This window comes from Stenotrophomonas sp. STEN023 (assembly GCF_056760135.1).
On the sequence record NZ_JBRREF010000024.1, the window covers coordinates 1 to 57,671 of the forward strand.

Here is a 57,671-nt window from a genome sequence, read left to right on the forward strand (position 1 = left end):
CGTGATATCTACCGTTCCTGCCGCGCCGGCAGGCGATGTCGCGCTGATCGATGTCGCGCTGTTGACGGTATACGAAGCGTTGGTGGCGCCGAATCTGACCGCAGTCGCGCCTGTGAAGTTGGCACCGGTAATCGCCACGCTGGTCCCGCCGCCCACGACACCCGAGGTTGGTGAAACCGAAGATACGGTTGGCGCAGGGACAAAATAAGTGAACCGGTCTGCGCTGCTGACGGCACTGGTGCCACTTGGAGTCGTCACCGTGATGTCAACCACCCCGGCTGAACCACCTGGCGAAGTTGCGGTGATCGATGTCGCGCTGTTGACGGTATACGAAGCGTTGGTGGCGCCGAATCTGACCGCAGTCGCGCCGGTGAAATCGGCACCAGTGATCGTCACACTGGTACCGCCAGCAGTTGAACCGGAGGTCGGAGAAATGGCTGTGACTGCCGGGGGAGCGCCAGTGACGTTGATGGTCACCGTGATCGGCTGATTGTTCACGTCATACCAAATCACGTTGTTCGTGCCGGTATACCCCGGGCTTGGAGGCCTGTAGTAAATGGTGTCGGTTAAGGTCTGCCAGTCGATACCCTTGATACCGCCACCTTCTGCGGGCTGGTCTCCAATTTCTTGAAACGGGGCGGTGTAGGGACTGTCGCCTGAAAGACACGCAACGCGCTCACCAGCGGTGAACAAGTGTGCGTAGCTACCTGTTCGACCGTCATTGGTGATGTTCCATACAAAGGAGCAAGGCGCCGCATTGGCCACCTGTGCCATCAGGGCCAGAAGCAAAAATGCTGCGGTTCGAGTGGCCGTGGTGCGCTCTTTCAAGCCGCAAAGCCAACGAACCAGCCAGCCTTTGCCAGCACCTTCCATACCTGTTGCCATCTCCATCCCCTGTGTTTGTTTCACTTTAGGCGCGCGCCCGACGGCCAGCACTGCCGTTGCTGGAAGCTACCGGCGCAACCCGCCCGGCGTGGACGAGCCTTCACGCCCAGGCAAAGCCACCGACAGCACCTCAAAACCAAAGCATCCAAGAAAGGAACTTCTGTCGCGGCGATCCCCCTTCAACGGCAAATCACCCGCTGAGTCGCGAGCAACGCAGATGTCCTGCGGATCTTCACGCCAAGCTCTCCAACGGCGCTCGCGATGACCGCGCCTTACCGCAGCCGCGCGATTTCAACATGCAAACGTAAGAGCCCTCCCTCCCCCGACTCACAGCCGTGCTGGCGCCGAAAGGCAGGCACCTTGCGGTAGAGCTGGGGTACGGAAAACGCCTCCGTTCCCCCGATATTGGTATCGGCAATGACCATGTTCGCTTGAGTGGTACAAGTCGACACAGGCGCGCATGCCGCGGGACCTTCCCAGCCGGGAGGCAGCCAGCGGCGCCGCCAAAGCGGCTATTCGCGCAGATCCACCCGCACTACTGCCCCAAGCGACCGGGCCAGCACCATCGTCGACTGATGAGAGCCGTGCTGCGCCTGTGGACGCGGGAACATCGAAATGCACTGTGTAGCCGGACGATGCAACAAAACCGGCTACAACACGCTTCGCACGTTGGACAACGCTACGGCAATCTCAAATTCCACGTACCAGGCGGAAACCGATGCGTGCCGAGGTGACGTCCGAGTCCTGTGACTGCCGCCAGGCCGCGCGGGTCTGCTCCGGCGCGTTGGCCCAGTTGCCGCCACGGATCACCCGCTGCCGGCAGCCGGGGTTGTACCAGGCTGCGCCATCGGCCGGCGCGCGCCGGTAGCTGGCATGCCAGCAATCGGCCACCCACTCGCTGACGTTGCCGCTGATGTCGTGCAGGCCCCAGGCATTGGCGCGGAACATGGCCACCGGCGCGGTGCCCCAGAAGCCATCGCCATAGCCGACGAAGGCATTGTTCCAGTGCCGACCACTGGGCGATATATCCAGGCTGCCGGTGAAATTGCCGCTGTTCTCCGGTGGCGTCATCGAACGCCCCCACGGGAAGCGCCCCTGGCTGCCTGCACGCAATGCATATTCGAACTCTGATTCACTGGGCAACCGGTAATAGCGCCCGGTCTGATCGGACAGCCAGGCCGCATACGCCTCGGCATCGCGCACGCTGACGTGCATCACCGGGCTGTTGGGAGCAGCCTTGACGCCGTTGTAGTCGGATTGCCAATCCACCCCGCTGCGGCGAATGAAATTGCCGCTGCGCTCGTCATAGACGATGGAATGACCGCGCCGGGTCGCACGCGGGCGTGCTTTGGCCGCCTCCACGAAGCGACGGAAATCGGCCACGGTGACCTCGGTGATCGACATCGCAAAGCCACGCTCGAAGTTCACCAGATGCTGCGGACGCTCGGCATCGCTGCTGCCGATCTCGCCCTCGCCCGCCCCCATCTGGAAGCTGCCATACGGCACCACCACCATCTGCGGGCCACGACTGCCATCGGCCAAGGCATCACTGAACACTTGGCCTGGACGGAAACTGCCGTAGTGGGTGACCAGTTCGATACGTTCGCGCAGCAGGGCCACGGTGCGGTCACCGGGCAGCGCGATGCGCTCGGCCTGGGCCAGCTTCAGCCGCGCATCCTTCAAGCCCTTGGACGAGACCAGATCACGCAGCCCGCCTTCGCGCAGCGCATCGAGCTGGGCGGTGCGGATGCCCTCGATGCGCGCGCGGGCGTCCTTCAAGGTCACCGCTTCGCCGCGGATGGTGGTGGCCTTGTCCAGCCAGCGCGCGGCTGCCTCGAAATCCGTATCGATTGCCGCAGCGTGTTCCGCGCGGCGGATCAGCCCGCTTTCCACCGCAGCCAAACCCTGCCTTGCACGGCTATTGAGCGGATCAGTGGCCAGCACTTCGCGGAACGCCGCCTGCGCGCCGCCGCCATCCTCACCGAACTGATGCTGGCGCAGGGCCTGCTCACCGGCACGGTTCAGCGCCAACAGCCGCCGCGCCACTGCGATGCGTTGCTGCAGGGCCTGCTCGGCCTTGCCTTCCGGTGCCAGCGCCACCGCCACACCGGCGATCTCGGCAGCCTGCGCCAGCGCCAGCCGCTGGTTCTCAGGTTGCGCCATCAGCGCCGTGGCCTGCGCACGCAGGCGTTGCCGGGCCTTGTCCAGGCCCCGCTGCGCGGCGCGGTCCCCGGGCTGCCGGGCCAGGATTGCCAGATACAGCGGAATGGCGTCCTCGGCATCGCGGTAGAGCCGGTCTTCGGCCAGCGCCTTGTCGGCCGCCTTGCGCGCATCGGCCAGCTGCTCGGGCTGCAGGCTGACTTCCGGCGCGTTCCAGACCGGCAAAGCAGTGCTCTCCACCTCCACCGTAGGGTCCGGCGTTGCCGCCTCGGCCTTGGCAGCCGCAGCCGCCTCGGCTTCGGCGCGTGCCTCAGCCCTCGTCTCCAGCCGCTCGGCCAGGCTTGGCTTCTTCGCTGGCTCGGCATTTGGCGCAGCCAACGGCGGCTGCGGCGCGCTGCCGCTACACCCCGCCAACGCCAGCAACAGCGCCGTCAGACCCAACAATTGGCCGGTTTTACCCAAAAACGCCTCCATTACCTTGCACACTTTCCCGGGAGCGGCCCGACGTTAGGCTATTCTCGCCTGCCTGAGCAAACCCTGCAGTTGACGGAACCCCACGTGGCTTACTGGATCAAACACCCGGCGGAGTTGGAAGAACGCTACCGCCAGCGCCCGAGCCGGATCGGGCTGGACACCGAATTCATCCGCGAACGCACCTACTGGCCGCAGCTGGCCCTGGTACAGATGGCCGTTGGCGATGAAATCCTGCTGATCGACCCGCTGATACCCGGCATGTGCGAGGCACTGAAACCCTGGCTGACCGACACCTCGATCACCAAGGTCATGCACAGCGCCAGCGAAGACCTGGTCGCCTTCAAGTGTGCCTGCGACGCGCTGCCACGCCCACTGTTCGATACCCAGATCGGTGCCGCACTGGCCGGCATCGGCGGCGGCATGGGCTACCAGAAGCTGGTCGCCGAGGTAACCGGCGTCACCCTGCCCAAGGGCGAGACCCGCTCGGACTGGCTCAAGCGCCCGCTCAGCGACGCGCAGCTGGAATACGCCGCCGACGACGTCGAGTATCTGTTCGCCCTGCACGACACCATCAGCGCCAAGCTGCAGGCCGCAGGCCGCATGCAATGGCTGCAGGACGATGGCGAGCGCCTGCTGGCCAGCGTCGAGGGCGACGAAGGCGAGCATTGGCCGCACCTGTCGATGCGCTCCTCGCAGGTGCTGGAACGCGACGCCCAGCTGCGCCTGCTGCGGCTGCTGCGCTGGCGTGACCAGCAGGCACGCAGCAGTGACAAGCCGCGCAGCTGGATCCTGGACAATGAACTTGCCAACGTGCTCGCACGCACGCCGCCCGCCGACTACGACAGCATGCTAAAGCTGTTCGGCCGCTTCCCCAAGGCTCCGCGCAAACTGGCACAGCAGGTATGGGAAGCACTGAACACCCCGCTTGCCGACGAAGCCGAAGCTCCGATGGCCCTGCCAGCTACCGACAGCAACAAGAGCGCGCTCAAGCGCCTGCAGGACGCCGTCAGCAAGCGCACAGCGGAACTGGAACTGCCCGAAGGCCTGCTGGCCTCACGCAAGCACCTGGAAGCTTTGCTGGAAAGCGGAAACTGGCCAACCGCCCTTGCCGGCTGGCGCCGCGAACAGCTGGAACCCGTACTGCGCCCGTTGCTGCCAAGCAACTGAGCACCGAAGCCCCGACCAGGTCGGGGCCGCATCAGCTGTAGTGCCGAGCCATGCTCGGCAAAAACCACCAAAGAACCAGCAGAACCGCTCTTGTAGGAGCGGCGTAAGCCGCGAAGCAAACGATCCATCAGATCGCAAGCTCGCACTGCAAACTCGGCAACCCCAGCTTCGCGGCTCACGCCGCTCCCACAAACCGCAAACCCAAAGCACCAACACAACCGCAATCGGTGCAAATCCGGTGCAAAACAAACAACAAAAAAGGGCTCGCATTTCTGCGAACCCTTGAAATTTTGGTGGCCGAGGACGGAATCGAACCGCCGACACGGGGATTTTCAATCCCCTGCTCTACCAACTGAGCTACTCGGCCACTTTGTCTTGTTTTCGTCGGCGTTGCTGCCGTCGAGGAGGCGTATATTACGGAGCTATTTCGGTTTCGGCAAGCCAATTTCACAAAAATTTTCACATCCACCGAAAATTCCTCGAAATGCCTTGTGTAGCGAGACTTCCGCCGCTGCAGCCATCTCGCCACATGGCGAAAATTTCGCCAGAACGCCCACTTCCAGCGCAAAAACGCAAAGAAGCCGCATCATCCGATGCGGCTTCTTTGCTTGAAGATTTGGTGGAGCGGAGGAGGATCGAACTCCCGACCTTCGCATTGCGAACGCGACGCTCTCCCAGCTGAGCTACCGCCCCACACGGTGAACCGAGCATAGCGCTGTTGTCTGCGCTGCGCAAAACGTCCCTTGCAGGACTCGCAGCCGTTCGCCTACGCGAGGAGAGTAGTCCCCCGAGCGAAGAGCAGGATCAGTCCACCTACGGAGCCGGAGGAGCAAAGCAAAGACACCGTTTGCTAATCGACGGGTCCGCACGCTTGGACAACCGAAAGCACCGGCAGCCGATCACCCCGCAGCATCGCCACCCCAGGTCACCAAACGCGGATGATCCGTATCCGGCCTCGGCCTACACCGGCGTCCTATCTTGGCGGTAAGCCAACTTACGGAAGCCGGTTAAATGCGGGTCCAGCTGACCAAACGCCAGGTCGAGACCTATCAACCCCAAGAGCGTCCCAATGAAGTCCGCGATGCCCAAGTGCAAGGACTGATCTTGCGGGTGCAGCCGTCGGGCCATAAAGCTTGGATCGTGTCGTGGGCGCACGGGAAGCGACGCACCATCGGGCCTACGACTGCGATCCCATTGGATCTTGCCCGCACCCAAGTCACACACGCCATCGCTAAGTATCTGCAATCGGGCTTGCCCCGGATCGAACACAGCAACTCCCACGTCCCCGCACAGCCGCGTGAGCTGGCGTATCATCCGCGTATGGCACAGCGCTTCTTCCATCGCGGGATCGCTCTGCGTGTACCACTGCAGCAACAAGTGGATGCGCAGCATGGTCTCAAGTCGATACGGCTCCCGACCCGGGCCACTCGACTTCGGGTAGTACGACTCGATCAACGCCAACAGCGGTTTCCAGGGCACAACCTGCCCCATCTCTGACAGGAGGATCTCGCGCCGTCTGCGCTTGCGTCCGCCTTGTTGTTCCGCGTTACCAAAGGTCAGTTGCATGTGCGGATCGGGCTCTTAAACCGGTGGCCGCAGTTTCACAGCCTGCGACGGAGTTGTTCAGGCCCTCCCCAGGGACTCAGCCCTGCAGCTACAACGGATAGCGTAGGACTTATCTGACGCATCAAAGCGCCTTGCACCGATTGTTCCGCCCCAGCTCTGGTCGCAGTATGCGCAGATCAGTAAAAGCCGGGCTATCAGCAATCCAACCGGTCGGCTCACGTGCGTGGGGCGGACTGGCTCCAAGTAAGTAACTTGGTGTGCTGTACCTCACTCGGTGTGCAGTGCATGGCGGGCAAGCGGGAGGGGAAAATGAAACACACCAATGTGTTGCGAACGACTTTATTGCTTTTAGCTCTTGCCTTGGGTTGCTTTCAGGTTGCTTATTCCCAGAATACCTCCTCGGCCGATGTTCCTGGCGAGGCGCTCTGGTGCGTTAATAATGGCGGGTGCTTCAATACACTCATTGAAGCTGAAAGCTCAATGCGAGCATCAGTTCCTGATGTAGGAAAGTTCTTGAAGGTTAAATATCAAGACTTGGATTGGATTTATTACTCCGTTCCAGATCAACCACCCGTGTCATATGGACAACCTTGGTATGGCGGGATGGATTATTCGTGGAATCACAGCAAATGCCCAGCTTCCGAGCTTCCAAAGCCATATTACAATGAATATGGCGAGGAGCTATGCTATTCGGAAGAAGAGCTTATATCTAACATAATCGCCAGTATAAACAGCCTTTCGTGTGACGGAGGACGGTGCAAGTACCAGAATTTCCAGGTGACTGGTGAATATCAAGGTCCATATCTTCTTCTCTATGGAAGTCGCTTCTCCCTCACAAAAGACAAGAAAATTACCTATGAAGGGATTTACCCATCAGGGCAAGTCAGCCGTTGGTCATTTCCACTCTTTAAAGAGCAGCCATTCTCTTGTGCAACAGGCCTGAGCCCTATTGACAGGACCTATGATGTTGCGCCCTATCCAAACGTTTGCCGCAGCGGCGTAGTTCGGGCGATCTACAAAAAGAAGCATCAGCTAGTCCAATCTTGCCCGGCAAATCGAAATCCATGTCACCCCGCAACTGGCGATAAATCCCGGGCGGAAACTGATTTTACTTTCGCAGGCCGCCCGTTTGTCCGTTACTACCACTCACTTCGAGAATCCGCCAATCGAGAGTCGATGCTGGGATTGGGCTGGACGCATAGCTTTACACAACGGGCGCTACCGTATTCCGGCGCCTTCTTTTCGGAGCAAGGGTTCTATTATCCCTCGAAGTTCATTGGCGGTAGTAAGTTCGTTGTTCCTGCCCTAGGTAGCGTGGGCGAGGAGCTAAATACTTCAGATGGTCGTCAGATGCGCGTGGTTGATTCAAATGGTGAGATTCGGATTTTTAGTTTAAGCGGGCAATTGCTTTCGATAGTGGATCCGAGCAATCCGCATCGTGATGTGCGATTCGTTTTCAGCAAGCCCCCTGGTTCGAACCCGAATCTTGTTCAGGCTATTGATCGAGAAGGCAGGATTCTTCAGTTTCGGTACAATTCAGAAAATCAGGTTTCGAGCATTATATTGCCAGATGGCCGGGTGATAGCCTACGGTTACGAGCACGACAATCTTGTTTCGGTTGATTATGGACATGGTCAAGTCAAGCGCTATCTTTATTCAGAGCCTGGACTGGCTCCGAATGGAGATAAAGGGCTGATGACGGGAATCGTTTCCGAAGATGGAGCGCGCCATGCGAGCTTCGGTTACGACATGTACGGGCGCGTTAAATCTAGCGTCTTACATGGCTCCTTTGGCGCGGTGGATGCAACGTATATTCGCTACACTGCGATGGATCGTGCGGAAGTTGATACTGCGAATGGTCAAACTCGAAAGTATGTCTACCAGAACGACTCTTATCGCAAGCCGCTCTCTATCACCGATTCTTCCGGGGCGACGGTCAGCACATATGACAGTTATCGACGCTTATTGACAACTGTAGATCCTGTCGGCGTTCAGACGTTGTATGCGTATAATACGAATTGGCAATTATCGCAACGAACCGAGGCTGCCAGCGACGCAACCGGAAAGAAGCGCACCACGCAGACTGATTGGCATGCCGCATATAATGTGCCAATCGAACGCCGAGTCCTCGATGCAAATAATATTGTAGTTGCCAGGGAGACCTTGGCCTACAACGCTCGCGGCCAAGTGCTGGCACATTCGGTGATCGACCCTGCGACTAATGCAGTACGCAGGATGACGGCCGCTTACTGTGAAGCTGCTGATGTGTGCGGCGGTGTTGGCCTAACAACCTCCATCGATGGTCCGCGTACCGATGTCAATGACGCATCGAGCTATGACTACCATTTGAGCGATGATCCGGCCTGCGCTTCAGCGCCGACCAGCTGCACCTATCGTAAGGGCGACTTGTGGGCGACCACCAACGCCCTCGGTCAGATCACCGAGATACTGGACTATGATGCCGCGGGCCGCGCACTGTCGGTTAAGGATCCAAACGGTGTTATCACCGACTACGCTTACACGCCGCGTGGATGGCTGGCTAGTAATACGGTGCGTGGTGCTGATGGTAGTGCCGCCCGGGTGATGCAATTTGAATATTGGCCTACCGGCTTGATCTCCAGCATGACTTTACCGGATGGGGGCTATACAGGATTTGTCTATGATGCCGCGCATCGCCTAACCGATGTCTTGGATGGCGATGGCAATCGCATCCACTACACTATGGATGGGGCAGGGAATCGGATCAAGGAAGAAATTTTCGGAGCAGGTGATGCTCTTAAGCGTAGCTTGTCGCGTGTTTATGATGCATTGGGACGCATGACCACAGAAAAGGGGGCAGACGGCAATGGCTCCATCTATGCTTACGATTCGAATGGAAACGCGACTAGTGTTGTTGATGCTGCACAAGTCACTAGTGGAGCCTCGTTTGATGCCTTCAACCGTCTGACGCAGTCCCTGCAAGACGTTAGTGGTATTGCAGCCAGCACGCAGTTCAATTACGACGCGCTGGACAACCTGACGGAAGTCACCGACCCCAAGGGACTCAAGACCAGCTACACCTACGATGGATTTGGTCAACTGAAGACCACCACCAGTCCAGATACAGGCACTACGCAGCGCACGTACGACGAAGCTGGCAACGTCAAGACCAGCACCGATGCACGAGGCGTCACCACGACGTACGCCTACGACGCACTCAATCGAATGACATCGAAGAGCTATCCCAGCCAAGGTGACGATGTCTCCTACACGTACGACACCGTCCCGGCCGCGTGTGCGGCTGGGGAAAGTTTTTCGATCGGACGGCTCAGTTCAATGGCGGATGCCAGTGGACGCACGGACTATTGCTACAACCGCTTCGGCGATGTGGTCCGCAAGGCACAGATCACCAACGGAAAGACCTTCGTCGTGCGCTACACCTATACCATCGGCGGCAATCTGGCTTCGGTGATCTATCCCGACGGTGCAGTGGCTGACTACATTCGAGATGGTCAAGGTCGCATCACCGAAGTGGGCGTCACCAGCGGCAGCAGCGGACGCCAGGTATTGCTGACTGGGGCCAGCTATCTTCCATTTGGCCCTAGCACCGGCTGGCAATACGGCAACGGCCGGGCGCTGGTGCGCAGCTTCGATACGGACTACCGGCCCACCGCCGTGGTTGATAGCGGTAACGACCTCAAGATCGGGCTTGGCTACGACTCGGTCAGCAATATCACTGCATTGGAGTCTGGCAACTATGCGGCTGCCTTGAACTACGACAACCTGGGTCGCCTGACCGAGTTTCGGGACAGTGCAGCCAATGTAGCGATCGAGCATTACACCTATGACGCTACTGGGAACCGGCTAAGCATTGCCAATGCGGGGGCAACCACTCCGTATGGCTACGACGCTATCAGTCATCGTTTAACGTCGGTGGGCGGTGTGTCGCGCAGCTACGACGTCGCCGGCAACACGATTGGCACCAACAGTGGTGCTAGGTCATACGCTTACAACCAGGCAAACCGGCTGTCACAGGTAAAACTGGGTAGCGCGACTGTTCAGAACTACGCCTACAACGCCCGCGGTGAACGCGTGCAACGCGGACTGGGCACAACAAGCTCCATTTACACCACCTATGACGAAGCTGGGCACTGGCTAGGCGACTACGACTCATTGGGCAATGCGACGCAACAAGTGGTCTGGATGGATGACATGCCAGTCGGGCTGCTAGCTGAAGGCGTATTGCACTACATCGAGCCGGATCACCTAGGCACGCCACGACTGGTGCTCAATCCGTTGCGCAATGTGCCGGTATGGACATGGGACATCAAGGGCGAAGCATTTGGCGATAGCGTGCCGAATCAAGACCCGGACAGTGACGGTCAAGCATTCGTGTTCGATATGCGTTTCCCTGGGCAGCGCTACGATGCGGCCAGTGGCTTGAACTACAACTACTTCCGCGACTACGACCCGGGCTCAGGGCGTTATGTGCAGAGTGACCCGATTGGATTAGCTGGTGGAATTAGCACTTATGGATACGTTGCAGGCAATCCGGCCGGTGCTGTGGATGCATTAGGACTTCAGCTAAGGACTTTATATCGAACTTATCCATCAAACCCAGGGATCTACAACCCCAATGATCCGCAAACCTACGACCGGCCTTTAAATAGCAGGCATGACGAGTTCGACATAGCAATGGATGCCGTCTCCCAATTCTCGGCCCCATCGAACTGGATTGATTCGAGCTCCCCAAATCGCTTACTGTTTAGCGGGATGCTTAGCACCTTAATGAGCCCAGCTGAACAGCGCGGTGCTGAGTATAAAGTCTATAAAAACTATCAGAGATCAGGCTACCCGCGAGACCCCGATAGATGCAAGCAACTCAAGAATCAAATAGAATTTCACAAGCGACTAAATTTAATGCGACACGCGTGGGACATGCGCTGGATGACTCCAAAGTTTCCTCAAGGGAGACACGCAAGCGACATAACCGCAGCGAATGATTTAATTAGAAGACTGGAAAATACTTACAGAAGCGAATGCCCCGATGAGTGCGACTAAACACGAAAAGCTGGCCCAGCTACTGAAGCACTTCGCTCAGCTTGCAATGTTTGAGGATTACAAATTGACTCACCCTGAGAGCCCCGGAATGGATGGAGACACCCCCCTGCATGTCGCCGTATATGAAGGAAATATTGACCTACTAAATGACCTGCTACACCACACTACCAATGTTGACGTACGCGGAGATATCGGAAACACTCCACTTCACAGCGCAGCAATATTCAAAAGAGTCGAACTCGCAGAGCTACTTATTAAACACGGAGCCGACGTCAATACATCTAATGATTACGACGAAAGTCCGCTGGAATTGATGAAAAAATCACCTGAATTCAAAAACCTCCTTCGATCGCATAACTGGCACAGCTAATATTTCATTGATTTCGTTGTCGCCCACACGCGAACTTGATCCAAGCACCATTTAAGGCTTCCGGGCAGGCTGCACATGCATCCCCCGAAAACTCAAATCCCAATCTCAAGAGAACAGTCCAGGCCTTACTGACTCAAACACGAGCAGCGACCCGATGGAGGGGATCGGGTCGCCGCCCGAGGGCGCGATGGGCTACCCAGCAACATCACTCCGGACGCAACAGTGCCCACGCAGCGGTGAAGCCCGCGTAGAACCGAGATTGCAATCGCGCGACAGCGTGCTTCAGTCCTTGGTCTTGCGCCGATAGTCCAGCGGCGGTGCTTCCCGCTGCAGCAGTGGCACGTAGCGGAAACCTGCGCCGCGGCGCTCGTCGAACTCCTGCTTGGCCTTGGCCACCAGCTCCGGCGACTGCAGCAGCTGCACGCCGGCCAGGGCCATTACCTTGGCTGCGTTCAACGCACCTTTGTTACCGATCGACATGCCCGATGCGGCAACTGCCTGCCAGCTGTGCGCCGGGGTTCCGGGCACCCAGGTTGCGGTGCTGACGCCAACCGTGGGGACGTTCCAGCTGACGTCGCCAACGTCGGTGGATGCGCTGCCCGCCTGATCCGCACGGTAGGGCTGCAGCTGTGTTGCCACCTGCAGGTCCGGGCGCTTTTCCAGGCTCTCCTGCAGCTTCTTCGCGAATGCCCGCTCGGCCGGGTCGTACTGCACTCCGCCAACCTGCTGCAGCGCTGTCTGCATCACCTGCCCAAGCGTGTCATTGGGCAACAGCGAGTACACGCCACCGGTCGGCTCGAATTCGACCGTGGTACCTGTGCCCATTGCTGCGCCTTCGGCTGCCTTCTGCAGGCGCTCGATCACATCGCGTACGACTGCCGGGTCGGTGTGACGAACGTAGTAGTAGGCCTCAGCGGCATCCGGCACCACGTTGGGTGCCGCGCCGCCGTTGCTGATCACGTAATGGATGCGGGTGCCATCGGGCACGTGCTCGCGCATCAGGTTGGCCATGTAATTGAAGGCTTCCACGCCGTCCAGCGCGGAGCGGCCGCGCTCTGGGGCGATGGCGGCATGGGCGGCGCGCCCGTGGAAACGGAACTTGCCGCTGATGTTGGCCAGTGTCGTGCCTTGTGCAGCGGAATTCTCGGCGGACGGATGCCAATGCAGCACCACATCCACATCATCGAACAGCCCCGCCTTGGCCATATACACCTTGCCGGAGCCGCCCTCCTCCGCCGGCGTTCCGTACAGCCGCACTTCGCCGGGCGTACCGGTCTGCTGCATCCACTGCGCCAAGGCGCGGGCTGCGCCCACCGATGCCGCACCAAACAGATTGTGCCCGCAAGCCTGGCCGGCATCCTGGCCGGCGATGACGCTGCGCACCGGCTCCGCTGCCTGGGCCATGCCAGGCAGCGCATCCATCTCTGCCAGCAGCCCGATCACCGGGCCCTTGCTGCCGTTGCGGAAGCTTGCGACGAAGGCCGTCGGCATGCCGGCGACATTGGCCTGAATATGGAAGCCCGCCTGCTGTAGTTCCTTCTGCAGCAAGGCCGAGGATGTATGTTCCAGATAGCCGAGCTCAGGCTGCTGCCACAACTGCTGCCCAACCTCAGCCTGCCGCTGCGCGTAGCTGTCCAGCGTACTGATCACGTCCGCGGCAAGTGTGGTTCCTGCAAGAGGAAGCAACGCTGCCAGCAACGCTGCACGCAGATAACGGGTCTTCATCCAGCCAGCCCCACGCATCAATAGAAACTGACGTTGTCGATCTCGAACCACAGCTTGCTGCCGGGTTCGCCGCTGCCGGAGACAACCAGCTGCTGCAGGTCATCGCCCTTCCACACCGCCACGGGCGCCTTGGCGCGATACGGGGGTTGGCCCTGCAGTACGGTGAACGGAATCTCCACGGTCTGCCATTGTGCTCCCGCCTGCAGCGGCGCTATGAAGCGGCGATTGCCCAACGCCCGCACTTCCAGCTGCAATTCCGGTGCGCTGCCGCGCAGCTCCAAGCGGATGCCGCGATAGGCACGCGCATCCACCGGCGCCACGGAACCACGGCTCAGCGGCAGGATCGTCGCAGCGAAGGCAGTGTCCTTGCTGGACAGCTTGGCCTGGGTCGCCAGTGCGTTGCCGCCAGTTTCGCGTGCCACGATCTCGGTCACCTGCGCGGTACGGTCATTGCCACCGTCGGCCTCGTCGACGCGCAGCGTGTCCAGCGCGGTACGGCCATCGTTGCGCTCGAAGTCATCAACCAAGGCCTGCACTGGCTGCGCTGGCAAGGCCAAGGCCTTGTTGCCGGCCGGCAACACTGCGCCCTTGCCTTGCACCTGGCGGCCAGCCACGTATACCTGCTGCGTATTGCGAACGTCGCCAATGCGCTCCCACGGGCGACCGCTTACCAGCAACAGATCCGCACGCTTGCCAACCTCGATGCTGCCGCGGTCATTCACGCCCAGCGCCTTGGCGCTGGCCGAGGTACCAGCCAGCAGCGCCTCGCTCGGGGTCAGCCCGGCCTGCACCAGTAGTTCAAGCTCACGCAGGGTCGAGGTGCCATGCGGTGTGCCGGTCATGCCTGCATCGGTGCCCACCACGACCGGGATACCGGCATCGTGCAGCGTCTTGACGTTATGCAAGGCATTGGCGAAGTTCTGCTCGCGCTGGGCCAGCACGTCGGGCTTGCCGTTGTTGCGTCCACTGCCATCGACGCGCTCGGGCAGATACACCGCCAGCGAGGGTGCATAGGCGGTACCGTGCTCACGCATCAACGCGATCAACTCGTCGTCAACCGTACCGTCCTGCACGCTGTGCGCGATCACGTCCACGCCCGCACGTGCGGCGGCCTTGCCGCGCTTGACCATTACAGTATGAGTGAACACCTTGAGGCCGTTCTTGTGCGCCTCGTCGACCAGCGCGGTGAGAGTTTCCTCGTCCATGCTGCTGTTGTCGGCGGCATTGGAATAGCGCCAGCCATCGGTGAAGGCCTTGATGAAGTCGGGCTTGTAGGCGGCTACCGCACGCACACCGGCACGTGCGGCCTCGGGTGAGTTCACCCAGCGCGTGGTGTTCTCGTCACCCCAATCCGCGCCATGGCCGAGCGGCGTGCTCATGCGCGCGGCGAACTTGACGTCGGGCGCGGCAATCGAGGCCAGCCAGGCACGGCGTGGCGCGTAGGCTTCTGGCGGCTCGTGGAAATCGCTGACCGTGGTGACGCCGGCCGCCATGTAGAGGTTCGCTACCTGCGGCAGTTCCGACGGCGTGGCGTTCGGCGTCCAGTGCGTGTGCAGATCGAACAGACCCGGCAGCAACGCCTGGCCACGCGCATTGACCTCGCGTGCGCCCTTGGGGGCCGTCAGTTCAGCGCCGATAGCAGCAATGCGACCGTCCTCGACCAGCACGCTGGCCGCATAAGGTGCGCGCCCGGTGCCATCGAAGACCATCGCGTCGCGGATCAACACGGCCTTGTCGCCAGCAGTAGCGGCCACGCTGGCCTGCCCTGCCCCCAGTAATGCAGCGGTGAGCACCGCCAAGGCGAAACCACGCTTGCTGTTGTAATGCATGTCTTTATCCGGATTCATTGCATGGACCGCGCCGTATGCGGGGCGGCATCAGGGGAGCTCAGCCGCACCACGTCTCCGCGCTGCTGCACCACCAGGCCAAGGCTCAAGGCGACGCTGTTGGCGAAGCCGCGCGGGTCACTGGCCGAATACAAGCCAACGATGCGGCGACTGCCAACCAGCGGGTCATCGATGACGATGCGGGTATCGCTGTAGCGCAGGAACTGCGCCGCCGCCACCGACAAGGTGTCGCCGTTGAAGGACAACATGCCTTCGCGCCAGGCCAACTGTTGATCCACATCATCCGTGGGCACGGCCTCGATGCGGATGCCGTGGCTGCGGTTGGCCAGCGCGCGGTAGTTGGCCACCAACCGCGCAGGGGCGACCGCGCCCTGGGTATCGGTCACATCGACGATGCCTTCGCGCACCAGCACTTCCACACCACCGCTGCGGCGCTCGGTGAGACTGACCGCGAAACTGGTGCCTACCGCGGTGACATCGGTTTCCTCGGCGCGCACCACGAACGGGCGTTGCGGGTTCTTGGCTACGTCGAACAAGGCTTCGCCCTGCAGCAGGTGGATATCACGACGGGTCGCGCTGAACTGCACCCGCACCTGCGAGTCAGAATCCAGCGTGATTGCCGAGCCGTCCTGCAGCGGCACGCGCAGGATCTCACCCTTGCGGGTGGCGAAGTACTCGGCCCCATCGTCCTGGCGTTGCACACCGATGGCGAGCACGCCAACCACGGCAGCCAGGCCCATTGCCCAGCGCAGTACGCGCCGCGCCCGTCGTGGCGCGCGGGCGGTGAATGCACGGTCCATTTCGCCGGCCGACAGCGCGCGGGCGCGGTCGGTACGTGCAAGCACTGCATGGGCGCGGGCATAAGCGCCAAAGTGGCGCGTATCGGCTTCCAGCCAGGCATCACGTTGCGCACGTTCCTCCACCGTGAGTTGCGCGCGGTCCTCGCGCGCCACCCAACTGGCGGCTACATCATCAATACTCGCATCAGCGCCGACGCGCATGCCTTGCTCCTTCCGCGGCGAACCGCTCACTACTCTTCTGCAATACGTCGTCATCACGCTTCATCGAATCCATCAATACCCGGATTCCCTTGCAGATGTGTTTCTCCACGGTGTTCTCGCTGATCTGCATGCGTTCGGCGATCTCGCGCTGCGAGTAGCCCTCCACACGCCGCAGCACGAAGGCCTGCCGACACTTGTCCGGCAGGCTTTCGATCAAGGCGCCGATGCGCGCCAGTTCCTGTCGTGACGACGCCATCCGTTCCGGGCTGACTTCGTCGCCAACAATGGCGACACGGTCGATCTCGGCGACCGCCTCGATCGACACCACCTGTGCACGCCGCAACTGCTGCAGCACCACCGAGTGGGCGACCGAGTACACATAGGCCTTGGGCTGCAGGATGTGCGAAACATCTGCCATCCCGGCGAGGATGGCGTAGGTCTCCTGGATCACGTCATCCACGTCCTGGCGCAGCGACAGGCGCCGCCGCAGCCAGTCGCGCAGGGCAGGCTCACAAGGCAATATGTGCTCGGCCAACCAGCCGGCACGCTCCCGCGCAAGCGCCGCGTTCATCGCGGCACCTGCCCGGCTCCCGCCACCTGGCGGAATGGAACGTTTTTCTGCATCAGAACGCCTTGCTCACGTTGACATACCAGTAACGCGGATTGGCCTGGTAGACACCCGACGGGTAACCGAACACATCGTCGGAGATCGGCGGGCGCTTGTTGGCAATGTTGTTGGCACCGACCTTGACCGCCACGTTGTTGAGCCAACCCTCGCGTGCGAAGTCGTACTTGACGAAGGCATTGGCCAGCGTCTGCGACTTCACCGTCCACGGCGTGCCATCGGCCAGGGTCAGGCCGTTCTCGACGTAAGAGCTGGCATAACGCGCGCTCGCGCCCACCGACAGCTGCTGGTAACGCCAAGTCAGCGTGCCGGACCACTTCCATTCCGGGTTGCCGCCATTGCCGATCAGGTCACCGCCACCGGTGATGCGGATCGACGGATCCACCAGCCCTGCGGACTTGGCATCTTCCAGCGCCTGCAGTGCCGGCGAACGCTGCCGGTAGAACTCGATCAGGTGGGTACCGGTGACCGAAAGATCGAAGCGGCCGATCGCGGTTTCCGGCGAGTTCCAGCTGAAGTTGTAGTCAACGCCACGCAGGGTCTGCGGCTCCAGGTTGACGTACTGGTCGGTGACGTACAGCACCTTGCCGGCAGCAGCCAGACCGGTGCCGGCGAAGCGGGCGATGTCGTCAGCGGTCGCATCTGCACGCACCACCGCCGAGTTGCTACCGCCCTGCTGGCGCAGCATGTAGTCCAGGATCAGCGCATTGCCTTCACCGAACAGGCCGATGATGCCCTCCTGCTCGTACTTGTAGTAATCGACGGCGAAGGTGAAGCGGCCGTAGTTCTCCGGGATGAAGCGCGGCTGGAACACCAGGCCGGCGCTGGTATTGGTCGAGGTTTCCGGCTTCAGGTCCGGGTTGCCCGAGCGCCGTGCGGTGGTGGAATAGCTGTAGCCGCCGCAGTTGGCGAACGCCGGCTGTGCACCGCTGCGCTTGTCCGCCTCGCACTGGATGTAGTCGGTGCGGGTATTGGAGCGGCTGACCACCGTGGCGTTGATCTGCTCCAGGTTGGGCGCGCGGAAGCCCTTGGCCCAGGACGAACGCAGGGTCAGGCCATCAAACACCTGCCAACCCAGCGCCAGCTTCGGCTTGGCGACATTGCCGAAGTCGTTGTAACGCTCGGCGCGGCCAGCCAACTGCAGGTCCAGCGAGCGCACCAGCGGGATGTTCATTTCCGGCGACACCAGCGGCACCGAGAACTCGGCAAACAGACCGGCGACAGTGCGCGAGCCATAGGTGTCCGGGGTCGGGCTGACGCCGTACATGTCGCTTGGATAGGCAACGCCGGTGATCGCATCGGTGAAGGTCACCGATCCATCAACGCGTGTATCACGGTCATCGCGCTGGGTTTCGTGGCGCACTTCCAGGCCCGCGGCCATACCGACATCGCCGGCCCAGGTCTTGAACAGGTCCGCGCGCGAGGCCTTGAAGTCCCACAGGAACAGCTCGGTCTTGCTCTGCCGCTGTGCCTTGTAGAAGAACTGGTCCAGCTTGTCCCAATCATTGCAGCCGCCGCAGAACGGGTTGTAGGCCGATGCGGTGGGATTGGCCAGGGCCTGCTGGAACAGCGACATGCTCACGGCATCCTGGGTGTCCTTGACCCTGGCTGCCGAGTACAGCGCGGCGCTTTCCCAGTCGAAGCCGTAGTGGAAGCCACGCAGGCCGGCCAAGGCGCGCACCTGGGTGTTGTTGACCTCGATGCGGGTCGGTCGCTCGAAGCGGTAGCTGGTGATGGTCACCGGCACACCGTTTGCGCCGATGTTCAAACCCTGCAGGCGATTGGGATTGAGGGAACCGTCGGGCAGGTACATCGCACCGAACGGGTTCCAGTAATTGTTGGCAGCCACCGTCATCGGCAAGGCGGTGATGGTGTTGACGCCGTTCTGCAGGCTGTAGGCGCGCGAGTTGTAGATGCCTGCCTCGCTGAAGAACGACAGCCCGTTGTCGAAATCATGCTTGCCGGTGACGAACAGGTTCAAACGACGCACGTCCGGGCTGATCGACAGCGGATATTGGCCCTGCTGGTTGTCGCGCAGATTGGCGTCGGCACCGGAAGTCGCCTTGCTGCCGGACTGCACACACAGGCCATCGGCAATGGTCGCCGCGCAGCCGCTGTTGCTGGTGGGCTGCACATGGAAAGCACCGGCGGTGGTGGTCAACCAGGTGCCGTTCTTCGACACGCGCGGGCCAACCACGGTGAAGTTGCCCCACGGGCTGTTGGTGTTGCGGTTATCGGTGCCGGCCAATCCTTCAAACGGTGTGCCGAGGAAGTCGGCCGCGCGGTTACCGTTTTTGGTCCAGTCCTGGTCCAGCGAATTCAAGCCGGTGGTGTTGTAGTAGTTGAAGGCGATGGTGATGTTGGAGCGCAGGTCTTCGGAGTTCTTGCCCCACATGCCATTGACGCCGATATCGCGCAGGTCGGTGCCTTCACCGAAGCCCTTCTGCACGCTGATGGTGCCGCCGTCCATGTCGTCGCGCAGCACGTTGTTGACCACACCGGCCACCGCGTCGGTGCCGTAGATGGCGGCCGCGCCGTCCAGCAGCACTTCAACGCGACGCAGGTTGGACACCGGCACCGCATTGGCGTTGTAGGTCAGCACCGGCACCAGGTTGCCGTCGGCCTGGCTGGTGGGATGGACCACGGTGCGGCGGCCGTTGATCAGCAGCAGGGTATTGCCGACGCCAAGGCCGCGCAGGTTGACCGAGGCAATATCGCCACGGGCGTAGTTGGAGCTGTTGCCGCCGTTGGTGCCACTGAACGAGACATCGCCCATCTGCGGGATGGAACGGTACAGTTCGTCGCCGGACACGGCGCCGGTTGCCTCGATCTGCTCGGCCTGCAAGGTCGCCACCGGCAGGATCGCGGCGGTCTTGGCGCCCTTGATCTGGCTGCCGACCACGGTGATCTGGTCCAGCGTGCTGACGCTGGGGCTGGCCGCTGCTGGAGCGGGTTCAGCGGCTTCCTGCGGCGCAGCCGGTGCTGCCGCCTGCCCTGCGGCCAGGCCACCCAATCCATTGAGCGAGGCCAACATCGGCGTGGCCGCGCGCAGGGTGATGGTGCGACCGTCGTCCGAGGCCACGCTCAGGCCGGTGCCGGTAAGCAGACGGGCCAGCGCCTGGCGCGGCTCCATCTGCCCCTTCAGCTCGGCCACTTCGATGCGCTGGGCGCCGCCTGAATGCGCCGGGGCAATGATCTGCACGCCGGCCTGGCGGGCAAACTCCGGCAACACCTCCTCGATGCTGCCTGCTTGAAGATCGAACTGCGGTGGCGCTGCCAGCGCCGGAACGGAGGCGCACAGCGCCACAACTGCCAGACCGCCGCGGATAGCGCTTGCAAGCGGCAACAACTTGAATGAACGCATTGATGAATCCCCAGAAAATGACGCGAATGACGGCAACCTCTGCCCCCTGCATGACTCGATGCATGACCGCGTCGGTTCCGCCATCCCTCCGTCATATTGGCTGATCTGGCAGACCTGTACCCAGCAGGCCGCCATACGCCGTAGTATTCTTGGGAGATAAGCTCAGGACCCGAGGACCACGCCCCATGCGTTTTCGCCCCCAGTACGCCTTGATGGCCGTACTCGCACTTGTACTTACCGCCTGCGGCAATGGCCCGGTGAAGCGCGTCTCAGAACCGGCTGCCAGCATCCAGCAATTGAGCGTCGGCAATGACGGCAACTGGGAAGTGGAACTGCGCCTGCGCAATTACAGCTCGATGCCGATGCGTTTCGACAACGTGTCGCTGGCGGTGAAGGTTGGCGATGAAGCCGCCGGCACGCTCAGCGCCAGCCCAGCGCTGTCGATCGGCCCGGAATCGGCCGACGTCATCAAGGTGCGCCTGCAGCCCTCGTCCTCGGCACGCATCGTCGTGGCCGATGCACTGGCCGGTGGCCGCTCGCTGTTCTACGAACTGGAAGGCAGCGTCAGCGCCACCCCGGAAGAAAAGAAGCAACGCAGTTTCGACATCAAGTCGCGCAACAGCCTCAACCAGGCACCCGGCCTGCCCGGCGTGCTGCGCTGATCCCCCATCCGTTCCCGTATCGTTCGAGAGCCGTCTGATGAGCAACTACAAAGCCCCTGTTACCGACCTCCGTTTCGCCCTGCACGACGTGTTGAAGGCCGAGTCCCTGTTTGCATCGATGGGTTTCGAAGATGCCACCGCCGACGTCATCGACGCGGTGCTGGAAGAGGCCGGCCGTTTCAGCACCAGCGTGCTTGCCCCGCTCAATGCGGTGGGCGACCAGACCGGCTGCAAGCTCGACAAAGCCACCAATGAAGTGACCACCGCACCGGGTTTCAAGGAAGCCTATGCGCAGTTCGTCGAAGGCGGCTGGACCGGCCTGACCGCGTCGCCGGATTTCGGCGGCCAGGGCATGCCGGAAACCATGGGCATGGCATTGAGCGAAATGGTGTCCTCGGCCAACCTGGCCTGGAGCCTGTTCCCGATGCTGTCGCACGGCGCGGTTGAAGCGCTCAAGCATTACGGCGAAGACTGGCAGAAGGAAGCCTTCCTCAAGCCGCTGGTGGCCGGCAACTGGACCGGCACCATGTGCCTGACCGAGCCGCACGCCGGCACCGACCTGGGCCTGCTCAAGACCCGCGCCGAGCCGAACGCCGACGGCAGCTATTCGATCACCGGCACCAAGATCTTCATCACCGCCGGCGAGCACGACCTCGCCGACAACATCGTGCACCTGGTGCTGGCCAAGCTGCCCGACGCGCCGGCTGGCCCGAAGGGCATCTCGCTGTTCGTCACCCCGAAGTACAAGGTCGACCGCGACGGCAAGCAGGGCGAGCGTAATGAACTGCATTGCGGCGCGCTGGAGCACAAGATGGGCATCCACGGTTCGTCCACCTGCGTGATGAACTTCGACGGCGCCCAGGGCTACCTCGTCGGCCAGCCGCACAAGGGCCTGCAGGCGATGTTCGTGATGATGAACTCCGCCCGCCTCGGCGTTGGCGTGCAGGGTCTGGCGCAGTCCGAGCGTGCCTACCAGGGCGCATTGGCCTATGCCCGCGAGCGTCTGCAGTCGCGCGCACCCAAGGGTGCCGTGCAGCCGGACAAGCCGGCCGATCCGATCATCGCCCAGCCCGATGTGCGCCGCATGCTGCTGACCACCAAGGCACTGACCGAAGGTGGCCGTCTGCTCGCCGCACACGCTTACACCCAGCTCGATGCCGCACACAGCAGCGCTGATGCGCAGGCACGCGCCGACGCCGATACGCTGGTCAGCTTCCTCACCCCGATCGTCAAGGCCTGCCTGACCGAGTGGAGCATCGAGGCGACCTATAACGGCCAGCAGGTCTTCGGCGGCCACGGCTACATCGCCGAGCACGGCATGGAGCAGTACGCCCGCGACGCCCGTATCACCACCTTGTATGAAGGCACCACCGGCATCCAGGCGCTGGACCTGATCGGCCGCAAGACCGCCGCCTCGCAGGGGGCCGGCCTGAAGCTGTTCCTGGCCGAGATCGAGCAGTTCATCGCTGCCAATGCCAACAACCCGGCGGTGGCCGAGTTCCTGCCGGTGCTGGGCGGCAAGGCCAAGGAATGGGGCAAGCTGACCATCGACGTGCTGCAGCGCGCTGCCGCCAACCCGGAAGAACTGGGCGCAGCCAGCTGGGATTACCTGTTCTACAGCGGCTACATCGCCGTGGCCTACTGGTGGGCCCGCTCGGTGGTCGCCGCACAGGCATCCAGTCATCCGGAAGCCTTCAAGCAGGCCAAGCTGGAGACTGCGCGTTTCTACTACGCCCGCATCCTGCCGCGCACCCTGAGCCACGCCGCCGGCATCGCCGCCGGTGCCGACTCGCTGATGGACATGGATTCGGTCCGCTTCGGCGACTGATCCGTCGCCGTAAGCACGGCTTTAGCCCCTCTCCCGCGTGCGGGAGAGGGGTTGGGGTGAGGGCGCTATTGCATCCGCTCCTTCCTTTTGGCTGCAGGGCCAAGCTGAGGGCGAGGCTACAGGCTACTGAAACACCCCCAGCTTCGCGGCTGACGCCGCTCCTACAAAACCACCGGTCGCCACCGCCTTTACACAAACTGTCACGCATCGTGTATAAGCTGTTAACCCGATGGAGACAGACACTACACCGCGTAGTCTGATCGATACCGGAGCCGGGACTTCCGCTCCGACAGACGGGTTTTCACTTCCGCCCTCCCTGCACCGCCTCGGCTCCGTGCGACTGTTGTCGCTGGATGCGCATGGCCGCGTGCTGGACTGGATCAACTGGCAGGACGCTGCCTGCCTGTATGCCCGCGGTGCCGTCGCTTGGACCATGGGCGATCCCTGCCTGCATGTACACGGCGCAATGTCGCGGCTGACCGGCCTGCGCAGCGGCATGGACCTGCACCCGATCATCGCCTCGCGCGGCCACGCCCGCTCGCGCGCCATCGACCCCACGCCCAACCTCACCAATCCCGCGCTGTTCGCCCGCGACGCGCAGCTCTGCCTGTACTGCGGCCAGCACTTCAGCCGCCCGCAGCTGACCCGCGACCACGTCCTGCCGGTCTCCAAAGGCGGCAAGGACACCTGGGAGAACGTGGTCAGCGCCTGCTTCCACTGCAACTCGCGCAAGAGCAACCGCACCCCGGCGCAGGCCAACATGCCGCTGCTGGCAGTGCCGTACCGGCCCAGCTGGATCGAGCACCTGATCCTGTCCAACCGCAACATCCTGGCCGACCAGATGGCCTTCCTGAAGTCGCAGCTGCCGCGCAAAGCCTTGCAGCGCGGGCTCTGAACCCTGCGCCACAGCCACTCCGTATTCATACGGAAGTGCCATCCAGACTGAACACGGCCTTCAGCTTGGTGCCAAACCACCTCATCCGGTACTCATTGATGGTGTGCTTTGCTTGCCCCACCCTCTCCGGACGGGGAAAATACCGTTTCGAGTGAAACGCGAAGACCATGATCGACTCTGCCAGCTATCCGCGCCTGTCGCGCATCAAGACTCCCGCTGACCTGCGTCTGTTCGACGAGAGCGAACTGGGCGCCATCGCCGGCGAGTTGCGCGCCTACCTGATCGAATCGGTGGGCAAGAGCGGCGGCCACTTTGCGGCTGGCCTCGGCGTGATCGAGCTTACCGTCGCCCTGCACTATCTGTATGACACCCCGGTCGACCAGCTGGTGTGGGACGTGGGCCACCAGACCTACCCGCACAAGATCCTCACCGGTCGTCGCGACAGCATCCACACCGTCAAGCAGAAGGACGGCGTTGCGCCGTTCCCCAAGCGCGAGGAAAGCGAGTTCGACACCTTCGGCGTTGGCCATTCCTCGACCTCGATCTCCGCCGCGCTGGGCATGGCCATCGCGCGCCAGCGCCAGGGCGATGAGCGCAAGGTGATCGCGGTGATCGGCGACGGTGCGATGACCGCCGGGATGGCCTTCGAAGCACTGGCCCATGCTGGCGGCATGGACGAAGAGCCGAACGTGCTGGTCATCCTCAACGACAACAACATGTCCATCTCCGAAGCCGTCGGTGGACTGACCAAGATGCTGGGCCGGGCAACCGCCAGCCGCACGCTCAATGCGCTGCGCGAGAGCGGCAAGAAGATCCTTGGTGACAAGCGCCACAGCCCGCCTGCACGCTTCGTCAAGCGCTGGGAAGAACAGTGGAAGGGCATGTTCGTGCCGTCCACCGCCTTCGAGCAGATGGGCTTCCATTACACCGGCCCGATCGACGGCCATGACCTGCCGCTGCTGGTATCGACCCTCAAGCACCTGAAGGATGCCAAGGGCCCGCACCTGCTGCACATCATGACCACCAAGGGCAAAGGCTACGAGCCAGCCGAGGACGACCAGATCGGCTACCACGCCGTCGGCCCGTTCGACCCCAGCAAGGGTCTGCCGGAAAAGGGCGCGCCCAAGAAGCCGACCTATACCGACATCTTTGGCGACTGGCTATGCGACGCCGCCGCAGCCGACCCCAAGCTGCTGGCGATCACCCCGGCCATGCGCGAAGGCTCGGGGCTGGTGCGTTTCAGCAAGGAATATCCTGACCGCTACTTCGACGTCGCCATCGCCGAGCAGCATGCAGTGACGCTGGCCGCCGGCATGGCCACGCAGGGCTCCAAGCCTGTGGTCGCCATCTACTCCACCTTCCTGCAGCGCGCCTACGACCAGCTGGTGCATGACGTTGCCACCCAGGATCTGGACGTGCTGTTCGCCATCGACCGTGCCGGCGTTGTCGGCCCGGATGGCGCCACCCACGCAGGCAACCTCGACCTGAGCTACCTGCGCTGCGTGCCGAACATGGTGGTGATGGCGCCTGGCGATGAAGCCGAATGCCGGCAGATGCTCAGCACCGGCCTGCAATACAAGGGCCCGGCCGCAGTGCGCTATCCGCGCGGCACCGGCCCCGGCGCAGCCGTGGGCACCGATCTATCCACCCTAGAAATCGGCAAGGCGCAGCTGCGCGTGCAAGGCAGCCGCATCGCCATCCTCGCCTTCGGCGCGAGCGTGCCGGCAGCCGAACAGGTTGGCCGCGAGCTGGGCCTGAGCGTGGTCAACATGCGCTTCATCAAGCCGCTGGACAAGGCCATGCTGCTGGAACTGGCACGCACGCATGATGGCTTCGTCACCGTTGAAGACAACGTGGTTGCCGGCGGTGCTGGTTCGGGCGTGTCCGAGCTGCTCAATGCCGAAGCCGTGCTGATGCCGATGCTGCACCTCGGCCTGCCCGACAGCTACCAGCACCACGCCAGCCGCGAAGACCTGCTGGCCGAGGCCGGGATTGATGCGGCAGGCATTCGCGCGGCAATCCTGAAGCGCTGGCCGAAAGTGCAGGACAGCACCGCACCATTGAGTGCGGCGAGCTGAGCTGGACTCCAACTTGTGAGCCCCCCGAAATCCGATGCCAGTCCTTTGGCATCGGATTTTTCTTTGTAGGAGCGGCGTAAGCCGCGAAGCAAAAGCACTATCAGGTGAGGGAAAAACCGGTTGTTCGGACTATCTCAGCTTCGCGGCTTACGCCGCTCCTACAAATCAGCAACAGCGTAGCCCGCCATCCCTGCATGAGCTCCGCACTCAGACCACAGAACTGATCTTCAGGGCGACTCAACCTCGTATCCCCGCGCCTGCAACGCTGCCAGATAACCATCCGCTTCCAGCAATCGATCCACCGGCAGCATCGCGAACGTCTCTTCGTTGCGCTGCACGGCAGCTTCCGCAATCGACAGCCAATGCTGGCGCATACCTGCCCTCAGATCACCGAAGCCGCGATTGCGCACGAAGCCCGACTGCGTGATCGCCTGCATGCAGGCCGCACCCGCGTCCTCATACGGTGAACGCCGCAACGCCTCCACATCGCCCATTGCCCACGCGTTCGCCCGCTCGACCAAGGTCGGCAGATCGTTCTCGACCAAGGCCACGGTCCCTTCCAGGCACACCGCATCATCCATGCCGCCCTCGCGGAACTCGCGGACCGCCGCCTTCGGGTCTTCGATCTTGATTTTCCAGTTCGTAGAGGTAGGCGTGATACCGGCCGCTTTCGCTGCCGATTCCACCACTGGCCAGACCACCGGCTTCTGACCCAAGCCGATGGATTTCATTGCCGCCGCCTGCAACTCAGCAGCGGCGAACATCGGCCGCTTGCGCTCAATCCCACCGTCGCGCGGCAGGTAACGCTGCTTGACCGCACGCCAGCGCGCATACAGCGGCGGCGCCAGCACATCGACCAGCTCCGCGCCGTCTTCGTTACGCATCACCTTCCAGATCGATGGCGCCAACGCCAGCTTGCCAAAGAAGCCCACGTCGGCATCGAACACCACGCCCGGTGACAGCAATACCTGCCCCGAACGCGCGATCACCGCACGTACTTCATCGGCCCGCCAATCAATCTGGTTGGGCAAGGGCGACACTGTGCCCAATATCCAAAGCACATGCCCGTCCTTGCTGACCCGCCACAAGCCCGGGCCGGGTTGCACGCCATGGACGACCACCGCCTCCATATCACGGATCGGTGCCGCTCCCGCCTCCGCAGGCGCTTCTACCACTTCCTGCGCCGATACCCCTCCTGCAAACAAGCACATCAACAGACAGCAACCACGCAAGCTCTGCACTACCGACATACCTGTCTTCCTTGAGACGACCTGGCTGGCGACATTAGTCACTTCCGTGCTGCGATGCGTTAGAACATCGTTCTTCGAGTGCAATAAACTGCCAGCCAACCATGTAGTGCCGAGCCATGCTCGGCAAAGGGCGTTCCCGGTAAAGCCTCATGCCGAGCATGGCTCGGCACTACCTCTGCTCAGAACTCGAGTACCTCACCATCAGCTGGAACCCGCAGGCGATCCTGCAACCCTGCCTCTCTTGCAGCCAGCACCAACGCCGGCCGACCCACAGGACAATGGCTCAACGCCTCCAGATGGTTGGCAACAACAACGCCGTCGGCAATACGCGTAAACGCCAGCGCTTCATCCAGCCCCATGATGATCTCGCCGCCAAGATCAAAGCGCGCGCCGCCGGCGGGGATCACGCAGACATCCGGTTGCTGCCTGCGCACGAAACCTTCGATGGCAGGGGTAAGCACGGTGTCGCCAGACAGATACAGACGGGGCTCCCCGGGGATCTCGATCAGATAGCCGACGCCGTGCTCCATGAAGCGCCCAATCACACCACGTCCGTGAGTGCAGCGCACGGTGCGAATCCTTCCAGCTAGAAAAGGACTTCCGAGCTCGTGCGCCTCAGGCAATGGCTGCACGTTCAAGCCGCGCGCCGCCAGATGCACGGCATCGTGCGGCGTGCAGATCACCGGAATGCGCCGCTCGCGTAGCCAGCGCTTGCCGGCACGGTCCAGGTGATCGAAGTGACCTTTCTGGCAGTGGGTAATCAAACAGTGGGTGACCGATTGCAGCACCGACTCTGCTTCTGCTGGCAGATCCACCAGCGGGTTGCGCTGCAGACCTGCAAACAGGCGTAGCGGCGGCAGCACCGCCCTGCCCGCCAGCATCGGATCGACCAGGATTCGATGCGGACCGATTTCGACAATGATCGTGGCATTGCGGAGCTGCTGGATTTTCATGGCTTGGCCGGTAGAAAGAGGGCCCCATGGTGAGCCGACGACGCCTGAACGATAATGGCAAGAAACGCCATATTCCATTCAATACCGGCCATGCCAAAAACCTGCCAGATCGGCCTCCTGCTCTATCCCGGCTGCATGCCTGCCGGCCTGCTTGGCTTTGCCGACCTGCTGCACGCAACCAATCGGCGCACAGGACAGCCACTGTTCCAAACCCGCCTGGTCGGTTTGAAAGCCGGGCCGGTCAACTGCAGCCAAGGCCTGGAAATGCAGGCCCACGGCAGCGTCGATGACCCGCTTCTCGATGCCGTGCTCGTCCCGGGGTTCTGGGCCGAATCCGCAGCCGAGGTGGAGGCTACGCTGCAGAACAGCGCCGCACTGATACGAGCGCTTTCGCAGCTTCCAAAGCGCACCCGACTGTGGAGCTATTGCGTCGGCGTCAGCCTCGCTGCAGCCAGTGGACGCCTGGACGGGCAAGCAGCCACCGCCACCTGGTGGCTGCTCGACAACTTGCGCCAGCGCCATCCGAAGATACGCTGGCAGGCAGAGAGCACCTGCATCCATGCAGCGCGACATGCCACCGCAAGCGGCGTCAGCGGCTACCTGCCGATTGCGCAGCTTCTGATCGAACAGACCGTCAGCCCCGCCATCCTGCAGGATCTGGTCAAGCTGATGGTGCTGCCAAGGCCGGCGCAAATCCACGATGCCTTCCAGGCACTGAGCCTCATCCAGCAATCCAGCAGCTTGCTGCGCAAGCTGCACGCATTGGTCGAGACATTGCCCGCCGATCAACTGACCGTGGACAAGCTCGCAGAACTACTGGACATGTCTGGCCGCACACTTGCGCGCAAGGTGAAGGGCGAAACCGGCTGCCCCGCAGCAACCTATTCGCGCCGAATAAAACTTGCGCAGGTAGCCGAGCGCTTGACGCTGACCTCGGCATCGCTTTCAAGCATCAGCAACGAACTTGGCTTCAGCAGCGACTCGAACCTGCAGCGGATGTTCAAGGAGCTGACCCAGCTCACGCCCATGCAGTATCGGCAGCGGTTTTCGCGTCGATGATGTCAGCGAGCCGAGCATGGCTCGGCACTACATCGCATCGCGCATGACTGATGCTCCGCTCATCCTGTTTGTCGTTGAAGCACGACGCACGCGGCCTTCAACAAGCAATCCGAGCCAAACACGCTGCTCACTTACTTGGTGCCGGCCGCATTGTCGCGCCGGAACAACTCCCATTCTTCGACCTGGGTGCCATCAGCAAGGTGGCAGATGCCGTACTCACCGCCCTCGCTGTTCTTCTTGATCTCGACCCTGCCGCCCTTCTTCACGCAATACTCGGATGCAGGATTGGCCATGCCTACACGCGGTTGGACAGCCTCGGTCTTGGCGTCATGTTTCGGCGCACAGCCTGCGGCCGCAGCAGACATCAGCAAGGTAGCTACACAAAGTACAAGGGATTTCATCGATGCTCTCCAAGGCGACTGCCATATTCTCGGCAGCGGACCAGCAAAAGATTGTGATGACGCTGCGGCCTCACCACCAAACCGCGGGGGCGCCACATTCAAAGTCTCGCGCAAAAGCGTTGCACATGCTTTTCGGCGCATACGAGACCGCCAGAGCCTTGGGTTGCCAGACTGGTCCCTGCTCCAACGGTCCGCACACACATCAACGCCACCTGCAGGATTGCGCGTTACCTGCCGGTTTGAATCCCATCTGGCAGCCAGTAAAATCCGTCCTTTGGCGAAGGAGAAGAACATGACCAAAGACACCCTGCTTCACGACATGTTGGTCACCTTGGACAGGCTCATCACCGTCTTCTCCTCAGCCACCCCGGATGAGAAAGCCTGGCGCGAGGCGATCGTCGAGATGCGCGAGATCCGCGCCTCATTGCCCTCATCTCCAATGTTGGAGAGATTCGTGGGCAAGCGCATCAGGCAGTCTCTCGATATTCGTGGCTTGAGCCTCACCAATGGCCCAGCCACGCGAGCGCTCCTCGGCCCCAGCATCGTGGCCAACCTGACGCTGGCCAGGCAAGTCCTGGAAGGCTACCTGGGCAAGCCCTGAGGATAGGCGAGTTGCCACTCACTGTTGGCGGCCCCTGACCTGAGCAGAAATCAGCGCCGGGTTTACATCAATGCGTTGAAGCGGCACTTCCACTGTTCTTCGGGGTTTGACCGGCTCAAGCATGCTTGAGCCAACATGCGCCTTTCGCCACGGATCGGCACCAGCCCCATTTTCAGTGCGCGGGTAGCCCTTTCTTCCAGCTGCTACGATCCGCCGCCCTACCCGATAGAGAAATCGTCAATGTCCGACCTACCGCCTCTTCCCAGTCTCGCGCTTGGACGCTATCGCCACTTCAAAGGCGGCGAATACGAAGTCATCGGCCTTGCCCGGAGCAGCGAAACATTGGAAGCGCTGGTGCTCTACAAGCCCTTGTATGGCGACCTGGGCGTGTGGGCCCGGCCGTATGCGATGTTCGTGGAACCGGTAACCGTGGAAGGCGTGTCCCAGCCAAGGTTTGCCTACCAGAGCTGATACCTGCGTGCAGGCGTGACCACTTCACACCCAGCGCCGTGCAAGGGCCGAAACGAATCACAACGAGGCGGACCTGCGAAGTGACAAGTTCGGAGGCAGCCGACGCTACCGGCGCCCCCACTTCTGGAACGCAATCACTGCCGTCTCAGCTCGCAATCTGCGCTCATTCCGCAGCGCCCATTCCTCGCATCCCGCCTTGCCAGTCTCGTAGCTCCGGCAGCTGCGCGGCGGATGCAGCACCGCTCCGCCAGGTGGAGGCAGGTGGTACGCGAGGTTCACGAACCACGATCCGTCCAGCCGCTCGACCAATCGGGATACGGCAATTTCGTTGACGTAAATCGCCGTCAGCTGGCTCTCGAAGTCTGCGACCTTCGCCCATTTGAAGTTTTCTGGAAGCATGGCCCAGCATGGCGCCATGGCGTCTCAAAGGTTGGGATCTGAGACAGCAACGCCCTCAACCAAGTGGTGCCGGCTTGAATGACTAATCAGCCCTGAACTCATCCGGCCAGAGTGGCTCTCGCTCGATCGGGCGGCTGATCTGGATGCGGGGCGCCTCGATTTTGGAGCCCTGCCCAACTAAAACTGGAGTTGGGGATGATCTTTCAACAAGTGTGTACGCCGAAAGAGAGAACTGGCGAAGGACTCCTTTACTCAACCCGTAGCTACCTCGGCCGGCTCCTTCGCCTTGGTCGGATAGGTAAGCAGATACAGCAGCACCAGGATGCCACCTACCGGTGCCAGACTGATCAGCTGCCACCACGGGTTAAAACCCGCGTCGCGCAGGCGCCTGGTGCAGGCCGCGATCCAGGGCAGCAATACCAGCAGCGAGGTGATTTCCAGCGCCCATTGGCCAATGGCCTCAGCAAACAGCTGGGCGAAGGCAAGCACCATCGCCACAGCCAGGGCGAACCACCAGAAGTCCGCCCGCGGGGTTGTGCCGGTGAACTCCAGGCCGCGCAGCACGCCGTCGCGCATTGCCTCCAGCGCTGGCTGACTGGGCGACGGATTGCCGGTCAGCAGGCTTTCGGCAGGCACCTCGAAGACGGCAGCCAATGCCCGCAAGGACTCCGTCGAGATCTTCGCGCCTGATTCCAGGCGCTGAATGGTCCTCAGGTTCAAGCCACTCAGATTGGCCAACTGTTCCTGCGACCATTGCCGGCCAGTGCGGAGCTCGCGAAGTCGGGCGCTGTTGATGTGCATGAAAGACCCCTTGAATCAGTTGTTTGGCTCGCCGACATCATCTCGCCGCTCCCGACCTTGCGTGACGACATCAACCCGACACGGGCAGGACACGAGCCCGACCTGGCGCTGGCGGCCCTTGGCCTGGCCCGAGCATAGCGCCCTGCGAGCCCGTGATTCATGCGTTGGGAGCTCATCTTGAGAGCTGCCTGCAGGGGATGGCTTGGAAGCCAGCGGCCAAGCGCTGTTCCACCGCTCCAGTCAGCGCGCCATGGCCGAGCACCATCTCGGCAGACCCGTAGCACCGTGGCAACCAGTCAGCACCGGCGCCTCGTTGCCAAAGCAGCGAACACCTGGCAGCCAAAACGAAAAAGGGCTCGCGACGTAAGCCGCAAGCCCTTCATTCAAAGCAAGTAATTGGTCGGGACGGCCGGATTTGAACCGACGACCCTCTGCCCCCCAGGCAGATGCGCTACCAGGCTGCGCTACGCCCCGATCGTTACTGCTTTCGCCTTGCGGCGAGCCGGTGATTATACCGGTTTTCACACAAAAAAGTTCAGCGACGGAGCAGTTGCAGTACTTCTTCCAGCTCCATGCGCACCTGCTTGATGATCTGGTTGCTCAGCGCCGACTCTTCGCGGGCGCCCTCGCCTTCCAGCCGCAGACGGGCGCCACCGATGGTGTAGCCCTGTTCGTACAGCAGGCCGCGGATCTGCCGGACCATCAGCACGTCATGGCGCTGATAGTAACGACGGTTGCCACGGCGCTTGCTTGGCTCAAGGCTGGGGAACTCGGTTTCCCAGTAGCGCAGCACGTGCGGTTTGACGTCACACAGCTCGCTTACTTCACCAATGGTGAAGTAGCGCTTGGCCGGAATCGGCGGAAGTTCGCGGTTACTGCCCGGATCCAGCATATGCCTCCACCCGCTCCTTGAGCTTCTGGCCCGGACGGAAGGTGACTACCGTACGGGCGGAAATCGGAATTTCCTCGCCGGTCTTTGGGTTGCGACCCGGGCGCTGGTTCTTGCGCCGCAGATCGAAATTGCCGAAGCCCGACAGCTTCACTTGACGTCCCTGTTCCAATGCATCGCGCAACACATCGAAAAACGCGTCGACAAATTCCTTGGCCTCACGCTTGTTCAGACCGACTTCGTCGAACAAACGATCCGCCATCTCCGCCTTGGTCAATGCCATGCCTGCTCCCTGTATCCCGCCTCAGCCACGGATCTTTGCGCCGTGCCCATGATCAATCGCCGTCACCACGTCGGTGACTACGGCTTCCACGTCACGGTCCGTCAATGTGCGCGACTTGTCCTGCAAAATCAAGCCCATAGCCAAACTCTTGAAACCCGGCTCGACGCCTTGGCCGACATAACGGTCAAACAGCGCCACTTCACGCAGCAGTTCGCCAGCAGCAGCCCGGATGGTTGCCGACAGCTCAGCCCAGCTGACCGATTCAGCTACGACCACGGCCAGATCGCGACGCACGGCCGGGAAACGCGACAACTCGCTGGAACGCGGCAGCGAACGCGCAGCCAGCGGCGCCAGATCCAGCTCGAAAGCGTAGACATCTGCATCCACTTCCATGGCCTTGGTCAGGCGCGGGTGCAGTTGGCCGATCCAGCCGATGCATTCGCCGTCGCGCCAGATGTCCGCCGAGCGGGCCGGGTGCGCATACGGGCGCTGCGAGGCACGGAATTCCAGCGTGGCGCCAGAGGCTGCAGCCAGCGATTCCAGATCACCCTTGAGGTCATGGAAATCGACCTTGCGCGCCTTTTCGCCCCACTGCAGGGTGGCGGCATCACCGCATACGGCAGCTGCAACGCGCACGGTTTCCTTCGGCGCAGGCTTGCCCTCGCCGGCCTGCGCGGCGAACACGCGGCCGATTTCGAACAGACGCACGCGCCCAGCCTGACGAGCGACGTTGCGACCCAGCGTTGCCACCAGACCGGGCAGCAGCAGCGGTCGCATCACCGCCAGCTCGGCCGACAGCGGGTTGGCCAGCGCAACCAGACCTTCGTCCTGCTGCCACTGCTTCAGCAGCTCGGCATCGACGAAGGCGAAGTTGATGGTTTCCAGCATTTCGCGGGCCACCAACTGGCGGCGCACGCTGAGGTCATCCAGACGGGTTTCGCTGGGCATGGCGATGCGCGCAGCGCCGCCCGGCAAGGTGGTCGGGATGGATTCGTAGCCGTGGATGCGGGCCAGCTCCTCGATCAGGTCTTCTTCGATGGCGATGTCGAAACGACGGCTTGGGCCGGTAACGTTCCAGCCATCGGCCACAGCCTCGACCTGCATGCCAAGCGCGCGCAGGATGCGCTCGACTTCGGCGTCTTCAATCTGGATGCCGAGCACGCGCACGATACGGGCGCGACGCAGCAGGATCCTGGCGGCGACCGGCAGGTCGGCTTCACGCACGGCTTCGGTGACCGGTGCCGGCGTGCCGCCAGCCAGGTCGAGCACCAGCTTGGTGGCGTATTCGATGGCGGTACGCGGCAGCTGCGGATCGACGCCACGCTCGAAGCGGTGACCGGCATCGGTATGCAGGCCGAGCTTGCGACCGCGACCCATGATTGCTGCCGGGGCGAAGTGCGCAGCCTCCAGGAAGACCTTGCTGGTCGCATCGGTGACGCGGGTATCGAAGCCGCCCATCAGACCAGCCAGGCCAACCGGATGATCGGCATCGGTCACCACCAGGAAGCTGTCATCCAGCGCGGCGTCGCGGCCGTCGAGCAGCTTGAGGCTTTCACCGGCGCGCGAGCGACGCACGGCAATCGGCCCCTTCAGCGTATCAAGGTCGTAGGCATGCATCGGCTGACCGAGTTCCAGCATCACGTACTGGGTGATGTCGACCAGCAGCGACACCGGGCGCACGCCGCTACGGCGCAGGCGTTCGGCCATCCACAGCGGCGTGGTCGCGGCCGCATTGACGCCTTCGATCACACGGCCGAGGTAGCGCGGTGCTTCGGCACCGGCATCGAGCTGGATGCGCAGTTCACGCGTGCCCTGAGCCGGCACGGCATCGGCGGCGAACGGCTTCACTTCGCTGCGGGTAGCAGCGGCTACGTCAAAGGCGATACCACGCACGCTGAAGCAATCGGCGCGGTTCGGGGTCAGCTTGATCTCGATGCTGGAATCCGGCAGGCCGAGGTACTCAACCAGCGTGGTGCCGACCGGTGCGTCGTCCGGCAGTTCCAGCAGGCCGGAAGCGTCGTTGTCCAGGCCCAGCTCCTTGGCCGAGCACAGCATGCCGTTGGATTCGACGCCGCGCAGCTTGGCCGGCTTGATCTTCAGCTCGCCGATCTGCGCGCCAACCATCGCCAGCGGCGCGACCAGACCCGGACGCGCATTCGGTGCGCCGCAGACAATCTGCAGCAACTCAGCCTGGCCGGCGTCGACGCTGCAGATCTGCAGACGGTCAGCTTCCGGATGGCGGGTCGCTTCGACGATGCGCGCGACCACCACGTTGTCCAGGCCTGCGCCCAACGCGGTGACTTCTTCAACTTCCAGACCGATGGCGGTCAGCACGGCACTGAGTTCGTCACGCGAGGCGGTGGTCGGTACGTGGCTGCGCAGCCAGCTTTCAGAGAATTTCATGTGTTTACCTTGATGGGAGGCTAGCCTCCCGTTGCGGTTTCTTTTGTTGATGCCCAGCGCTTTGCGCCTGGGGCTGGTCAACGTTCAGGAGCTGCCGAGCGTGGCTCGGCACTACACAGTTCGCCTTAGGCGAACTGCTTGAGGAAGCGGACGTCGTTTTCGAAGAAGGCGCGCAGGTCGTTGACGCCATAACGCAGCATCGCGAAACGCTCCACGCCCAGGCCGAAGGCGAAGCCGGTGTAGCGCTCCGGATCGATGCCCACCGACTTCAACACGTTCGGATGGACCATGCCGCAGCCCAGCACTTCCAGCCAGCGGGTGCTGCCATCGGGCTGCTGCCAGGCGATGTCCACTTCCGCACCCGGCTCCACGAACGGGAAGTAGCTCGGGCGGAAACGCATTTCGAAATCACGCTCGAAGAAGGCGCGCACGAACTCGGACAGGGTGCCCTTGAGGTCGGCGAAATTGGAGTGTTCGTCCACCAGCAGGCCTTCGACCTGATGGAACATCGGCGAATGGGTCTGGTCGCTGTCGCTGCGGTACACCTTGCCGGCCGCGATCATGCGCAGCGGCGGCTTGTGGTCGCCCATGTAGCGCACCTGCACACCGGAGGTATGCGTGCGCAGCAGGCGGCCATCGCCGAAGTAGAAGGTGTCGTGCATGGCGCGCGCCGGGTGGTGCGGCGGGAAGTTCAGCGCCTCGAAGTTGTGCCAGTCGTCTTCGATTTCCGGGCCTTCGGACAGTTCGTAACCGAGGCGGGCGAAGATTTCGGTAATGCGCTCCAGGGTGCGCGTGACCGGATGCAGGCCGCCGCGTTCGCCATGACGGCCTGGCAGGGTGACATCGATGCTTTCAGAAGCCAGGCGTGCATCCAGCGCGGCGTTTTCCAGCAGCGTCTTGCGCTCACCCAACGCGGAGGACACGGCGTCGCGCGCGATGTTGATCGCCTCGCCCGCTGCCTTGCGCTCGTCGGCCGGCAATGCGCCAAGCTGCTTGAGCTGGGCAGTGATGCTGCCGCTCTTGCCCAACAGCGAAACACGCAGGTTTTCCAGCGTTTCCGGGCTCTGCGCCGCGGCCACATCGGCCAGCGCCTGCGCGGTCAAGGATTGGATGTCACTCATGGGATCGACGAAACCTCTGGCCGGCTTGCCTACGCGGTACGCGCCGGGCCGACCCCCGTCGCCACCAGTGGCTGACCGCCGCGCAACCATCGGCAGCGGCAACCAGCACAAAAAAGAATGGGGAAGGACTTGCGCCCTTCCCCATGCATTGTCTCACCACAGCCGCTGCGCGTGAACGCTACAACTGCTGCAGGAAGAACTTATGCCGCCAGTGCGCCCTTGGCCTTTTCTGCCAGAGCGGCAAAACCGGCTGCGTCGTGCACGGCGATATCAGCCAGCACCTTACGGTCCAGGGTGATACCAGCCTTCAGCAGGCCGTTCATGAAACGGCTGTAGCTCAGGCCGTTGATGCGGGCAGCCGCATTGATGCGGGTGATCCACAGCGAACGGAAATTGCGCTTCTTCTGCTTACGGCCAATGTAGGCGTACTGCTGTGCCTTGATGACTGCCTGCTTGGCAACGCGGAAGACCTTGCGACGGGCGTTGTAATAGCCCTTGGCGAGATCCAATACTTTCTTGTGGCGGCGGCGCGCCTGCACACCACGCTTTACTCGTGCCATGGTTCAGTCCTCAGAGGTAGGGAAGCATACGGTCCAGACGGCCTGCGTCTTCTGCGCGGACGTGATTCGTCTGACGCAGGTTACGCTTCCGCTTGGTCGCTTTCTTCGTGAGGATGTGGCTACGGTTGGCGTGACCGCACTTGTACTTGCCGGAGGCGGTCTTGCGGAAACGCTTGGCCGCCGCCCGGTTGGTCTTGATCTTGGGCATTGCTATGTCCTTGATGGTCTCTTTTCACTGACTGGGCGGTGGTTTTACCCACACTTTCCGTCCCTGCCCTTGTCTGTTTAAAGCCCACACTCCCATTGGAGGCAGGCAGGTCCTGGGTACAGCAAACAACAAACCCGGCGAACCGGGCCGCCCATTATGCCTTGCGCACCAGCCACTTGCAAACAGCAAGCAGGCTGGCACCAAAAATGGCTGAACAGGCATGCAAACAGGGAGGTAGCCGAAGCCCCTCCCTGTTCAGCTAAGCAGCAGGCCCGAGGGCCAGCGGCTTACTTCTTCTTCGGCGCGATCATCATGACCATCTGCCGGCCTTCCAGGCGCGGACGGGACTCGATCACGATGTCCTCACCCAGATCAGCCTCGATCCGGTTGGCCATTTCGCGACCCAGTTCCTGATGGCTCATTTCGCGGCCACGGAAGCGGATGTTGACCTTGATCTTGTCGCCCTCTTCGAGGAAACCGCGCATCTTGCGCAGCTTGATCTGGTAGTCGCCCTCGTCCGTGACCGGACGGAACTTCACTTCCTTGATCTCGACCTGCTTGGTCTTCTTCTTGGCCTCGTTGGCCTTCTTTTGCGCTTCGAACTTGAACTTGCCGAAATCCATGATCTTGCAGACCGGCGGATCGGCCTGCGGCTGGATTTCAACCAGGTCCAGGCCTTCGTCTTCGGCCATGGACAGCGCTTCGTCGCGCGACAACACGCCAATCATTTCACCGTCACTGCCGATCACGCGTACGCGCGGCACCCGGATTTCCTGATTACGGCGGTTCTGTTTGTTGTCAGGGATACTGATATTGCAATCTCCAAGTGGATTAGTACCGGCCCTGCGGAGTGTCCGCCGGGGCCGGGGCCCTACTTACTTCAATGTTTCAATTCTGCCTGCAGCCGTTCGACGAAGGCCTGAACCGACATCGAACCAAGGTCTTCACCGGACCGCGTGCGCACGGCCACGGCCCCGTTTTCCTTCTCGCGGTCACCAATGACCAGCAGGTACGGTACGCGCTGCAGCGTATGCTCGCGAATCTTATAGCCGATCTTCTCGTTGCGCAAATCGGCGTCAACCCGGAAGCCTTGATTTGCAAGGCTTTTGCGAACTTCCTCGACGTAATCGGCCTGGGCATCGGTGATATTGGCCACCATCACCTGCACCGGTGCCAGCCAGGTCGGGAACGAACCGGCGTGCTGCTCGATCAGAATGCCCAGGAAACGCTCCATCGAGCCAACAATGGCCCGGTGCAGCATCACCGGATGGCGCTTCTGGCTGTTCTCGTCCACGTATTCAGCACCGAGGCGGCCCGGCATCATGAAGTCGACCTGCATGGTGCCCAGCTGCCAGGTACGGCCGATGGCATCCTTCAGGTGGTACTCGATCTTCGGGCCATAGAACGCGCCCTCGCCCGGCAGCTCCTGCCATTCCACGCCGCAGCTGGACAGCGCGGTGCGCAGCGCGCCCTCGGCCTTGTCCCAGGTCTCGTCGTCGCCCAGACGCGATTCCGGACGCAGCGCGATCTTGATCTGGATTTCCTCGAAACCGAACGCCTTGTACACCGCCAGCGCCTGCTGGTGGAAGGCCGTCACTTCGGCCTCGACCTGGCTCTCGGTGCAGAAGATGTGGCCATCGTCCTGGGTGAAGCCGCGCACGCGCAGGATGCCGTGCAGCGCGCCGGACGGCTCGTTGCGATGGCAGGCACCGAACTCGCCGTAGCGGATCGGCAGGTCGCGGTAGCTGTGCAGGCCCTGGTTGAACAACTGCACGTGACCCGGGCAGTTCATCGGCTTCAGCGCATAGGTGCGCTTCTCCGATTCGGTGAAGAACATGTTGTCCTGGTAGTTGTCCCAGTGACCAGACTTCTTCCACAGGCTCACGTCGAGGATCTGCGGGCAACGCACTTCGCCGTAACCACTCTCGCGATAGACGTTGCGCATGTACTGCTCGACGACCTGCCAGATCGACCAGCCCTTCGGGTGCCAGAACACCAAGCCCGGCGCCTCTTCCTGCAGATGGAACAGATCCTGCTGCTTGCCGATGCGGCGGTGGTCGCGCATTTCAGCTTCTTCGATGCGCTTGATATAGGCCTCAAGCTGCTTCTTGTCAGCCCAGGCAGTACCGTAGATACGCTGCAGCTGCTCGTTCTTGGCATCGCCACGCCAGTACGCACCGGAGATGCGCATCAGCTTGAAGGACTTCAGGAAGCGCGTGTTCGGCACGTGCGGACCGCGGCACATGTCCACGTATTCCTGGTGGTAGTACATGCCCATCGCGGTGACGTCATCGGACATGTCTTCGATCAGGCGCAGCTTGTAGTCCTCGCCACGCGCCTTGAAGATTTCGACCACTTCCGCGCGCGGCGTGACCTTCTTGATCACGTCGTAGTCCTGGGCGATCAGCTCGCCCATGCGCTTCTCGATCGCCGCCATGTCTTCCGGCGTGAACGGGCGCTCGTTGTAGATGTCGTAGTAGAAGCCTTCGGCGATGACCGGACCGATCACCATCTTGGCCTCCGGGTACAGCTGCTTCACCGCATGGCCGACCAGGTGGGCGCAGGAGTGGCGGATGATCTCCACGCCCTCCTCGTCCTTGGCGGTGATGATGCGCAGCGAAGCGTCGTGATCGATCACGTCGCCGGCATCAACCTGCACGCCGTCCACGGCGCCGGCAATGGTGGCCTTGGCCAGGCCTGCACCAATGGACTGGGCAACGTCCATGACGCTGACCGGGTTTTCGAACTGACGGACGCTGCCGTCTGGGAGAGTGATGTTGATCATGGGGTTCACCAAAGGTCACGGCCCGCCGGGCGGGCTGGAAACAACGCCAACAGGCGCGATTTCACGGGATTCACGGAATTCTGGGCAATAAAAAAGCGCCACGACGGCGCCTGCAACAGGGCGGTGGCGGGGTTCAGCAGTGGGCGATGGTAGTGCTCATGTCACACGCTCGGCCGGCGTTTCGCGCGGGCCACCTTGATTGCCGAAGGGGTTGTTATGGAGATATTAAACCAATCGGGGGAAACCTGCTGCGAGGCCGCTCCAGCGCGCACTTGATGCCCGCGACCAAACCACAGCAGAGCGAGTGCAGCGCATTGACTGGCCGGCAACGGCACACCCGGGAGCAAGCCTTCACCCACTGGACCTGACGCTTTGGCGGCATCCAAACCCGGCACAAATTCAATGAAATCAATGCTGAAGCAGGCACCCTCTGCGGAAATCCCGGCTTCCTCGCGTAACCGCCGGACAACACCAGCAACTGGGCGCAGCCACTGCCGCCACTAGTCGCAGCCGCACCCAGCTAGCGCGCACCCCCACCGAAAACCGGAAGATTCTTGCTCACACAGTGAATGCCACCGCCACCGGCGGCGATCGGGTCGATATTGATCTGGACGATCTCCCGGCCCGGATAGAGCGACTTGAGCAAGTCCCTGCAGCGCGCATCAGCCCCGGCATCGCCGAACTCGGGCGCGATGACTGCACCGTTGATCGGCAGGAAGTTGATGTAGCCAGCAGCGTAGTCAGCCTCCCGCGTGTAGAGGTTGTCACGCGGCGCATCGGGCGGCGACAGCGTGTGCACCTGCAGGCGTCGCCCCGCCGCATCGGTAGCCGCCTTGAGGATCTCCAGATGGCGACGGGTGACCGCGAAATCATAGGAGTCAGGATCATTGTCGAGGTTGGCGATGACGACGCCCGGCTCCGCGAATCGCGCATAGAAATCGACATGGGCATCGGTGATATCGCGCCCCTTGATTCCCGGCAGCCAGATGATCTTGCGCAGGCCAAGCAGCGACTTCAGCTCTTCCTCGATCTGTGCACGACTCATACCCGGATTGCGGTTGTCATTGACCCAGCAACTCTCGGTCATGATCGCCGTGCCATCACCGTCCACCTCGATGCCACCACCTTCACCGGTGAGCCGACTGCGCATATAGCGCGCCTGCAGGTCTGCGCTCAGTGTCTTCGCCACAGCGGTATCGCCAGCGAAGGCCTGCTTGCGCCCCCAGCCGTTGAAATTGAAATCAACCAGCCCGAGCTGCGCATCGCGCCCGAGCACAAAACAACCACCGTAATCGCGCACCCAGATGTCATCGAGCGGCATCGGCATGTAGCGGATATTGGTATTGCCGCAGGCATGCCGAGCCTCAGCCTCCTGCGCTTGGCGGCACAGAATGGTGACCGGCTGATAGCGGGAAATTGTGCGCGCCAGAAGTGCGACAGTCCTGTTCACCGGGGCGGCCCAGTCACGCCAGACAGCCTTGGATGCGGCATAGGCCAGAAATACACGATCCTGCGGCACCTCCTCCGCCGGCAAGCGCCAGCCCTGCCCGGCTGCTGCATCCAACGGTGCGCACAAGCCACGCTTGATGGATGCCGCCGCGCCAAGGCCAACGGAGAGCTGCGCAAGAAATTGCCTACGGTTCAACATCACATCACCTCAAGGATAGGCGGCGATTCCATCAGACATCCGGCTGACACATGTGAACCGGCCACTACCGACGCAGAGGGTGCCAGCAGAGGCCTATTGCACAGAACAAGCGGATAGTCCCGCCCCGCTGATGAAGGCGCTGTCGCGAGCGAAGGCAGGTGGAACCAATGCAGCACGAAGCCAAGCAAGACCGCCCAGCCATGACCATCAGCAACTAAATCCGGATTGCCACGGAAGCCTCCGGGCAGACGAGGCGAAATGCGAGGCCCATAGGCCTGATTCGCTCTTCAAGTGATTCCACCGAAACCGCTGCGCCGGGTTTCAAGTGGTGGGCGGTACAGGGTTCGAACCTGTGACCCCTACCATGTCAAGGTAGTGCTCTACCGCTGAGCTAACCGCCCGTTTTGAAGCTATTTTCCGCTGCGAAGGCTGAACCAACCGAGCCGCAACGCATACAATCACCAGTAAACAAAAAACCCGGCCGGTGCCGGGCTTTTGTGGCCACTTCCCGAAGAAGTGGTGGGCGGTACAGGGTTCGAACCTGTGACCCCTACCATGTCAAGGTAGTGCTCTACCGCTGAGCTAACCGCCCGTCTCAGCAACAATTTCTTCGCTGCGAGGGCGCGTATCTTAACCCTGCTCTTCACGAAGAACAACCGTTTTCGAGAAAAATTTCACCCTGGGCCAGTTCAGCCCAGATTCGCCTCTTTCAGACGGTGAATCTGGTCGCGTATGCGTGCGGCATCCTCGAACTCCAGATCGCGCGCGTGCTGGTACATCGTCTGCTCCAGCTCCTTGAGACGCGCAGCGAGCTTGGCCGGTTCCAGCGGCAGGTAGTCGCTCTCTGGCTCGGCCACGCGACGCCCCTTGCCCTTGGCGCTGGACTTGGGCGAACTTTCCTCGTGCGCACCCTCGAGGATGTCAACGATGGGCCGCACCACCGACTGCGGCACGATGCCGTGCGCCTCGTTGTACTCCACCTGCTTCTGCCGGCGACGATCGGTCTCGTCGATGGCCGCCTGCATCGAGCGGGTGATCTTGTCGGCATACAGGATGGCCTTGCCGCGCACGTTACGTGCGGCGCGGCCGATGGTCTGGATCAGCGAGCCGGTTGAACGCAGGAAGCCCTCCTTGTCCGCGTCAAGGATCGCGACCAGCGACACCTCGGGCATGTCCAGGCCTTCACGCAGCAAATTGATGCCGACCAGCACGTCAAACTTGCCCAGGCGCAGATCGCGAATGATCTCGACGCGCTCCACCGTATCCACATCCGAGTGCAGGTAGCGCACGCGGATGCCGTGCTCCCCCAGGTATTCGGTGAGATTCTCGGCCATGCGCTTGGTCAGCGTGGTAACCAGTACGCGGTCACCCATCTTGATGCGCTCATTGGCCTGCGACATCAGGTCGTCGACCTGGGTGCCGACCGGGCGGATCTCCACCTGCGGATCGATCAGGCCGGTCGGGCGTACCACCAACTCGGTGATGTCATCACCGGATTCGCGCAGCTCGTAGGGCCCCGGCGTTGCCGACACATAGATGGCACGCGGTGAGCGCGCCTCCCATTCCTCGAAACGCAGCGGCCGGTTGTCCAGCGCCGACGGCAGACGGAAGCCGAACTCGACCAGCGTCTCCTTGCGTGAACGGTCGCCTTTGTACATGGCACCGATCTGCGGAATGGTCACATGCGATTCGTCGATGACCAGCAATGCATCAGGCGGCAGGTAATCGAACAGGGTCGGCGGCGGATCGCCGGCCGCCTTGCCGGTAAGGTGGCGCGAGTAGTTCTCGATGCCGTTGCAATAGCCGACTTCGGCCATCATTTCCAGATCGTACTGGGTGCGCTGCGCCAGGCGCTGCGCTTCGACCAGCTTGTTCTGCGCATACAGCTGCTCCAGCCGCTCCTTCAGTTCGACCTTGATGGTCTCCACTGCCGCGAGCACGCGCTCACGCGTGGTGGCGTAGTGGGTCTTCGGATAGATGGTGTAGCGCTGCATCTTGCGCAGGCTTTCGCCAGTAAGCGGATCGAACATGCTCAGCTGCTCGATATCGCCATCGAACAACTCGATGCGCAGTGCCTCGCTGTCCAGCTCGGCCGGGAACACATCGATCACCTCACCGCGCACGCGGAAAGTACCGCGCTGCAGCTCGTACTCGTTGCGGGTGTACTGAAGCTGGGTCAGGTGCTTGATCAGGTCACGCTGATCAATGCGCTCGCCCTTGGACAGGATCAGGCGCAGCGACAGATAGTCTTCCGGCGCACCCAGACCATAGATGGCCGATACCGTCGCCACCACGATCGCATCCGGCCGCGACAGCAAGGTCTTGGTCGCCGCCAGACGCATCTGCTCGATGTGCTCGTTGATCGAACTGTCCTTCTCGATGAAGGTATCCGACGACGGCACATAGGCCTCGGGCTGGTAGTAATCGTAATAGCTGACAAAGTACTCGACCGCGTTGTTCGGGAAGAATGCCTTGAACTCGCCGTACAACTGCGCCGCCAGGGTCTTGTTCGGTGCCATCACCAGGGTTGGCCGCTGCACCTGTTGAATCACATTGGCAATGGTATAGGTCTTGCCCGAGCCGGTCACACCCAGCAGGGTCTGCTTGGCAATGCCCGCCTCGAAGTTGGCCACCAGCTTTTCGATGGCGGCCGGCTGGTCGCCGGAGGGCGAGTACGGCGATACGAGCTGAAAGCTGTCGGACATGGCGGGCGCTGACCGGAGTGGACTGGTGAGTATAGCGAGCACAGGGCAGACGCCCGTGCATGGGCTAACCCGATGTTCAGGCAAGGATTGCGGCGAGTCCGCCGCAGCCGGGATTTCGCAAAGACTGGAACCCTGCATTCCGCACCCAACTTCCTGCCCATGCAATCGCAGCAAGCACACCATCGCCCAGCAGCCCTTTTGCCAATGGAAGGCTTCACGCTTATCGAGGCGCTGGTCTGCGCGGTCGTGATTGGAACGCTGGCCTCGGTTGCGGTGCCAGCGCTCAACACGCTGCTGCTGCGACAGCGCGCCCTGGCCACCCAGCATGCACTGGTCGCGCACCTGCACCTTGCACGTAGCAGCGCCATCTGGCGGCGCAAAAACACGGTGCTCTGCCCTTCATCAACTGGCCAGCAGTGCGCCAATGCATCGGACTGGAGCGCAGGCTGGCTGGTGTTCATGGATTCCGATGGCAATGGGCGCCCCGACAAGGGCTCCGACATTCTCCGGTTCACAGCGCAACCCACAGCGGCAACACTTCTGGTACTGGGCAGCCCTGGGCGCAGCAGTGTCCGCTACCTGGTCGACGGACGCAGCGCTGGGTCCAACATGACGCTGTCGATCTGCAGCCACACTGGGACAATGCACGCGAGGGTCATCGTCAACAATGCAGGCCGTGTACGCAGCGAAAAACCTGGACACAACCAGCGCTGCAATGTGAACACAGGTGTTGCGCCAAGCCCGTATGCCAAGTAGAATGCGCCTCCCCGCCCGAATAGCTCAGCCGGTTAGAGCACTTGACTGTTAATCAGGGGGTCGTTGGTTCGAGTCCAACTTCGGGCGCCAGATTTAAAAACACAAAAGCTCGCCGAAAGGCGGGCTTTTGTGTTTTTGGTGCCTGCTGAACCAGACACTGCAAGGCGAGCAGCCTTTCCCGGGGCAGCTCAACGCGCCGCACACAAACGAAAAGCCCGCCGTCTCCGGCGGGCTTCTCAAGGCGAAACCAAACTCACCAGCAATCAGCAACTGTCGCAGAACCACTCTTGGTGCGAACGCCCTGAGCATTGACCGACAAGGTGCCGCACTTTGGATCCTTCTGGCTCGATGTTGGTACCGCCTGCAGGATGAAGGCGCGGGCGGTTGGATCACCGCCCTGGAAGCCGACCGCGTAGTACTTGCCCAACTCCGTTTCGCAGCGTGGAGCTGGCGCGCCAACATAACTCAGGTTGGTCGTATAGAAGCGCTCCATCGTCTGCGCATGCTGCTGCAGACAGCCCGCAACAGCGGTACGTCGCGCCTTGACCACGTATTCCCTGTAGTTGGGATAGACGATGGCAGAAAGAATCGCAATCACCGCCACCACGATCATCAACTCAACCAGCGTGAACCCCGCCGCCGAACGACCGGCGGCGGTATGCGTATTGCGCCTCGCATGAGCAATGTTCTTCATTTCCATCAATCCCCGATCAGTTCACGCCAGGAAACACGCTTGATATTGCCATTGTTCGTGTTCGTCTTGGTCTTGGCGTAGGTGCCGTCATCCAAACTCGTGTACATGTTGTCGCCGATGAAGATTGGATTATTGGGGCTGCTGCCGTAACCAATGCCGGAACCTGGCACGCCGTTGAGCGAATCCTTGCCATCGATCACGCCATCACCATTGGCGTCGAAGAAGCCGCCAGACAACCGACCGCCGGTGAACGGATCGATCGCCATCGTGAAGCCCTTACCGGTTGGGCTGCAGACATCGGCCGAATCCGGAATACGCGTCGTGCCAATAAGGGTCAGGCCCTGGAAGAAGTTGGGCACGACCATACGCTCGCCTGCAGCAACGCCAGTAGGAGGCACCAGGTTCATGTACCAGCCGTTCTCCCCCACTGTCTCCACACGCTCAATGACGCGGACATCATATGCACCGATCTTGCCTTCATCGAGAATGCTGACCTCCTCCAATCCACTGGAGATCGTCGCCCCCTTGTCGATCAAGCCGTACCAGGTCTGCACGTTCTTGTTGGCGCGGTCAGCCGAATTGAGGTAACGGCCTGTGCCCGCAAATACCCATGTCTGCAGGGTCTTGGGATTGACCGCCACCAGCGGAGCAGCAGTGAAGGGCTTGGTATCACCGGCCGCATAGAGCCGGCTCGCCGTACCGGTGGCCAGCTTGAAGCGCCACAGATTCCCCTTCATGTCGCCGGCATAGACGGTATCAACCAGACCGTTGCCTGCAGCGGACCAGGCGTTGATGCCAGCCAGACCGTTGTCACCCCCCACAGCAGTGGAGACGGTGGATACGGCGCCATTGGCCATATTGATCACCACCAGCTTGGCGATGCCATCGGTGCTGTTCGGACCATTGCCGAGCAGCACACGCCACTGTCCATCACTCACCTGGGAAATGATCGGCTGCCCAAGATTGTTGCCCAGCGACGCATCGCTGATCTCCCACATCAACTTCGGGGTGCCAGGCGCCGTGACATCCAGGGCAAAAACGGTCTTGCCGCCACGCCCCATGGTGCCCACCAGCGCGGTCCGCCACTTGGTGCCGTCATACCAATCTGCAGCGGTCATGGCGCCGTCGACTGTATAGGTATGCTCATAGAGTGGATCGGTGAACTTCTGCGTCCCGGTCAGCTTGGACATACCCTCGGTCGGTACGAAGGCAAACACTTCCTTGCCGGTGCTGGCATTGAACGCGTGCAGCATGCCGTCGTTGGCACCGACATACACGATCGGCGTACGCGTGGCCTGGGTGGAAGCGAAAGCCGCATAGCCACTCGCGCCGGTGAAGGAACTCTTCGTGTACAGGCGCGCATTGGGCGCACCGACGTACACCGGCTGCGAATTGACGATATCGCCAAGCAGGCTCAGGCGGTTGCGGTAGGCGCCACCATTGCTCTTCTCACCCGAGCGATCACCACGCAGGTAATTGACGACGGAAGCCGACAATCCACCAACAGCACCCTGAAAACCTGCCAAGGTTCCGGCGTTGTTGTAGAAGATCTGCCGGGCATTGGTCGTTGCGTTGGTCGGCCCCCAAACCGGGAACTGATCAGCTGCCGACCACGCCTGCGTGAGCGCACCGGTGTCGGTGTTGACGTCGTATGCATACAAGCGCCCTGCCCACTCGCGGTTCTGGCCAGTAACAAACTGCGCCTGGAAGGTGCGCGCGCCAGCCTCGAGCTTGGTCGAATTGCTGGCAAACGAACTAGCTGAACCTTCGGCCTTGCGCGCGATCGACTCGAACGCCTGGCGCAGGCTGGCAACCATTTTGTCGGCTTCACTGGCCACGTAGAAGTTGTCAGGACGCGGATAGCTATTGGGCGTACTGGTGACACCACCGCCCGAACCGCTGGTCAGGTAGTCGGTGTTGGTATGCCACCAGGACGTCGTCAACCCGGTCGTGGTCATCGGATCGAAACCGATGGGCGCGTCAAAGCCACCGTACTTGGCAGTCAGCCAATACTGGTTGGTTGCCTTCGGTTCAAGGATCTGGTTCTCGCGCACGTCCACCCAATACGTAGACAAGGTCTGCTTGCCAAGCGTATTCGGCTGGCCAACTACGTCGGTGCGGATGTCGTTGGTGTTGGCGTAGTACGCCAGACCCGCAATGAATGCAGAGTTGCCGCGGCCACTGAAGCTGGTCGCATTTGCCTTGGTGGTGATGCCTTCGAGATCGAAGATCTTCTGCGTGTACTTGATCGCAAGATCCAGGTCCTTCTCAGGCGCAGTATTCGGAATATCTCGATCTTCATGGGTATTGACGTCGCCAATACCCAGCGCCGCGTTCACCTGGCAGGAGTAACGGATCGGATCGTCCCAGTCGGTGATGACCGGAAATCCGTCGGCATAGGTGTAGTTGATGTTGTTGGTGTATTCGGCGAGATTCCCCAGCCCGCGGAAGTAGCGCAGGGCTGCGTAGTACAACTCGCTCACCGGGTCGTTGCTCTTGGGTGCAGCGGTGGTCATCTGACCGAATTTATTGAGGTAGTTGATGACGCCGCTGTCCACGATGCCTGTTGCTGCCGTCGCAGCGGCATCCGCCGGATTGGGGTTGCGCACCAGCACGCCAGTGGTGGGGTCCCATTCCCGCCTCGCATTGTCGAGGATGCCCTGTTCGGGGTAATGGGTACTGGGGCCGACGAACTTCTGGCGAGCGCGCAGGACACCACCGTTGCGCTGATTCCCGGACTGGTTGAGAAAGCCGAAAATGCTGTAAGTGATGCGCTTGGAGTACTCCTGGATCAGACCTTCAGGCTTCCAGCCCTCCGAGTACCTCACGCAGTTGGTTTCGACGCCCACACTGGCATCGCAGACCTTCACACGGACGCTGACTTCATAGACAACCCCTGGGTCACTGTTCTTGCCCGACTGCGTCAAGGTGTGCTTCGAAGGATCGTAGGCAGTTGGAGTGCCGTTCAGATCGCCACTGGAGCTGAAACGCATGCGATTGCCAAGACCTTCAATCTTGACGGTAAGGCTGTTCCAGGTCGCACCGGTCAGGTTCTTGACCGAAGTTGCATTGGAGATCACCCGATTGGGGAATAGACCCGAACCGTGATGCCTGGCCTTCTCGAGAATGGTGGTTGTCGGCGTATCCACGACGCGATAGCCGCCAGTCAACCCCGAGCGGAACGGATCGATGGTCTGGGTCGCCGCCCAGTTCATATAGTTACCGCTCCACTGCTTATCGGTGGGGCAATTGAATGAGCTGGCTGCACCGGTCGGATAGAAGTACCGATCGGGCTCGTTAGAGCTGTAATTGTACAGATAGCACTTGTTGGGATCGAAGTAACCCGAATAGCGACGAGAACCATCGTAGCTGCCGATATTGGCCTGGCTGATCAGCGTCGGGTATTCCACCGACGGCACCAGCACCAGGTTGCCAGGAACGTCGCTGCCGACGAACATCGGCGATTGTGCAATCTCCACCGCAGGCGCCTGCATGGCACACAGCGCGGCGAACAGGCCAATCGCAACAGCACCGAACCTGCTTCTCACCGAGCGCGCCTGACTGTCTTTATTGCCGGAATAGGTATTCATGATCTTTCAGAGCCCCAAGGCGACGGTCCTTATTTGACCGTGATGTTGGATTGCAGGACGACGACCGCGCGATCGGTAACTGCAGCCGGATCGTGGCTGCGCGCGATGATGCGATAGAACGACTCCAGCGTTACACCGCCACCGCCACCATACTGATTGGCGTTGGCGCTCTGGTTCTGCTGCAGTTCGTCCGTGCTCTCGCGTTGCCCGAGATACTGGACGAAGTACTGAGGTCGGCCTGCAGCCTGCGCCTGGGTCGCCGTGCCATTGACCCACCCTGCGCCGCCGCCGGTATAGGTACTGGCTGGTGGTATTGGACACGGGGTCGCGCCAACACTGCAGTTGGTGCCGATCGTATTACCAGCAACCACGGCAGCACGAACTGCAACCTCCGCTTCGCGAAGGGCCGATTCGGCGGACTGGAAGGCCAGGCTTCGGTCGTACATGTTGCCGCTCATGCGTTCACGCAGTAGCGTTCCGCGGATGCTGGCCAAGCCGATCAGCGTGATCACGATCAGGATCAGCAACACCACCAGCAGGCTTGCGCCGCGCTGCCGTGCGGACCCTGCAGCCAAGCGATGATTGATGTTCATTGCGCACGATTCCTCAAGGTAACCACCTGTTCCAGCTGCCGTGTCAGCGGGACATTGCCGCTCCCCACCGCGCTATCGCTATTGACGGTGAATGTGATGCGGATCGACGTCACGTCCTGCCAACCTGCAACCGCGCCGGCGGCGACATAGTCGGTGGTCGCAGGGTCCTGCAGGTACTCGATCTGCATGTTGGATACACCCTCGACCATCTCTTCTCTGGCGGCACCATTGAGAACACGGAACAGGGAGGTGCCGCCACGGCCGTTATCGGCCACGAACCAGCGCACGCCATTGAGCTTGCTGATCACCGAATTCAGCGGGTAGAGATAAGCTGGCGCGGCGGGGTTGCAAGGAGCCGGCAACACGTTGAGGCTGGTGCTGCAATTGCCCGTATTGGAATGGCTGATGGTGGTCGCAGTGACCGGACCCGCACGGAACACCGCAACCTGCTTCGTATCGCAAACCATCAACACATCGTTTGCCGCCATTCCGGTGCTCTTGTCGACGGTGAACACGGTGCCGGCATACGCCGTGACGTTGGCCAATTCATTGCCCACCAGCAAGAGCTGCAGCGCGTCACTACCTGCCAGCGAACCGGTCAGGGCGCCATTGTCATAACCGCGCACGGACTGCGACCAGGTGCTCCACCAGTTGGCACCAGCCAGGTCTGCAACGTTTGCAACCGGCAGACCGATGTCACATGGGTTGCCGCTGGCTTCACGGATGTCCCTGCCCATCATCTCGAAACCAAACTGCATGTTCTCCTGGACCTTGCCCAGCCCATCCGTGGTCCGATAGGCCTGCTGGCTGGAAATGAAGATCATCCCCACCGCTCCCAGCACAACCAGGCCGATCACCAGCGAGATCATCAGTTCGATCAGGGTCATGCCAGCCATACCGGCAGGTGCCCTCATGCGCATTGCCCGGTTCCCCTTCATAGCCTCACCACCGTCTGCACCTGACGCGCCGTACCGCCTTCAACATTGGCAGCATTGTCAGCTGCCGCATTACCCTTGCTGCCACGAGAGTCGTCCCATTGCACGGTCACCGTACATAGCCCGGCAGCACAGGTGATCTGCCCGCAGATGCTGTCATCGTCATCAGGATCCTTGGTCATGCCTGCCTTGAGCGACTCGATCCAACGGCTTACGTCATTCTTGGCCAGCGAACCGCCAGCTGGAATCTCGCACTCCATGCCATCGGTGTTGTAGGAACCGGCGAGCGCAGCCTGGCGGTTGGCGCGCATTGCGTCGATCGCCGAATACGAATAAGCAACAACCTGGCTACGCTCAAGCGAGCTCTGCCCGTTGCGCAGCGCCGTCGCCTGCATCGCTGCGATACCCAGCAGGGCAACGCCCAGTACGAGCACGGACACCATCACTTCAATCAAGCTGACGCCCGCCTGCTGGCGGGGCGCGAAGGCGGCTGCGGAAGTGTACATTCCAGTTTTCATCTGTTTTTGACCTCGGCTCAGGGACACACGCCACCACCATCCACGCGACTGCTGGAAATACGCGCAGCAGAGGCGAGAGTCACAGTGCGCCGGTTGTCTGCCGGACTCGCCGTCGGAATACAGAACGTCACGGCACTGTTGACGGCCGTATTGGACAAACCATCCGGGCGGAAGGTGATCCGCGCCACGCCCGATGTCACCTGTACCGGCGCCTTCGCTTGATTGACGCGCAGCACCGTACCATTCGACTCAATCACGGTCAGCCAGTTGGCCCAACCGCCGCCGCAGGTCGCGCCATTGGCACTACCACAGACCGACACCCGGGTATTGCGCTTGATGGCCTCGCTACGCGCCTGCTGCAGCGCGGCAACCAGCTCGTTGGACTGGGAGGTCAACCGGCTGGCGTTGATGAACGACCGGAACGACGGAACAGCAATGGCAGCCAGAATCGCCGCGATCGCCACCGTCACCATCAGCTCGACCAAGCTGAAGCCCCGGCCACGACGGCGCCCCGACGCACGCACTGCTGCTCGATGAATGCTGGGCATACCTTTCCCCATTTGGACGACTTACTCTATTTGCAGGACGGCAGCTACTCCATCGGTTCAGGGATGAACGGCACGTTCCGGCGCACGAATGGCGTCAGCTTCCGCCCCTTTGCCCATCGACGGATATCCGCAGCGCATGCCCACACCCGAGCAGGCCGAACTGAACCCCCTGGACCCCATCAGCCAGGCCCAGACCATCATTCGCATCATGCTGGCGGGAGAGGCACTGGCCGCCCTGCTGACCATGGCACAAAGCGCGCGCACGGACCTGTTGACCTATTTCGGACTGGCTTCATTCACCATCCAATGGGTGGCACTGGCGTCACTGGCGCTGCTCTATGTCGCACGCAGGCACCTGCGCCGCGCGACGGCGTCACAGATCGCAGTGGTCGCATTGATGGCCCTGCTCTGCAGTACATGGCTGGTCACCGCACTGGCGGCCATCTTGCTGCACGACACCTGGCTGGTCCCGGCCGAAGGCTGGCCGATGTTCGCAGTAAAGCTCACCACGATGGCTTTGCTGGTTGGCCTGGTGACGCTGATCGCCTTCCAAAGCCACTGGCGTCAACGGCAATTGGCGGTGCGAGCCAAGCAGGCAGAGCTGGAAGCCCTGCAGGCGCGGATCCGCCCCCATTTCCTGTTCAATACGCTCAACACCGGCGCCGCCTTGGTCCATCAACGCCCGCAGGATGCGGAGCGACTATTGCTGGATCTGGCCGATCTGTTCCGGGCAGCACTTGCAGGCCCGCGCGCGATCCCGTTGAGCGAGGAAATCGCACTGGCCAAGCGTTACGCGGAAATAGAAGGCCTGCGTTTCGGCGAGCGCATGCAGATCCACTGGCAGCTGCCCGATCCCATTCCGCAGCAGTTGGTACCGACGCTTTCCATTCAACCACTGATCGAGAATGCGATACGGCACGGCGTCGAGCCATCGCCCGACGGCGGCAAGATACATGTGCGCCTGCAGCAGGCGGCCAACTCACTCGCCATCATCATCGAGAACGACCTGCCGCCAGCTGGCGCACCCAACCTGCGCACTGGCCACAAGGTTGGGCTCGAATCGTCTCGCGCCCGTATCCGGGCGCTGACGGGAGGACTTGGCGACGTGGCGACCCGCATCGAAAACGGCCGCCACATCACCACCATCACCCTGCCCGCCTGATCCCGCTGATCAGGCAACTACCTGATAGCAAGGGCGGTACTCACCGGAAATCTTCATCCGGCGCTGCTCGACAAACGCGCGCAGCAGCTCGTCCAGCGCCTGCATCATCTCGGTATCGCCGTGGATCTTGAATGGGCCGAACTCCTCGATCCGGGCCATGCTCTCTTCCTTGACATTGCCTGCAACGATGCCGGAGAACGCACGACGCAGGTCGGCGGCCAGATCCGGCGCCGGGCGGCCCTTGTGCAGGTCCAGGCCAGCCATGGCTTCATGCGTGGGCACGAACGGCTGCTGGTAGGCCAGCGGGATCTCCACCTGCCAGTTGTAGAAGAACGAATCGCGCTGTGCCAGGCGGAACTCACGCACGCGCTTGATGCCTTGCGACATCTTGCGAGCCACACCAACCGGGTCGCCAACGATGATTTCGTAGCGCTCCGCCGCCTTGTCACCCAGGGTCAAGCGGATGAAACGATCGATCTGCTGGAAGTACGGCGCAGCAATGGCCGGGCCACTGAGAATCAGCGGGAACGGCAGGTCCTTGTTCTCCTCGCTCAACAGGATACCGAGCAGGTACAGGATCTCTTCGGCGGTACCGACGCCACCCGGGAACACGATGATGCCGTGGCCGAGACGGACAAACGCCTCCAGGCGCTTCTCGATGTCCGGCATGATCACCAGATGGTTGACGATCGGGTTCGGCGACTCGGCGGCGATGATGCCCGGCTCGGTGATGCCGATGTAGCGGGTATTGGTCTTGCGCTGCTTGGCGTGGGCAATGGTGGCGCCCTTCATCGGCCCCTTCATCGCGCCTGGGCCGCAGCCGGTGCAGATGTCCAGGCCACGCAGGCCCAGCTCATAGCCGACCTGCTTGGTGTACAGGTATTCGTCACGCGAGATTGAATGACCGCCCCAGCACACGACCAGATTCGGGTCGCTGGGCTGCAGGATGCGCGCATTGCGCAGCACGCCGAACACCGCATTGGTGATGCCGTCGGAGGTCTCCAGATCGGAGGCGTATTCCGGCCCCAGCTCGATCGCCATATAGGCCAGGTCGCGCACCACCGAGAACAGAAGTTCGGCGATACCGCGGATGATCTCGCCATCAACGAACGCAACCGCCGGCGCATTGCTCAGGTCGATGCGGACACCACGGTCCTGCTGGGTCACCTGCACGTCGAAATCCGGATACAGGTCGCGCGCAGCGCGCGGATCGTCCGAGGCGCTGCCACTGGTCAGCACCGCCAGCGCACAGCGCCGCAGCAGTTCATGCATGCCGCCGCCGGAAGCGTCGCGCAACCGCGCCACTTCTGCCCGCGACAACACATCCAGACCACCGCGCGGATAAATACGTGCGTCCTGCACCGGCAGCGCCCTCGCTGCCACTTCATTCTTGGTCATTTCCACAACTGCTCCTTCCTCTTTGGCGATCGACTTTAGCGCTCCCCCCATTAAAAAGAAAACGGCCGGGTTACCCCGGCCGTGTTAGGGTTAAAAACGATCAATAAGAGGATAAGAACATTTTGCGGACGCCCCACTGCAGCGCCCCCAGGGACACACCGGTGTTGAAGCCATCGGCGTCGGCATTGGCGTAGGCGCCTTCGGTCAACGTAGCCGACTGGTTGCCCTGGCGTTCCGCGCGGAAGTCGTAGATGTACTTGCCGGTGGCCTGATCGACACCGATGAAGTTGGCTACGCCCTGGTCAGCATAGAAGCCGTAGTCATAGATGCGGCCCCACTTCTTGTTGAGCATGTTGCCGATGTTCTGGACGTCGAGCCAGATCTCCGACTTGTGACCCTTCATGAAGCCCGGCAGCTGCTGGGTGATGCGAACGTCAAACGTGTTGACGAAGCCAGCACGGCCAGAGTTCTGCGGAGCAACCGAACCTGCGTAACGTGCCAGTTCCGGATTGGCATCCATCCACTTGAAGAACGCCTCTTCCATCGCTGCGCCACCCTTGAAGATCACGTCGCCACGGCCCTTCGGCACGTAGAACAGATCGTTATAGGTGCGGCCATCGCCGTTCATGTCGTTGGAGTACACCCAGCTGTAGGCACGGCCGGTACGACCTTCATAGAACAGGCCGACCTGGGTTTCGTAGTCGGCGAAGAACTTGTGCTTCCAGTTCAACGAGCCCGAGACGCGGTCGCGGATCTCATAACGCGAGCGTGCAAGCGCATCTTCATTGGCCTGGAAGATGTAGTTGTTGTTCCAGTTCGAGGTGGCAACCGACGAGGTGTTGCTCGCCACTTCCTTGGCATCGGTGTAGGTATAGCCCAAGGTCCACGCCCAGTCGCTCTCTTCGCTGAACGGCTTGGACAGCGAGGCGGTGAACTGCGCGGTACGACCCTTGTCGGTGTTGTCCAACAGCACTGCATCGCTCACCCAGCTCGGGGCGGTCGACTTGGAGGTGCCGGTGGTGCCGTAGATCGTCTTCCAGAAGAAGTCGCGCTGGTCCGGACCAGCAACATAGCTCGGCTTCACCAGTTCAAGGCGCTTGAAGTACAGACCGTCCTTGACCTTCGAGTACAGGAACTCGGCCGAACCGACGATGCCGTACCACGGCAGTTCGCGGTCGAACGCCAGGTTCGCCTTCCACACCGACGGGGTGCTGAAGTCGTCGGAAACGAAGTTCACAACCTGCTGTGCCGGCTTGGAGGTGCCCTTGATCGGGTACTCGGTCGTCTGGCTGAAGTTCACACCGGTGTTGGCGAAGATGTTGCCCAGCCAAACCTGCGGCGATTCACCGCGGAACAGGCCAACGCCACCACGCAACTGGGTCGGACGATCCGAGTCGAAGGTGTAGTTGAAGCCAAAGCGCGGCTGGATCAGGAAGCTGTTGTCACCAATGGAGGTGTTGTTATAACCAAAGTACTCCGACGCCTGCTTGTTGTAGGCAGGACGGGTATTGGTGTCGTACTTGTCGGCGCGAACGCCCATGGTCAACGTCAGATTGTTGTTGACGTACCAGGTGTCCTGCACGAACAGACCCAGGGTCTCGTACTTGTACTTGGCAGCCAGGCTGTCAACACCACCGGACACCGGATTGCGCCAGATGGTCTGCACCGGGGTGTTGTTGCGGAACGCGTCCATGCCGACGTATTCCAGGTAGCCATCAACGTACGGCGCATAGACGTTGTTGATGTCGTTGCTGCTGAAGTCGGCACCGAACTTCAGATCATGGTCACCCAGCGTCACCTGACCCGAACCGAAGTAGTTCCAGGTCTTGGTGTACAGCTCGTTGTACTGCGTGTTGCTTTCGGTACCCATCCACAGATACGGGCTGTTGCCGTATTCCTGGCTCGAATGCATCGTGCCGAAGTCGATCTTGACAGCCGGAGTACCCTTGGCCGACGGGTTGCGCACCGCCGTGAAATCACGGTAGCTGGCCTTGAACTCGGTCGAGAAATTGTCACTCCAGTCGCTGAACAGCTGAGCGACGTAGGTTTCGATTTCCTTGTTGTGCTGGTACCAGTACGAGCTCAGCGAAGCCGCCGTGGTGGAGTAACCATTCACACGCAACTTGCTCTGCTCAAGCTTGCTGTAGCGCAGGCTTGCACGGTGGGCATCGTTGATGTTCCAGTCGATCTTGAGCGCGTACTCTTCCAGATCGGTATCCGAGGCAGACGAATAATCGCCGGCCGAAACGCCATAGCGCTCCTGGAAGATCTTCTGTGCTTCGGCGATGTCGCCGAGGCTGATGGTGCCCTTGCCGATCGGGCTGCCTTCAACGTCTGCACCCGGAGCAGCCTGCTCGTACTTCTCGTAGTTGGCGAAGAAGAACAGCTTGTCCTTGATGATCGGGCCGCCGAAGGTGGCACCGTAGGTCTTCTCGTCTTTGAAGCCGTCGAACTTGCCACCGCCCGGGTTGTCACCGAACCACGAACCATCGCGCATGTAACCGTAGACCGAACCGTGGAACTCGTTGGTACCGGACTTGGTAACGGCATCAACCACAGCGCCGGTGGCGCCAGTGATGGTGATGTCGTAGCTGGACATGTCAACGTTGATCGCTTCCAGCGCTTCCATCGAAACCGGCTGGCGCTTGGTCGGCATGTTGTTGCCTTCCAGACCAAAGGTATCGGACGCATTGACACCGTCGATGCGAACTGCGTTGTAACGCGGGTTCTGGCCACCGGCGGAGATCGAGCCCGAAGCGCGGTCAACGAAAGCCACGCGCGGATCAAGACGCATGTAGTCCTGCACGTTGCCGTTCATCGACGGCAGCGCTTCGATGGTCTGGCGGCTCACCGAGGTGCCCGAACCCATCTTGGTTGCACTGAACACTTCCGAACCACCCGCAACGGCCATGACCTGCACGGCTTCCAGGTTGGTGGCAGCCAGGTCACCGGTCAGCGCTGCGTTGACGGTACCGTTCTGGTTCACGCCAAGGTAGATACCGTCTTCAGTCTTGGTGCCTTCGCCGGGCTTGGTGATGGTCACCGTGTAGGGACCGCCAACGCGCAGACCGCGGGCGTTGTAACGACCAGCAGCGTCGGTGGTCGCACGGCTGACCGTGCCCGACTCGACGTGGGTGATGGTGACTTCAGCGCCAGCCACCGGCTGACCGCCAGCGGAGGTGACCTGACCGCCGACGCCGGCAGAGGTGCTCTGTGCGAAAGCCGGAGCAGCCGCAAGTGCGACGACAAGACC

The 57,671-nt window shown here is 61.6% G+C and carries 41 protein-coding genes, 6 tRNA genes and 2 pseudogenes (1 of these 49 running past the window's edge); 14 read left to right on the forward strand and 35 right to left on the reverse strand.

Going from position 1 to position 57,671, the window contains the following annotated elements:
- Both ACVOLV_RS09085 and ACVOLV_RS09090 read right to left on the reverse strand, forming a co-directional pair.
- Positions 1-885, reverse strand: an 885-nt coding sequence (locus tag ACVOLV_RS09085) for an IPT/TIG domain-containing protein (protein WP_481554103.1), incomplete at its 3' end; no start/stop codon positions are given.
- 690 nt (positions 886-1,575) lie between these two features.
- Positions 1,576-3,519, reverse strand: coding sequence for an SUMF1/EgtB/PvdO family nonheme iron enzyme (locus tag ACVOLV_RS09090; protein ID WP_481554104.1), 1,944 nt, complete (start codon positions 3,517-3,519; stop codon positions 1,576-1,578).
- Positions 3,520-3,603: 84 nt separating this feature from the next.
- Between ACVOLV_RS09090 and rnd the strand changes: the two genes are divergently transcribed.
- A complete protein-coding gene (gene rnd / locus ACVOLV_RS09095) occupies positions 3,604-4,686 on the forward strand; it encodes a ribonuclease D (RefSeq protein ID WP_481554105.1) in 1,083 nt (360 codons plus the stop codon).
- Between the two features lie 291 nt (positions 4,687-4,977).
- On the opposite strand, the gene ACVOLV_RS09100 is transcribed toward rnd, so the two are convergent.
- Together ACVOLV_RS09100 and ACVOLV_RS09105 are read right to left on the reverse strand one after the other, a co-directional pair.
- Positions 4,978-5,053: transfer RNA gene (locus tag ACVOLV_RS09100), tRNA-Phe, on the reverse strand.
- Between the two features lie 250 nt (positions 5,054-5,303).
- A tRNA-Ala gene (locus ACVOLV_RS09105) sits at positions 5,304-5,379 on the reverse strand.
- Positions 5,380-5,697: 318 nt separating this feature from the next.
- Here ACVOLV_RS09105 and ACVOLV_RS09110 point away from each other — a divergent pair.
- Positions 5,698-5,865: pseudogene (locus tag ACVOLV_RS09110) on the forward strand (Arm DNA-binding domain-containing protein); the annotation flags it as partial.
- A gap of 105 nt (positions 5,866-5,970) precedes the next feature.
- On the opposite strand, the pseudogene ACVOLV_RS09115 reads toward ACVOLV_RS09110, so the two are convergent.
- Positions 5,971-6,252 (reverse strand): annotated as a pseudogene (locus ACVOLV_RS09115) (transposase); the annotation flags it as partial.
- Between the two features lie 309 nt (positions 6,253-6,561).
- Between ACVOLV_RS09115 and ACVOLV_RS09120 the strand changes: the two are divergent.
- Entirely contained in the window at positions 6,562-11,292 is a 4,731-nt protein-coding gene (locus tag ACVOLV_RS09120; protein WP_481554106.1) for an RHS repeat-associated core domain-containing protein, read from the forward strand.
- A complete protein-coding gene (locus ACVOLV_RS09125; RefSeq protein ID WP_481554107.1) occupies positions 11,279-11,662 on the forward strand; it encodes an ankyrin repeat domain-containing protein in 384 nt (127 codons plus the stop codon). Before ACVOLV_RS09120 ends, ACVOLV_RS09125 begins: the two co-directional genes overlap by 14 nt.
- Positions 11,663-11,944: 282 nt before the next feature.
- Here ACVOLV_RS09125 and ACVOLV_RS09130 read toward each other — a convergent pair whose 3' ends face one another.
- From ACVOLV_RS09130 to ACVOLV_RS09150, 5 genes are read right to left on the reverse strand one after another with little or no spacing between them, the layout of a single operon-like run.
- Complete coding sequence (locus ACVOLV_RS09130) at positions 11,945-13,387, reverse strand: amidohydrolase (RefSeq protein ID WP_481554108.1); 1,443 nt, start codon at positions 13,385-13,387, stop codon at positions 11,945-11,947.
- Between the two features lie 17 nt (positions 13,388-13,404).
- The gene (locus tag ACVOLV_RS09135; RefSeq protein ID WP_481554109.1) at positions 13,405-15,216 is read right to left on the reverse strand and encodes an amidohydrolase family protein; all 1,812 of its coding nucleotides are present in this window, start codon (positions 15,214-15,216) and stop codon (positions 13,405-13,407) included.
- A 14-nt stretch (positions 15,217-15,230) separates the two neighbouring features.
- Positions 15,231-16,235: a FecR family protein gene (locus tag ACVOLV_RS09140; protein WP_481554110.1), complete on the reverse strand. Its 1,005-nt coding sequence runs from the start codon at positions 16,233-16,235 to the stop codon at positions 15,231-15,233.
- A complete protein-coding gene (locus tag ACVOLV_RS09145) occupies positions 16,219-16,806 on the reverse strand; it encodes an RNA polymerase sigma factor (RefSeq protein WP_481530005.1) in 588 nt (195 codons plus the stop codon). The genes ACVOLV_RS09140 and ACVOLV_RS09145 overlap by 17 nt, the downstream gene beginning before the upstream one ends.
- Positions 16,807-16,858: 52 nt before the next feature.
- Positions 16,859-20,224: a TonB-dependent receptor gene (locus ACVOLV_RS09150; protein WP_481554111.1), complete on the reverse strand. Its 3,366-nt coding sequence runs from the start codon at positions 20,222-20,224 to the stop codon at positions 16,859-16,861.
- Between the two features lie 185 nt (positions 20,225-20,409).
- Between ACVOLV_RS09150 and ACVOLV_RS09155 the strand changes: the two genes are divergently transcribed.
- The 4 genes from ACVOLV_RS09155 (at position 20,410) to dxs (ending at position 25,687) form a co-directional block, all read left to right on the forward strand.
- Positions 20,410-20,886: an LEA/WHy family protein gene (locus tag ACVOLV_RS09155; protein ID WP_481509939.1), complete on the forward strand. Its 477-nt coding sequence runs from the start codon at positions 20,410-20,412 to the stop codon at positions 20,884-20,886.
- Positions 20,887-20,923: 37 nt separating this feature from the next.
- Positions 20,924-22,714 (forward strand): acyl-CoA dehydrogenase C-terminal domain-containing protein, encoded by a 1,791-nt coding sequence (locus ACVOLV_RS09160; RefSeq protein WP_481554112.1) that lies wholly within the window; start codon positions 20,924-20,926, stop codon positions 22,712-22,714.
- Between the two features lie 229 nt (positions 22,715-22,943).
- A complete protein-coding gene (locus tag ACVOLV_RS09165; RefSeq protein ID WP_481554113.1) occupies positions 22,944-23,609 on the forward strand; it encodes an HNH endonuclease in 666 nt (221 codons plus the stop codon).
- Between the two features lie 167 nt (positions 23,610-23,776).
- The gene (gene dxs, locus ACVOLV_RS09170; protein WP_481554114.1) at positions 23,777-25,687 is read left to right on the forward strand and encodes a 1-deoxy-D-xylulose-5-phosphate synthase; all 1,911 of its coding nucleotides are present in this window, start codon (positions 23,777-23,779) and stop codon (positions 25,685-25,687) included.
- A gap of 227 nt (positions 25,688-25,914) precedes the next feature.
- Here dxs and ACVOLV_RS09175 read toward each other — a convergent pair whose 3' ends face one another.
- Together ACVOLV_RS09175 and ACVOLV_RS09180 are read right to left on the reverse strand one after the other, a co-directional pair.
- Positions 25,915-26,937 (reverse strand): TraB/GumN family protein, encoded by a 1,023-nt coding sequence (locus tag ACVOLV_RS09175; RefSeq protein WP_481554115.1) that lies wholly within the window; start codon positions 26,935-26,937, stop codon positions 25,915-25,917.
- 179 nt (positions 26,938-27,116) lie between these two features.
- On the reverse strand, positions 27,117-27,968 hold the full coding sequence (locus tag ACVOLV_RS09180) for an MBL fold metallo-hydrolase (protein WP_481554116.1): 852 nt from the start codon (positions 27,966-27,968) through the stop codon (positions 27,117-27,119).
- Positions 27,969-27,980: 12 nt separating this feature from the next.
- On the opposite strand from ACVOLV_RS09180, the gene ACVOLV_RS09185 reads away from it, so the two are divergent.
- Positions 27,981-28,949 carry a GlxA family transcriptional regulator gene (locus ACVOLV_RS09185; RefSeq protein ID WP_481554117.1) on the forward strand — a complete coding sequence of 323 codons (969 nt, stop codon included), beginning with the start codon at positions 27,981-27,983 and terminating at the stop codon, positions 28,947-28,949.
- A 131-nt stretch (positions 28,950-29,080) separates the two neighbouring features.
- Here ACVOLV_RS09185 and ACVOLV_RS09190 read toward each other — a convergent pair whose 3' ends face one another.
- Positions 29,081-29,350: a putative hemolysin gene (locus ACVOLV_RS09190; protein ID WP_481554118.1), complete on the reverse strand. Its 270-nt coding sequence runs from the start codon at positions 29,348-29,350 to the stop codon at positions 29,081-29,083.
- A 292-nt stretch (positions 29,351-29,642) separates the two neighbouring features.
- Between ACVOLV_RS09190 and ACVOLV_RS09195 the strand changes: the two genes are divergently transcribed.
- Both ACVOLV_RS09195 and ACVOLV_RS09200 read left to right on the forward strand, forming a co-directional pair.
- Entirely contained in the window at positions 29,643-29,951 is a 309-nt protein-coding gene (locus ACVOLV_RS09195; RefSeq protein WP_481554119.1) for a hypothetical protein, read from the forward strand.
- A gap of 240 nt (positions 29,952-30,191) precedes the next feature.
- A complete protein-coding gene (locus tag ACVOLV_RS09200) occupies positions 30,192-30,422 on the forward strand; it encodes a DUF1653 domain-containing protein (protein WP_481554120.1) in 231 nt (76 codons plus the stop codon).
- A gap of 651 nt (positions 30,423-31,073) precedes the next feature.
- On the opposite strand, the gene ACVOLV_RS09205 is transcribed toward ACVOLV_RS09200, so the two are convergent.
- The 14 genes from ACVOLV_RS09205 to uvrB form a co-directional block, all read right to left on the reverse strand.
- Complete coding sequence (locus tag ACVOLV_RS09205; protein WP_481554121.1) at positions 31,074-31,622, reverse strand: DUF805 domain-containing protein; 549 nt, start codon at positions 31,620-31,622, stop codon at positions 31,074-31,076.
- A 397-nt stretch (positions 31,623-32,019) separates the two neighbouring features.
- A tRNA-Pro gene (locus tag ACVOLV_RS09210) sits at positions 32,020-32,096 on the reverse strand.
- Between the two features lie 61 nt (positions 32,097-32,157).
- Positions 32,158-32,514 (reverse strand): MerR family transcriptional regulator, encoded by a 357-nt coding sequence (locus ACVOLV_RS09215; protein ID WP_481554122.1) that lies wholly within the window; start codon positions 32,512-32,514, stop codon positions 32,158-32,160.
- Positions 32,495-32,794, reverse strand: a complete 300-nt coding sequence (locus ACVOLV_RS09220) for an integration host factor subunit alpha (RefSeq protein WP_054657702.1) — start codon at positions 32,792-32,794, stop codon at positions 32,495-32,497. Before ACVOLV_RS09220 ends, ACVOLV_RS09215 begins: the two co-directional genes overlap by 20 nt.
- A gap of 21 nt (positions 32,795-32,815) precedes the next feature.
- Entirely contained in the window at positions 32,816-35,197 is a 2,382-nt protein-coding gene (pheT, locus tag ACVOLV_RS09225; protein ID WP_481554123.1) for a phenylalanine--tRNA ligase subunit beta, read from the reverse strand.
- Positions 35,198-35,322: 125 nt separating this feature from the next.
- On the reverse strand, positions 35,323-36,318 hold the full coding sequence (pheS, locus tag ACVOLV_RS09230) for a phenylalanine--tRNA ligase subunit alpha (RefSeq protein ID WP_296253773.1): 996 nt from the start codon (positions 36,316-36,318) through the stop codon (positions 35,323-35,325).
- Positions 36,319-36,518: 200 nt separating this feature from the next.
- Positions 36,519-36,878: a 50S ribosomal protein L20 gene (gene rplT, locus ACVOLV_RS09235; protein ID WP_054657697.1), complete on the reverse strand. Its 360-nt coding sequence runs from the start codon at positions 36,876-36,878 to the stop codon at positions 36,519-36,521.
- Between the two features lie 10 nt (positions 36,879-36,888).
- Positions 36,889-37,086: a 50S ribosomal protein L35 gene (rpmI, locus tag ACVOLV_RS09240; RefSeq protein ID WP_002811096.1), complete on the reverse strand. Its 198-nt coding sequence runs from the start codon at positions 37,084-37,086 to the stop codon at positions 36,889-36,891.
- A 287-nt stretch (positions 37,087-37,373) separates the two neighbouring features.
- A complete protein-coding gene (infC, locus tag ACVOLV_RS09245; RefSeq protein WP_313319538.1) occupies positions 37,374-37,898 on the reverse strand; it encodes a translation initiation factor IF-3 in 525 nt (174 codons plus the stop codon).
- A gap of 68 nt (positions 37,899-37,966) precedes the next feature.
- Positions 37,967-39,871: a threonine--tRNA ligase gene (gene thrS / locus ACVOLV_RS09250; RefSeq protein WP_481554124.1), complete on the reverse strand. Its 1,905-nt coding sequence runs from the start codon at positions 39,869-39,871 to the stop codon at positions 37,967-37,969.
- A 520-nt stretch (positions 39,872-40,391) separates the two neighbouring features.
- On the reverse strand, positions 40,392-41,519 hold the full coding sequence (locus tag ACVOLV_RS09255; RefSeq protein WP_481554125.1) for an agmatine deiminase family protein: 1,128 nt from the start codon (positions 41,517-41,519) through the stop codon (positions 40,392-40,394).
- Positions 41,520-41,845: 326 nt separating this feature from the next.
- Positions 41,846-41,920 (reverse strand) — tRNA-Val (locus ACVOLV_RS09260).
- A gap of 116 nt (positions 41,921-42,036) precedes the next feature.
- A tRNA-Val gene (locus ACVOLV_RS09265) sits at positions 42,037-42,111 on the reverse strand.
- Between the two features lie 97 nt (positions 42,112-42,208).
- The gene (uvrB, locus tag ACVOLV_RS09270) at positions 42,209-44,224 is read right to left on the reverse strand and encodes an excinuclease ABC subunit UvrB (RefSeq protein WP_481554126.1); all 2,016 of its coding nucleotides are present in this window, start codon (positions 44,222-44,224) and stop codon (positions 42,209-42,211) included.
- A 204-nt stretch (positions 44,225-44,428) separates the two neighbouring features.
- Here uvrB and ACVOLV_RS09275 point away from each other — a divergent pair, with 204 nt between their 5' ends.
- Both ACVOLV_RS09275 and ACVOLV_RS09280 read left to right on the forward strand, forming a co-directional pair.
- On the forward strand, positions 44,429-44,980 hold the full coding sequence (locus ACVOLV_RS09275; RefSeq protein WP_481554127.1) for a GspH/FimT family pseudopilin: 552 nt from the start codon (positions 44,429-44,431) through the stop codon (positions 44,978-44,980).
- A 13-nt stretch (positions 44,981-44,993) separates the two neighbouring features.
- A tRNA-Asn gene (locus ACVOLV_RS09280) sits at positions 44,994-45,070 on the forward strand.
- Between the two features lie 163 nt (positions 45,071-45,233).
- On the opposite strand, the gene ACVOLV_RS09285 is transcribed toward ACVOLV_RS09280, so the two are convergent.
- From ACVOLV_RS09285 to ACVOLV_RS09310, 6 genes are read right to left on the reverse strand one after another with little or no spacing between them, the layout of a single operon-like run.
- Positions 45,234-45,674 (reverse strand): type IV pilin protein, encoded by a 441-nt coding sequence (locus tag ACVOLV_RS09285; protein ID WP_481554128.1) that lies wholly within the window; start codon positions 45,672-45,674, stop codon positions 45,234-45,236.
- A 5-nt stretch (positions 45,675-45,679) separates the two neighbouring features.
- Positions 45,680-49,264: a pilus assembly protein gene (locus tag ACVOLV_RS09290; RefSeq protein ID WP_481554129.1), complete on the reverse strand. Its 3,585-nt coding sequence runs from the start codon at positions 49,262-49,264 to the stop codon at positions 45,680-45,682.
- 29 nt (positions 49,265-49,293) lie between these two features.
- Entirely contained in the window at positions 49,294-49,857 is a 564-nt protein-coding gene (locus ACVOLV_RS09295) for a pilus assembly PilX family protein (RefSeq protein WP_481554130.1), read from the reverse strand.
- A complete protein-coding gene (locus ACVOLV_RS09300) occupies positions 49,854-50,744 on the reverse strand; it encodes a PilW family protein (RefSeq protein ID WP_481554131.1) in 891 nt (296 codons plus the stop codon). Before ACVOLV_RS09300 ends, ACVOLV_RS09295 begins: the two co-directional genes overlap by 4 nt.
- Before the next feature lie 47 nt (positions 50,745-50,791).
- Positions 50,792-51,298 (reverse strand): type IV pilus modification protein PilV, encoded by a 507-nt coding sequence (gene pilV, locus ACVOLV_RS09305; RefSeq protein WP_481554132.1) that lies wholly within the window; start codon positions 51,296-51,298, stop codon positions 50,792-50,794.
- 29 nt (positions 51,299-51,327) lie between these two features.
- Positions 51,328-51,858, reverse strand: coding sequence for a GspH/FimT family pseudopilin (locus tag ACVOLV_RS09310; protein ID WP_481554133.1), 531 nt, complete (start codon positions 51,856-51,858; stop codon positions 51,328-51,330).
- A 136-nt stretch (positions 51,859-51,994) separates the two neighbouring features.
- On the opposite strand from ACVOLV_RS09310, the gene ACVOLV_RS09315 reads away from it, so the two are divergent.
- Positions 51,995-53,020 carry a sensor histidine kinase gene (locus ACVOLV_RS09315; protein ID WP_481554134.1) on the forward strand — a complete coding sequence of 342 codons (1,026 nt, stop codon included), beginning with the start codon at positions 51,995-51,997 and terminating at the stop codon, positions 53,018-53,020.
- A gap of 9 nt (positions 53,021-53,029) precedes the next feature.
- On the opposite strand, the gene ppnN is transcribed toward ACVOLV_RS09315, so the two are convergent.
- Complete coding sequence (gene ppnN, locus ACVOLV_RS09320; protein WP_481509853.1) at positions 53,030-54,418, reverse strand: nucleotide 5'-monophosphate nucleosidase PpnN; 1,389 nt, start codon at positions 54,416-54,418, stop codon at positions 53,030-53,032.
- 100 nt (positions 54,419-54,518) lie between these two features.
- Positions 54,519-57,671: the 3' portion of a TonB-dependent receptor gene (locus ACVOLV_RS09325; protein WP_481554135.1), read on the reverse strand. The gene runs 39 nt beyond the window's last position; the window shows 3,153 of its 3,192 coding nt (coding positions 40-3,192); its start codon lies beyond the right edge, outside the window; the stop codon is at positions 54,519-54,521.

Excerpts from the sequence above, each read along its gene's own strand:
- ACVOLV_RS09090 (WP_481554104.1), bottom strand. The coding sequence starts at position 3,519 with ATGGAGGCGTTTTTGGGTAAAACCGGCCAATTGTTGGGTCTGACGGCG.
- ACVOLV_RS09120 (WP_481554106.1), top strand. The coding sequence starts at position 6,562 with ATGAAACACACCAATGTGTTGCGAACGACTTTATTGCTTTTAGCTCTT.
- ACVOLV_RS09125 (WP_481554107.1), top strand. The coding sequence starts at position 11,279 with ATGAGTGCGACTAAACACGAAAAGCTGGCCCAGCTACTGAAGCACTTC.
- ACVOLV_RS09130 (WP_481554108.1), bottom strand. The coding sequence starts at position 13,387 with ATGAAGACCCGTTATCTGCGTGCAGCGTTGCTGGCAGCGTTGCTTCCT.
- ACVOLV_RS09135 (WP_481554109.1), bottom strand. The coding sequence starts at position 15,216 with ATGCATTACAACAGCAAGCGTGGTTTCGCCTTGGCGGTGCTCACCGCT.
- ACVOLV_RS09140 (WP_481554110.1), bottom strand. The coding sequence starts at position 16,235 with ATGCGCGTCGGCGCTGATGCGAGTATTGATGATGTAGCCGCCAGTTGG.
- ACVOLV_RS09145 (WP_481530005.1), bottom strand. The coding sequence starts at position 16,806 with ATGAACGCGGCGCTTGCGCGGGAGCGTGCCGGCTGGTTGGCCGAGCAC.
- ACVOLV_RS09150 (WP_481554111.1), bottom strand. The coding sequence starts at position 20,224 with ATGCGTTCATTCAAGTTGTTGCCGCTTGCAAGCGCTATCCGCGGCGGT.
- ACVOLV_RS09155 (WP_481509939.1), top strand. The coding sequence starts at position 20,410 with ATGCGTTTTCGCCCCCAGTACGCCTTGATGGCCGTACTCGCACTTGTA.
- ACVOLV_RS09160 (WP_481554112.1), top strand. The coding sequence starts at position 20,924 with ATGAGCAACTACAAAGCCCCTGTTACCGACCTCCGTTTCGCCCTGCAC.
- ACVOLV_RS09165 (WP_481554113.1), top strand. The coding sequence starts at position 22,944 with ATGGAGACAGACACTACACCGCGTAGTCTGATCGATACCGGAGCCGGG.
- dxs (WP_481554114.1), top strand. The coding sequence starts at position 23,777 with ATGATCGACTCTGCCAGCTATCCGCGCCTGTCGCGCATCAAGACTCCC.
- ACVOLV_RS09175 (WP_481554115.1), bottom strand. The coding sequence starts at position 26,937 with ATGTCGGTAGTGCAGAGCTTGCGTGGTTGCTGTCTGTTGATGTGCTTG.
- ACVOLV_RS09180 (WP_481554116.1), bottom strand. The coding sequence starts at position 27,968 with ATGGAATATGGCGTTTCTTGCCATTATCGTTCAGGCGTCGTCGGCTCA.
- ACVOLV_RS09185 (WP_481554117.1), top strand. The coding sequence starts at position 27,981 with ATGCCAAAAACCTGCCAGATCGGCCTCCTGCTCTATCCCGGCTGCATG.
- ACVOLV_RS09190 (WP_481554118.1), bottom strand. The coding sequence starts at position 29,350 with ATGAAATCCCTTGTACTTTGTGTAGCTACCTTGCTGATGTCTGCTGCG.
- ACVOLV_RS09195 (WP_481554119.1), top strand. The coding sequence starts at position 29,643 with ATGACCAAAGACACCCTGCTTCACGACATGTTGGTCACCTTGGACAGG.
- ACVOLV_RS09200 (WP_481554120.1), top strand. The coding sequence starts at position 30,192 with ATGTCCGACCTACCGCCTCTTCCCAGTCTCGCGCTTGGACGCTATCGC.
- ACVOLV_RS09205 (WP_481554121.1), bottom strand. The coding sequence starts at position 31,622 with ATGCACATCAACAGCGCCCGACTTCGCGAGCTCCGCACTGGCCGGCAA.
- ACVOLV_RS09215 (WP_481554122.1), bottom strand. The coding sequence starts at position 32,514 with ATGCTGGATCCGGGCAGTAACCGCGAACTTCCGCCGATTCCGGCCAAG.
- ACVOLV_RS09220 (WP_054657702.1), bottom strand. The coding sequence starts at position 32,794 with ATGGCATTGACCAAGGCGGAGATGGCGGATCGTTTGTTCGACGAAGTC.
- pheT (WP_481554123.1), bottom strand. The coding sequence starts at position 35,197 with ATGAAATTCTCTGAAAGCTGGCTGCGCAGCCACGTACCGACCACCGCC.
- pheS (WP_296253773.1), bottom strand. The coding sequence starts at position 36,318 with ATGAGTGACATCCAATCCTTGACCGCGCAGGCGCTGGCCGATGTGGCC.
- rplT (WP_054657697.1), bottom strand. The coding sequence starts at position 36,878 with ATGGCACGAGTAAAGCGTGGTGTGCAGGCGCGCCGCCGCCACAAGAAA.
- rpmI (WP_002811096.1), bottom strand. The coding sequence starts at position 37,086 with ATGCCCAAGATCAAGACCAACCGGGCGGCGGCCAAGCGTTTCCGCAAG.
- thrS (WP_481554124.1), bottom strand. The coding sequence starts at position 39,871 with ATGATCAACATCACTCTCCCAGACGGCAGCGTCCGTCAGTTCGAAAAC.
- ACVOLV_RS09255 (WP_481554125.1), bottom strand. The coding sequence starts at position 41,519 with ATGTTGAACCGTAGGCAATTTCTTGCGCAGCTCTCCGTTGGCCTTGGC.
- uvrB (WP_481554126.1), bottom strand. The coding sequence starts at position 44,224 with ATGTCCGACAGCTTTCAGCTCGTATCGCCGTACTCGCCCTCCGGCGAC.
- ACVOLV_RS09275 (WP_481554127.1), top strand. The coding sequence starts at position 44,429 with ATGGAAGGCTTCACGCTTATCGAGGCGCTGGTCTGCGCGGTCGTGATT.
- ACVOLV_RS09285 (WP_481554128.1), bottom strand. The coding sequence starts at position 45,674 with ATGAAGAACATTGCTCATGCGAGGCGCAATACGCATACCGCCGCCGGT.
- ACVOLV_RS09290 (WP_481554129.1), bottom strand. The coding sequence starts at position 49,264 with ATGAATACCTATTCCGGCAATAAAGACAGTCAGGCGCGCTCGGTGAGA.
- ACVOLV_RS09295 (WP_481554130.1), bottom strand. The coding sequence starts at position 49,857 with ATGAACATCAATCATCGCTTGGCTGCAGGGTCCGCACGGCAGCGCGGC.
- ACVOLV_RS09300 (WP_481554131.1), bottom strand. The coding sequence starts at position 50,744 with ATGACCCTGATCGAACTGATGATCTCGCTGGTGATCGGCCTGGTTGTG.
- pilV (WP_481554132.1), bottom strand. The coding sequence starts at position 51,298 with ATGTACACTTCCGCAGCCGCCTTCGCGCCCCGCCAGCAGGCGGGCGTC.
- ACVOLV_RS09310 (WP_481554133.1), bottom strand. The coding sequence starts at position 51,858 with ATGCCCAGCATTCATCGAGCAGCAGTGCGTGCGTCGGGGCGCCGTCGT.
- ACVOLV_RS09315 (WP_481554134.1), top strand. The coding sequence starts at position 51,995 with ATGCCCACACCCGAGCAGGCCGAACTGAACCCCCTGGACCCCATCAGC.
- ppnN (WP_481509853.1), bottom strand. The coding sequence starts at position 54,418 with ATGACCAAGAATGAAGTGGCAGCGAGGGCGCTGCCGGTGCAGGACGCA.